At 64.0% G+C, this 57,671-nt stretch carries 49 protein-coding genes (2 of these 49 cut by a window edge); 31 read left to right on the top strand and 18 right to left on the bottom strand.

Going from position 1 to position 57,671, the window contains the following annotated elements; all coding sequences use genetic code 11:
- Both CK219_RS21480 and CK219_RS21485 read right to left on the bottom strand, forming a co-directional pair.
- Positions 1–13, bottom strand: partial view of an ABC transporter permease gene (locus CK219_RS21480; RefSeq protein ID WP_095768752.1) — the start only. 875 nt of this gene lie to the left of the window's left edge; 13 of the gene's 888 nt are visible here — the first part of the coding sequence; the start codon lies at positions 11–13; the stop codon falls past the left edge of the window.
- A gap of 103 nt (positions 14–116) precedes the next feature.
- Positions 117–1,400, bottom strand: a complete 1,284-nt coding sequence (locus CK219_RS21485; RefSeq protein ID WP_095768886.1) for an FAD-dependent oxidoreductase — start codon at positions 1,398–1,400, stop codon at positions 117–119.
- Positions 1,401–1,598: 198 nt separating this feature from the next.
- Here CK219_RS21485 and CK219_RS21490 point away from each other — a divergent pair, with 198 nt between their 5' ends.
- From CK219_RS21490 to CK219_RS21510, 5 genes are all read left to right on the top strand, one after another.
- Entirely contained in the window at positions 1,599–2,756 is a 1,158-nt protein-coding gene (locus CK219_RS21490; RefSeq protein WP_095768753.1) for a fumarylacetoacetate hydrolase family protein, read from the top strand.
- Positions 2,757–3,025: 269 nt separating this feature from the next.
- The gene (locus tag CK219_RS21495; protein WP_095768754.1) at positions 3,026–3,958 is read left to right on the top strand and encodes a substrate-binding domain-containing protein; all 933 of its coding nucleotides are present in this window, start codon (positions 3,026–3,028) and stop codon (positions 3,956–3,958) included.
- 106 nt (positions 3,959–4,064) lie between these two features.
- Positions 4,065–5,051, top strand: coding sequence for an ABC transporter permease (locus CK219_RS21500; protein ID WP_095768755.1), 987 nt, complete (start codon positions 4,065–4,067; stop codon positions 5,049–5,051).
- A 4-nt stretch (positions 5,052–5,055) separates the two neighbouring features.
- Complete coding sequence (locus CK219_RS21505) at positions 5,056–5,850, top strand: ATP-binding cassette domain-containing protein (RefSeq protein ID WP_095768756.1); 795 nt, start codon at positions 5,056–5,058, stop codon at positions 5,848–5,850.
- Between the two features lie 85 nt (positions 5,851–5,935).
- On the top strand, positions 5,936–6,958 hold the full coding sequence (locus CK219_RS21510) for a LacI family DNA-binding transcriptional regulator (protein WP_095768757.1): 1,023 nt from the start codon (positions 5,936–5,938) through the stop codon (positions 6,956–6,958).
- Between the two features lie 275 nt (positions 6,959–7,233).
- On the opposite strand, the gene CK219_RS21515 is transcribed toward CK219_RS21510, so the two are convergent.
- Together CK219_RS21515 and CK219_RS21520 are read right to left on the bottom strand one after the other, a co-directional pair.
- Entirely contained in the window at positions 7,234–8,022 is a 789-nt protein-coding gene (locus CK219_RS21515) for a methyltransferase domain-containing protein (RefSeq protein ID WP_095768758.1), read from the bottom strand.
- Between the two features lie 54 nt (positions 8,023–8,076).
- Positions 8,077–8,658: a TetR/AcrR family transcriptional regulator gene (locus CK219_RS21520; protein ID WP_095768887.1), complete on the bottom strand. Its 582-nt coding sequence runs from the start codon at positions 8,656–8,658 to the stop codon at positions 8,077–8,079.
- Between the two features lie 251 nt (positions 8,659–8,909).
- On the opposite strand from CK219_RS21520, the gene CK219_RS21525 reads away from it, so the two are divergent.
- From CK219_RS21525 to CK219_RS21540, 4 genes are all read left to right on the top strand, one after another.
- Entirely contained in the window at positions 8,910–9,146 is a 237-nt protein-coding gene (locus tag CK219_RS21525) for a hypothetical protein (protein WP_095768759.1), read from the top strand.
- The gene (locus CK219_RS21530) at positions 9,140–12,337 is read left to right on the top strand and encodes a multidrug efflux RND transporter permease subunit (RefSeq protein WP_095768760.1); all 3,198 of its coding nucleotides are present in this window, start codon (positions 9,140–9,142) and stop codon (positions 12,335–12,337) included. Before CK219_RS21525 ends, CK219_RS21530 begins: the two co-directional genes overlap by 7 nt.
- Before the next feature lie 15 nt (positions 12,338–12,352).
- Positions 12,353–13,501 (top strand): efflux RND transporter periplasmic adaptor subunit, encoded by a 1,149-nt coding sequence (locus CK219_RS21535; protein ID WP_095768761.1) that lies wholly within the window; start codon positions 12,353–12,355, stop codon positions 13,499–13,501.
- A gap of 194 nt (positions 13,502–13,695) precedes the next feature.
- Positions 13,696–14,799: a mandelate racemase/muconate lactonizing enzyme family protein gene (locus CK219_RS21540; protein ID WP_095768762.1), complete on the top strand. Its 1,104-nt coding sequence runs from the start codon at positions 13,696–13,698 to the stop codon at positions 14,797–14,799.
- 52 nt (positions 14,800–14,851) lie between these two features.
- Here CK219_RS21540 and CK219_RS21545 read toward each other — a convergent pair whose 3' ends face one another.
- Positions 14,852–16,210 carry an NAD(P)/FAD-dependent oxidoreductase gene (locus tag CK219_RS21545; RefSeq protein ID WP_095768888.1) on the bottom strand — a complete coding sequence of 453 codons (1,359 nt, stop codon included), beginning with the start codon at positions 16,208–16,210 and terminating at the stop codon, positions 14,852–14,854.
- A 316-nt stretch (positions 16,211–16,526) separates the two neighbouring features.
- On the opposite strand from CK219_RS21545, the gene CK219_RS21550 reads away from it, so the two are divergent.
- Positions 16,527–17,249 carry an XRE family transcriptional regulator gene (locus CK219_RS21550; RefSeq protein WP_095768763.1) on the top strand — a complete coding sequence of 241 codons (723 nt, stop codon included), beginning with the start codon at positions 16,527–16,529 and terminating at the stop codon, positions 17,247–17,249.
- A gap of 201 nt (positions 17,250–17,450) precedes the next feature.
- On the opposite strand, the gene CK219_RS21555 is transcribed toward CK219_RS21550, so the two are convergent.
- The 4 genes from CK219_RS21555 to CK219_RS21570 are packed head-to-tail and all read right to left on the bottom strand — an operon-like array spanning position 17,451 to position 21,234.
- Positions 17,451–18,491: a DUF3445 domain-containing protein gene (locus CK219_RS21555; protein ID WP_095768764.1), complete on the bottom strand. Its 1,041-nt coding sequence runs from the start codon at positions 18,489–18,491 to the stop codon at positions 17,451–17,453.
- A 9-nt stretch (positions 18,492–18,500) separates the two neighbouring features.
- Positions 18,501–19,466: a PDR/VanB family oxidoreductase gene (locus CK219_RS21560; protein ID WP_095768765.1), complete on the bottom strand. Its 966-nt coding sequence runs from the start codon at positions 19,464–19,466 to the stop codon at positions 18,501–18,503.
- On the bottom strand, positions 19,463–20,059 hold the full coding sequence (locus tag CK219_RS21565) for a dimethylamine monooxygenase subunit DmmA family protein (protein ID WP_095768766.1): 597 nt from the start codon (positions 20,057–20,059) through the stop codon (positions 19,463–19,465). The genes CK219_RS21560 and CK219_RS21565 overlap by 4 nt, the downstream gene beginning before the upstream one ends.
- A 41-nt stretch (positions 20,060–20,100) precedes the next feature.
- The gene (locus CK219_RS21570) at positions 20,101–21,234 is read right to left on the bottom strand and encodes an aminomethyltransferase family protein (protein WP_095768767.1); all 1,134 of its coding nucleotides are present in this window, start codon (positions 21,232–21,234) and stop codon (positions 20,101–20,103) included.
- Positions 21,235–21,519: 285 nt separating this feature from the next.
- On the opposite strand from CK219_RS21570, the gene CK219_RS21575 reads away from it, so the two are divergent.
- From CK219_RS21575 to CK219_RS21650, 16 genes are all read left to right on the top strand, one after another.
- Positions 21,520–21,807 carry a hypothetical protein gene (locus CK219_RS21575; RefSeq protein WP_095768768.1) on the top strand — a complete coding sequence of 96 codons (288 nt, stop codon included), beginning with the start codon at positions 21,520–21,522 and terminating at the stop codon, positions 21,805–21,807.
- 11 nt (positions 21,808–21,818) lie between these two features.
- Entirely contained in the window at positions 21,819–22,196 is a 378-nt protein-coding gene (locus CK219_RS21580; RefSeq protein WP_095768769.1) for a hypothetical protein, read from the top strand.
- Between the two features lie 50 nt (positions 22,197–22,246).
- Positions 22,247–22,408 (top strand): hypothetical protein, encoded by a 162-nt coding sequence (locus tag CK219_RS21585; protein ID WP_095768770.1) that lies wholly within the window; start codon positions 22,247–22,249, stop codon positions 22,406–22,408.
- A gap of 12 nt (positions 22,409–22,420) precedes the next feature.
- A complete protein-coding gene (locus tag CK219_RS21590) occupies positions 22,421–23,827 on the top strand; it encodes an APC family permease (RefSeq protein WP_095768771.1) in 1,407 nt (468 codons plus the stop codon).
- A gap of 46 nt (positions 23,828–23,873) precedes the next feature.
- Complete coding sequence (locus CK219_RS21595) at positions 23,874–24,563, top strand: hypothetical protein (RefSeq protein ID WP_176477112.1); 690 nt, start codon at positions 23,874–23,876, stop codon at positions 24,561–24,563.
- The gene (locus tag CK219_RS21600; protein WP_095768772.1) at positions 24,560–24,889 is read left to right on the top strand and encodes a hypothetical protein; all 330 of its coding nucleotides are present in this window, start codon (positions 24,560–24,562) and stop codon (positions 24,887–24,889) included. The genes CK219_RS21595 and CK219_RS21600 overlap by 4 nt, the downstream gene beginning before the upstream one ends.
- A gap of 86 nt (positions 24,890–24,975) precedes the next feature.
- Complete coding sequence (locus CK219_RS21605; protein ID WP_095768773.1) at positions 24,976–25,872, top strand: glutamine amidotransferase family protein; 897 nt, start codon at positions 24,976–24,978, stop codon at positions 25,870–25,872.
- Positions 25,873–25,891: 19 nt separating this feature from the next.
- Positions 25,892–26,623: a GXGXG domain-containing protein gene (locus CK219_RS21610; RefSeq protein WP_176477118.1), complete on the top strand. Its 732-nt coding sequence runs from the start codon at positions 25,892–25,894 to the stop codon at positions 26,621–26,623.
- 6 nt (positions 26,624–26,629) lie between these two features.
- Positions 26,630–27,958 carry an FMN-binding glutamate synthase family protein gene (locus tag CK219_RS21615; protein WP_095768775.1) on the top strand — a complete coding sequence of 443 codons (1,329 nt, stop codon included), beginning with the start codon at positions 26,630–26,632 and terminating at the stop codon, positions 27,956–27,958.
- A gap of 37 nt (positions 27,959–27,995) precedes the next feature.
- Positions 27,996–29,303: a type III glutamate--ammonia ligase gene (gene glnT / locus CK219_RS21620; protein WP_095768776.1), complete on the top strand. Its 1,308-nt coding sequence runs from the start codon at positions 27,996–27,998 to the stop codon at positions 29,301–29,303.
- A gap of 92 nt (positions 29,304–29,395) precedes the next feature.
- Positions 29,396–30,649 (top strand): sarcosine oxidase subunit beta family protein, encoded by a 1,254-nt coding sequence (locus CK219_RS21625; RefSeq protein ID WP_095768777.1) that lies wholly within the window; start codon positions 29,396–29,398, stop codon positions 30,647–30,649.
- Between the two features lie 67 nt (positions 30,650–30,716).
- A complete protein-coding gene (locus CK219_RS21630; RefSeq protein WP_095768778.1) occupies positions 30,717–30,992 on the top strand; it encodes a sarcosine oxidase subunit delta in 276 nt (91 codons plus the stop codon).
- Positions 30,992–33,973 carry a sarcosine oxidase subunit alpha gene (locus CK219_RS21635; protein ID WP_095768779.1) on the top strand — a complete coding sequence of 994 codons (2,982 nt, stop codon included), beginning with the start codon at positions 30,992–30,994 and terminating at the stop codon, positions 33,971–33,973. Before CK219_RS21630 ends, CK219_RS21635 begins: the two co-directional genes overlap by 1 nt.
- Positions 33,966–34,592, top strand: a complete 627-nt coding sequence (locus CK219_RS21640) for a sarcosine oxidase subunit gamma family protein (RefSeq protein WP_095768890.1) — start codon at positions 33,966–33,968, stop codon at positions 34,590–34,592. The genes CK219_RS21635 and CK219_RS21640 overlap by 8 nt, the downstream gene beginning before the upstream one ends.
- Positions 34,593–34,848: 256 nt before the next feature.
- Positions 34,849–37,218, top strand: a complete 2,370-nt coding sequence (locus CK219_RS21645) for an aminomethyltransferase family protein (RefSeq protein WP_095768780.1) — start codon at positions 34,849–34,851, stop codon at positions 37,216–37,218.
- A gap of 365 nt (positions 37,219–37,583) precedes the next feature.
- Entirely contained in the window at positions 37,584–39,293 is a 1,710-nt protein-coding gene (locus CK219_RS21650; RefSeq protein WP_095768781.1) for an APC family permease, read from the top strand.
- A gap of 73 nt (positions 39,294–39,366) precedes the next feature.
- Here CK219_RS21650 and CK219_RS31960 read toward each other — a convergent pair whose 3' ends face one another.
- From CK219_RS31960 to CK219_RS21670, 5 genes are all read right to left on the bottom strand, one after another.
- Entirely contained in the window at positions 39,367–39,543 is a 177-nt protein-coding gene (locus CK219_RS31960; RefSeq protein WP_210200016.1) for a hypothetical protein, read from the bottom strand.
- A gap of 40 nt (positions 39,544–39,583) precedes the next feature.
- Positions 39,584–42,736 (bottom strand): efflux RND transporter permease subunit, encoded by a 3,153-nt coding sequence (locus CK219_RS21655; RefSeq protein ID WP_095768782.1) that lies wholly within the window; start codon positions 42,734–42,736, stop codon positions 39,584–39,586.
- A 312-nt stretch (positions 42,737–43,048) separates the two neighbouring features.
- A complete protein-coding gene (locus tag CK219_RS21660) occupies positions 43,049–44,212 on the bottom strand; it encodes an efflux RND transporter periplasmic adaptor subunit (protein ID WP_095768783.1) in 1,164 nt (387 codons plus the stop codon).
- A 53-nt stretch (positions 44,213–44,265) separates the two neighbouring features.
- Positions 44,266–44,871 carry a TetR family transcriptional regulator gene (locus CK219_RS21665; RefSeq protein ID WP_095768784.1) on the bottom strand — a complete coding sequence of 202 codons (606 nt, stop codon included), beginning with the start codon at positions 44,869–44,871 and terminating at the stop codon, positions 44,266–44,268.
- 436 nt (positions 44,872–45,307) lie between these two features.
- Entirely contained in the window at positions 45,308–46,948 is a 1,641-nt protein-coding gene (locus tag CK219_RS21670; RefSeq protein ID WP_095768785.1) for an acyl-CoA synthetase, read from the bottom strand.
- Positions 46,949–47,152: 204 nt separating this feature from the next.
- Between CK219_RS21670 and CK219_RS21675 the strand changes: the two genes are divergently transcribed.
- The 3 genes from CK219_RS21675 to CK219_RS21685 all read left to right on the top strand — a co-directional run bounded on the left by CK219_RS21675 (position 47,153) and on the right by CK219_RS21685 (position 51,545).
- Positions 47,153–48,118 carry a sugar-binding transcriptional regulator gene (locus CK219_RS21675; protein WP_095768786.1) on the top strand — a complete coding sequence of 322 codons (966 nt, stop codon included), beginning with the start codon at positions 47,153–47,155 and terminating at the stop codon, positions 48,116–48,118.
- Between the two features lie 83 nt (positions 48,119–48,201).
- Positions 48,202–50,256 carry a bifunctional aldolase/short-chain dehydrogenase gene (locus CK219_RS21680; RefSeq protein WP_095768787.1) on the top strand — a complete coding sequence of 685 codons (2,055 nt, stop codon included), beginning with the start codon at positions 48,202–48,204 and terminating at the stop codon, positions 50,254–50,256.
- 224 nt (positions 50,257–50,480) lie between these two features.
- Positions 50,481–51,545: a D-alanine--D-alanine ligase family protein gene (locus CK219_RS21685; RefSeq protein WP_095768788.1), complete on the top strand. Its 1,065-nt coding sequence runs from the start codon at positions 50,481–50,483 to the stop codon at positions 51,543–51,545.
- 54 nt (positions 51,546–51,599) lie between these two features.
- Here the strand turns inward: CK219_RS21685 and CK219_RS21690 are convergent, their stop codons facing one another.
- Positions 51,600–53,105: a winged helix-turn-helix domain-containing tetratricopeptide repeat protein gene (locus CK219_RS21690; protein WP_095768789.1), complete on the bottom strand. Its 1,506-nt coding sequence runs from the start codon at positions 53,103–53,105 to the stop codon at positions 51,600–51,602.
- Positions 53,106–53,388: 283 nt separating this feature from the next.
- Between CK219_RS21690 and CK219_RS21695 the strand changes: the two genes are divergently transcribed.
- Positions 53,389–53,580 carry a hypothetical protein gene (locus CK219_RS21695; protein ID WP_095768790.1) on the top strand — a complete coding sequence of 64 codons (192 nt, stop codon included), beginning with the start codon at positions 53,389–53,391 and terminating at the stop codon, positions 53,578–53,580.
- A 73-nt stretch (positions 53,581–53,653) separates the two neighbouring features.
- Here CK219_RS21695 and CK219_RS21700 read toward each other — a convergent pair whose 3' ends face one another.
- The 3 genes from CK219_RS21700 to CK219_RS21710 all read right to left on the bottom strand — a co-directional run bounded on the left by CK219_RS21700 (position 53,654) and on the right by CK219_RS21710 (position 57,326).
- Positions 53,654–54,706, bottom strand: a complete 1,053-nt coding sequence (locus tag CK219_RS21700; protein WP_095768891.1) for a substrate-binding domain-containing protein — start codon at positions 54,704–54,706, stop codon at positions 53,654–53,656.
- 35 nt (positions 54,707–54,741) lie between these two features.
- On the bottom strand, positions 54,742–55,737 hold the full coding sequence (locus CK219_RS21705; protein ID WP_095768791.1) for an ABC transporter permease: 996 nt from the start codon (positions 55,735–55,737) through the stop codon (positions 54,742–54,744).
- 77 nt (positions 55,738–55,814) lie between these two features.
- Positions 55,815–57,326, bottom strand: coding sequence for a sugar ABC transporter ATP-binding protein (locus tag CK219_RS21710; RefSeq protein ID WP_095768792.1), 1,512 nt, complete (start codon positions 57,324–57,326; stop codon positions 55,815–55,817).
- A 136-nt stretch (positions 57,327–57,462) separates the two neighbouring features.
- On the opposite strand from CK219_RS21710, the gene mtnK reads away from it, so the two are divergent.
- Positions 57,463–57,671, top strand: partial view of an S-methyl-5-thioribose kinase gene (gene mtnK / locus CK219_RS21715; RefSeq protein ID WP_095768793.1) — the start only. The gene runs 1,060 nt beyond the window's last position; only the first 209 of its 1,269 coding nucleotides appear in the window; it begins with the start codon at positions 57,463–57,465; its stop codon lies beyond the right edge, outside the window.

Below are 57,671 nucleotides of genomic sequence, written 5' to 3' on the forward strand. Positions count from 1 at the left end.
CGATGGTCGACATCGAAGTGCCTATTGGCTCCATCGGATTATTGAAATCGCCTGATGCTTTTTCATATTCATGAAACTGTCAAGCAGATTCGCTTGTGCGCTGCACGCATTCGGCGTCAGCGTTCGAACGCGTCGAGCATGCGGTACCAGGTGATTGCCGCGGCGACGCCGACCTGGCGGAAAGCGTGGAACGGGATCGGCTTGATCGGCGACAGCGGAAACGGCAACTGCCTCACGTCGCCGCTTGCAAGGTAGTTTGCCATGCGCTTGCCCAGCGCGCTCATCAGGCCGACGCCCCTGCCTTGGCAGCCGACGACCGCGAGCAGGCCTTTTTCCGGTTCATGTAGATGCGGCAGGTGATTCGGCGTCAGCGCCACGCGGCCGAACCAACGCTTTTCGATGGCGATGCCGGCAAGCGCCGGATAGAGGCGGGTGAGCGCGCGTTCGCAATGCGCCCAATCGGCAGCGCTTGAAGGCAGCGCCATGCGGCCGCGACCGCCCAGCACCATCCGGCCATCGGGAGTCCGGCGGTAGTAGACCAGGATGCGACGGGAATCGGAAACGGCCTGACCACCCGGCAGGATACTTGCAGCAAGCTCGGCCGGAAGCGGCGCGGTGGCGATCTGGAAGGAATGCAGCGGTACGATCGTCTGGGCAAGACCAGGCAATAGCCCGTCCGTATAGGCGTTGGTGGCGAGCACGACCGACTTGGCCCGCAATTCGGCGCCGCCTTGTGTCGAGACCCGCCATGCGCCGGCTTCCTTGCGGAGCTTCACAACCCGCTGCTGCTCAGCGATTCGGGCGCCAGCGATCGCGGCGACGCGGGCGAGCTCGAGCGTGTAGGACAGCGGATCGATGACGCCGGCGCGGCGGTCCAGCCAGCCGCCGAGATAGCCTTTGGCGCCGGTCATGGCTGCGATCTCGGCCTGGTCAAGCAATTTGACGTCGGCGCCGCGCGAGCGCCACTGGCGATCCCGGTTCGCCGCTGCCTTCAGCGCGGTCTTGGTGTGCGCGGCCTGGATCCAGCCATTGCGCGTGAACGGCACCGCCAGCTTCTCGTCGCGGATCACGTCGAACACGGCATCGGCCGTCGAGGCGGCGAACGCGACCAGGGCTTCGCCGCGTTCCTTGCCGAAGTGTTCGATCAGCCATTCCGGATCGTATTTGAGGCCGGGAATGACCTGGCCGCCATTGAGGCCTGAAGCGCCCTGCCCGATCGCGCCGGCATCCAGCACCTGAACGGAACGGCCCGCGCGCGCCGCATGGAGCGCGGTCGACAGCCCCATGATGCCGCCGCCGACGATGACCGCGTCCAGCGTGCCGTCGGCCGAAAGCTCAGACTGAAACGCCGTAGCCGCCTGGGGCTTTCGCCAGATCGGATCGGAAAAGGCTTCGGCCAAGAGGATCACCTACGCGCTGGAACTTCGTGAAAATCCTATTGCCAATTTCATACATTTGAAAGAGCGCTTCGATGGGCCAGTTCGGCCGTGGCTGTGTGACAGCATATGCATGGTCATAAATGTTGCGGCTGGCGGGATAGACGTTTCCGCGAAATCGGGGAAAAGTGCCGCGCGCGAAAAATTGAGAGGAATGATGCCATGACCGATCCGACCCGCTTGCCCGCCGATGGAATTTTCGTCGGCCGCGCCAAGACCAGCGCCGCTTCCCATCCGCTGGTGGTGACGGTGCGGGACGGCGAGGTGATCGACATTACCTCGAGCGCGGCGCCTACGGTGCGCGATCTTTGCGAGTTGAAGGATCCGGCTGACTATCTGCGCTCGGCCAAGGGCAAGGCGATCGGCGCGCTGGAAGAAATCGCGGCGAACAGCTTCGAGGCCAAACGTGACGCCGGGAAGCCGATCCTGCTGTCGCCCGTCGACCTGCAGGCGGTGAAGGCCTCCGGCGTCACCTTCGTCGTCAGCCTGCTCGAGCGCGTCATTGAGGAACAGGCGCGCGGCTCGGCCGAAAAGGCCGACGCCATCCGCGCCGACATCGCCGGACTGATCGGCCACGATTTGTCGAAGCTCAAGCCCGGCTCGCCGGAAGCGATGGAGATCAAGGCCAAGCTGATCTCGCGCGGCGCCTGGTCGCAATATCTCGAAGTGGGCATCGGCCCGGACGCCGAGATCTTCACCAAGTGCCAGCCGATGGCTTCCGTCGGCTTCGGCGCCGATGTCGGCCTGCATCCGGTCTCCACCTGGAACAATCCGGAGCCCGAGATCGCCATGATCGCCGACAGCTCGGGCCGCATCGTCGGCGCCACGCTCGGCAACGACGTCAATCTGCGCGACGTCGAAGGGCGCTCGGCGCTGCTGCTCGGCAAGGCCAAAGACAACAATGCTTCGGCCTCGCTCGGGCCGTTCATCCGCCTCTTCGACGAAACCTTCTCCATCACGGACGTGAAGCGCGCCACGGTGCGGCTCAGCGTCGAGGGCGAGGACGGCTTCTCGCTGGAGGGCGCGAGCTCGATGGCCGAGATCAGCCGCTCGCCGGAAGAACTGGTCAAGGCGGCGATGGGCCCGCATCACCAATACCCGGACGGACTGGCGCTCTATCTCGGCACCATGTTCGTGCCTTCGAAGGATCGCGGCGAGAAGGGCAAGGGTTTTACGCACAAGGTCGGCGACATCGTCACCATCTCGTCGGAAAAGCTCGGCGCTCTGGTCAACCGCGTAAGGCTGTCGCCGGACTGCCCGCACTGGACCTACGGCGCCAGCCATCTGATGCGCGACTTGGCCAAGGCGGGCCTGATCTAACGCCGCACCGGAAGGGCGGTTGCTTTGAGGCCAATCCGTGCAGCGGATGGTCGATGGCGCTGCTTGCCCAACGAATATCACCGCTGCTGATGCAATCTGATGGGATTGCTGATGGCGCGCGCGCCTGTGCCAACATCCATTGGCGATGGAGGCTTGCCACTGCCTGAAAAAGAGAATGCTCTAGACGTTCCGGTCGGCGCGGGCAGGAGATGCGGCCAAGGTCGCATCGCGCCGATCCAGGAGGAGAGTTCAACATGGGAGGAAATCGAATGCTTTCGCGGCTAAGACTGCTCGTGCTTGGCTTGATCGCGGCTATCGCCATTCCGGCGATGGCCGAGGCCAAGACGTTCTACTGGATTTCGCATGGCGGCCCGGCCGATCCGGTCTGGACCTACTTCCTGGCCGGCGCCAAGCAATGGGCGAGCGACACCGGCAACAAGGTGAACACCTCGTTCCACAATGGCGATGTCGCCTCGCAGCAGGAGGCCGTCCGTGCCGCCATCTCAGCCAAGGCAGACGGCATCGTCACCACTAGCCCCGATCCGGGCAGCCTTGTCGAGATCGTCAAGGAAGCGCGCGCGGCCAACATCCCGATCATCAACTTCAACACGCCCGATCCGAAGGCCAACTTCAACGCCTATGTCGGCGGCGACAACGTCACCTTCGGCAAGCACTGGGCGCAATATCTGGTCGACAAAGGCCTGGTGAAGAAGGGCGATTTCGTCTGGATGCCAGTCGAGGTTCCCGGCGCCACCTATGGCGTGCAGGAAGAGGAAGGCATCAAGAGCGTGTTCGAACCGGCCGGCATCACCTATGAGGTGACCGAAGCGACGCTCGACCAGGCCGAAGTGATCAACCGCATGGTCGACTATCTCACCGCTCACAAGGGCAAGGTGAAGGCGATCATCGGCCTCGGCGACCTCGTCACCGGCTCGATCAAGCGCGTCTTCGACCAGGCCGGCGTCAAGCCGGGCGAAATCCCGGTCGTCGGCTGGGGCAACTCGCTCGACACCACGCAGGAAGTGCTGAACGGATACGTCAATGCCGGGCAGTGGCAGGACCCGCAGGCGACCAGCTATGTGGCGCTTTCGCTGGCCAACATGGCCGCCAGCGGCATTCCTCCGGGCTTCAACGTCATCACCGGCGCGCTCTATGAGAAAGACACCGCCGGCGTCTACGACAAGATCCTGTCCGGCAAATAATCCCTGACATCCACGGTCGCGGCTTTCGGGCCGCGGCCGCTTTCCTGTACCGTCGAGCCCTGCCTGATCGGAGCGGGCTTAGCCAATCATTCACGCCGCGGGCTCAATGGAAAACCGTTCCTTCATTCAAAGTTTCATCGCTCGAGCGGAATTCGGTCCGCTGGTGCTGCTTATCGTCGAGCTCGTCGTCTTCTGGGGCATCAATCCCGACTTCCTGTCGCCGCAGAATATCTCGAACATCCTGGCCTTCACCGTCGAGCTCGGCCTGATCGCGCTGGCAATGACCTTGCTGATGACATCCGGCGAGTTCGATCTTTCGGTCGGCTCGCTGTTCGGCTTCTCGCCGGTGCTGATGTGGACGCTCTACAACAGCGGCGTCACTTCGCTGGAAATGGGCCTGCTGATCGCGCTGATCGTCGCTGCCCTGATCGGGCTGGTGAATGGCTGGTTCGTTACCCAGCTCAAGATCCCGTCCTTCCTGGTGACGCTCGGCATGCTGCTGGTCGTGCGCGGCTCGGCGCTGTTCATCACCGACGGCTTTCCGCAGCGCACCTGGAGCGCGGAAGGCAGTTGGCTGGCGAACATCCTGGTCGGCGACTTCTATGTCGGACCTTTCCGCATCTACGCCTCGCTGTTCTGGTTCATCGGCGCCGCGATCGTGCTCGGCTATGTGCTGACGCAGAGCCGCACCGGCAACTGGATCCAGGCCGCCGGCGGCAATCCAAACGCAGCCCGCGCGCGCGGCGTCAACGTCAGCCGCGTCAAGGTCGGCCTGTTCATCCTGTCGGCGGTGATGGCCTCGCTCGCCGGCGTGATCTCCTCGCTGCGCACCTCCGCGGCCAACCCCAACAGCGGCACCGGCTACGAGCTCGAGGTCATCGCCATGGTGGTGATCGGCGGCACGGCGCTGACCGGCGGGCGCGGCACCATCATCGGCACGGTGCTTGGCATCCTGATCCTGCGCGTGATGCGCAACGGCATCGTGCTGATCGGCGTGCCGGGGCTCGCCTACAATATCTTCATCGGCGCGATCATTCTCGGGATGATGGCGCTGCATTCATGGCTCGAACGCCGGCACCAGGCGGGAACTTAGGACGATGGCCGAACCGCTCATCCGCATGGAAAATATCCGCAAGTCCTACGGGCGCGTGCAGGCGCTGGTGGACGCCAATTTCCACGTCAATGAAAAGGAGATCGTTGGCCTGCTCGGCGACAACGGCGCCGGCAAGTCGACGCTGATCAAGGTGCTGTCGGGCGCCGTGCCGCTGACCAGCGGCGACATCTTCATCCGCGGCAGGAAGGTCACGCTGCGCAGCACCAGCGATGCCATTGCCCACGGCATCGAGACGATCTATCAGGATTCGGCGCTGGTCACGCAGCTGTCGATCGCGCGCAACCTGTTCCTCGGGCGCGAGCCGATCAAGGCGCCGCGCTTCCTGAACCGCATGGACCAGGACGCAATGAACACGGTAGCGCGCGACCTGCTCAAGCAGGTCGGCATCACCAAGAACATCCCGCCGACAACACCGATCGGCTCGCTGTCGGGCGGCGAGCGCCAAGCGGTGGCGATCGCGCGCGCCATGCATTTCGACAGCGATCTCATCATCCTCGACGAACCGACCAACAATCTCGGCGTCGCCGAGACTCAAGGGGTCTTGAGTTTCGTACGCAGCGCCCGCGATTCCGGCCATTCCTGCATCTTCATCGCGCATAACATCCATCACGTCTTCCAGGTGGTCGACCGCATCGTGGTGATGCGCCGGGGCAAGGTGGTGGCCGACGACATCGATCCGAAGAAGACCACGGTCGCAGAGGTCGAGCGCGTCATCACCGGCATGTCGGACAAGGAAATCCGCGACGCGATTTCCGACGGCCGGCAATCGCATGGCTGACTGCTGACCGGCGGCCGACGGCGGCCGGCAGCCGCTTCACGCCCGCCGCTGGCACAGGATTGCATCGGCGCCTATGACTGGACCAATGAAAGCCACCGTAGCCGATATCGCCCGGAGCTGCGGCCTGTCGACCGCGACCGTCGATCGGGTGCTCAACAACCGCCCGGGTGCAAGCGCGGCCAATCGGCAGCGCGTGCTGGAAGCGGCCAAGCAGCTCGGTTATCTGCCGACGCTCGACCAGGTCGTGCTGCCGTCGAAGCCGGCGCATCTCGAATTCTTCCTGCCGATCGGATCCAACGCCTTCATGGCCGATCTCGCCCATCACATCGAGGATTATGCCCAGCGTCTGCCCCTGGTCGCCTCCTGCCGCATCCACAACCTTGCCGGCATTTCACCGGGCGCGCTGCAGAGCGCTGTGGAGAATCTGTCGCTCAAGGCCAATGGCGTCGGCGTGATCGCTGTCGATCATCCGCGCACGCGCAACATCCTGCGCGAGCTGGTCGATGCCGGGATCCGACTGGTCACGCTGATTTCCGACGTGCCGGCCGCGCCCCGCTCGGCCTATGTCGGCATCGATAACCGCGTGGCAGGCCGCACCGCGGCGCTGCTGATGGGTCGCTTCCTTGGCGGCCGTACCGGACATCTGGCGATGGTGGTCGGCTCGCGCTCCTATCGCGGCCACGAGGAGCGCGAGATGGGCTTTCGTTCGGTGCTCGCCGAAGAGTTTCCCGACCTCACGGTCTCAAGCGCCGCCGAGAGCAATGACGATCCGGACGCCAGCTACCGCGCGACCGTCAAGGCGCTGCACAACGAACCGGAGCTGCTCGGCATCTATTGCGTCGGCGCCGGACGGTCCGGCGTGGCCAGGGCCTTGCTCGAGGTCAAGCCGCGCAAGAAGCCGGTCTTCATCTGTCACGACCTGACCAAGGAAACACGGCGCTATCTCGTCGACGATCTCGCCGACGTTGTCATCGACCAGAATGCGCGGCTGATCGCGGAACAATCGGTGATCCGCCTGCTCGGCTCGATCGCCTCGTCGGCGCCGTATCTGACGAAGAAATTCATTGAGCCGCGGCTGATCTTCAAGGAAAACGTGCCGGTGCAGTAGCGCGGGCGGCCACTCGCTTATTTGTCTGACGATTGATCCCGCAATTCTGCACAGCTGCTATGCAGGTTTCGCAATTGCCGAATCGTTAGGCACCTCGTATTTATCTGGGTGTCGGCCGTCTCCTCCTCCCAGATGTGATGCCGACGCTGAGTGCGGTACACCTCCTCCCGTGCCGTATTCGAAATCGAGCCCGCTGCCACCTCCTCCCGGCAGCGGGCTTTTTCTTTGCGTGCCAAAGGCGGAGGGAAGCTACCCAATGCTGAGCAGATACGCGCCTAGCCTTTCGCCGTCACCAGATTGGAGCTGAGTTCGAAAGCGACTCCCGATCCATCCGCATAAGACTGCAGCACGGGCGCGCTCCCGCTCATGATGTCCTCCACGACGTGCTTGCGTTCCTGATCGGCCATTGCCTTGCCGGCGGCGCTCATGCCGACCAGGGCCATCGTGTTCAACCGCAGGAGAGGCGCCCCGTCCTCAAAGCGTATCCTGCGCGATATTGTCCTTGATCGGACGTCGTGGAAGCCGGCGTCCCGGAGCAGCACCTCGATCGGCGCCGCATTCCCAAAGCTGTGGCGCAGGTCCACCACTGGGCCGAGGAGGCGCTCGGCGACGCGGCGGAGATCCCGAAAGAAGGGGATTTCCTCATCGGGGCGCCACGTGGCAACGGCCAGCCGGCCGCCCTGCGCCAGTGCTCGCCGCATCTCCGCCGCCGCAGCGGACTTATCGGGAAAGAACTGCAGCCCTTGTTGACAGACGATCAAATCGAACTGCTCTCCGTCATGGAGGGGCAGTGCACCGGCATTGCCTACGCGCCAATCGATGTCTGGCGCCACGGTGCGCGCGACAGCAAGCATATCCGGATTGATGTCGATGCCGAGGACATATCCGGCGGCACCGAGCCGTTCCCTGGCAACCCGGGCAACTATTCCCGTGCCGCAGGCGATGTCCAGCACACGATGGCCTGGAGACAGCTTCAGGTCTTCGAAGGTCACTTCGGCCCAGGGGCGGAAGAGAGGACCCACGAGCCAGCGCTCATACATCTCCGGAAAACTTGCCTGACCCATCGTCTAGCGCCCGTTTCCGGAACAGCATAACAGAATCAGGACGAGGCGAAGAGATCAGCGCGCCCGGAACGAGGCGATCAGGCTTTCGGCCATGCGCACGAATTGCGCGCTCGGACCTTCGGCGCCGACGCTCTGCATCGAGACGCGCGCGCCTTCGAGCAGCAGCGACAGCGTGTCGGCGAGAAGCTCGGCCTGGCCGATGCCGGCATCGCGGCAAAGCGCGACCAGCTTCTCGCGCTGGGCTTCCTTCAGTTCCTTGATGACGCGCCTTGCCGGGTGATCGGTCTCGGTGAGCTCGACGGCGGCATTGGCCATGTCGCAGCCGCGGCTGTCGGCGCTGAGCAGCTCCGAAGCCTTTTGCACCCAAGCATGCAACTGGGCGAGCTTGTCGCCGGGATGCTTAGCCTCGACCTCGTCCCAGATCCTCGAAGCCTTTGCCGCCGTTGCGCGCAGGCATTCGACAATCAATTCGTCCTTGGACTCGAAGTGACGGTAAAGCGTCATCTTGTTGGTGCCGGCAGCCTCGGTGATGGCGTCGACGCCCACACCCTTGATGCCGTGCTTGTGGAACATGTCCTGCGCCGTCTCCAGGATTCGGTCCCGGGGACGGGAACGCTCCGCAACGCCGTCAGTCATCATGCTCTCCTTTCGTCGTTTCCAAAAAAACCGTCGCCACCTCTTGACTAGGGTGTTACCGGTCTGTAACTTCCAGCATGTTACTTACTGGTAACACCTATATCACTCGCCGTCAAACGACAAGGCCCTCCGATAGCCCTGCCAGAGTGAGATAGGACGCAAAACCTGCCTGTCATGCGGCTTTGGCCGGTGAAGAACGAGAAAAAGCGGTTCGTGATCAAGCGATGCGGACCGAGCAAGGAGCCACTCCTATGCAAAAGCGCAAAGACCTGACGATCGACGAAGCCATCCGGGATCCGATGATCCGGCTGGTGATGAAGGCGGACGGGATCGACCCCAAAGCCTTCGAACGGATGCTGCGCCAGCGCGCGGCTGACCAGGCGCCGGGCAACATCCCGCCATCCTTCCTGCAGGATTCCGGCTCGGGCCGGGCCCGGCGCCTGCGCCATTTCGCAAATCCGTTCGGCGAGGCGTCCGCATCATGGTGAACTTCTTCATCCACCGCCCGATCTTCGCGTCGGCGATCGCCATCATCATGGTGCTCGCCGGTGCGATCGCCTATTTCCTCTTGCCCGTCTCGCAGTTTCCGGACATCACGCCCCCGCAGGTCGTGGTCAGCGCGCACTATCCGGGCGCCAGCGCCCAGGTCGTGGCCGATACGGTCACCACCCCGCTCGAGCAGCAGATCAACGGCGTGCAAGGCATGACCTACATGTCGTCGACGAGCTCGAATGACGGCTCTTCGACCATCACCATCACCTTCGACGTCGGCTATCCGCTGAGCACGGCGGCGGTCGACGTGCAGAACCGCGTCAGCCAAGCGGCATCCTCCCTGCCGGCCATCGTCAACCAGGGCGGCGTGACGATCAAGAAGCAGAACCCCAATTTCGTGCTGATCGTCGACCTCACCTCGCCCGACGGTTCGGTCGATCCGGTGGCGCTGAGCAACCTCGCCTATCTACAGGTGGTCGACCCGCTGAAGCGCCTGCCGGGCGTCGGCGACGTGCAGATCTTCGGCGAGCGCCGCTATTCGATGCGCGTCTGGCTCGATCCGGACAAGCTTGCCAATCTCGGCATCACCGCTGTCGACGTGCAGAACGCCATCGCCGAACAGAACGTGCAGGTGGCGGCCGGCAAGATCGGCCAGTCGCCGGCGCCCGCTGGCACCGCCTTCGAGATGCAGGTCAATGCGGTGGGCCGCCTTAGCGACCCGAAGGAATTCGGCGACATCGTCGTGCGCGCCAATTCGCAGAACGGCTCGCTTGTGCGGCTGCGCGACGTCGCCCGCATCGAGCTCGGCGCGCTGCAATATTCTTCCTCCGCCTTCTTCGGCAAGGACCCGACCGTGGTTTTGGCCGTCTACCAGATGCCGGGCTCCAATGCCCTCGACCTGCAGCAGCGGGTCAAGGACAAGATGCAGGAGCTGTCGAAGCGCTTCCCGAAGGGCGTCAGCTACGCCATGCATTACGATACCACGCGCTTCGTGTCGGCCTCGATGCACGACGTGCTGATCACGCTCGGCGAAGCGCTGGTGCTGGTCGTCGCCGTGGTGTTCATCTTCCTCCAGAGCTGGCGCACCACCATCATCCCGACCATCGCCATTCCCGTCTCGCTGATCGCGACGCTGGCGGTGATGTACATGCTGGGCTTTTCGCTCAACATGCTCTCGCTGCTCGGCATGGTGCTGGCGATCGGCCTCGTCGTCGACGACGCGATCGTCGTGGTCGAGAATGTCGAACGTCAGCTCGAGGCAGGACTCAAGCCGCTGGCCGCTACGCGCGCAGCGATGGCCGAGGTGACCGGTCCGATCATCGCCACCACGGCGGTGCTGATGGCGGTGTTCGTTCCCGTTGCCTTCATCCCGGGCGTCTCGGGCCGGCTCTATAACCAGTTCGCGCTGACCGTGGCGATCTCCGTCGGCATCTCCGCCTTCAACTCGCTGACGCTCTCGCCGGCGCTGAGCGCTGCCTTCCTGCGTCATCGCGGCGAGACGCAGTTCGTGCTGTTCCGCTGGTTCAACGCCGGCTTCGACTGGCTGTCGCATGCCTATGCGCATGGGGTGCGCATTCTGATCAAGCTGCGCTGGATCATGCTTGGCCTGTTCGCGGCCGGCCTCGTCGCCACCTATTTCGTCTGGCAGAAACTGCCTTCGACCTTCCTTCCCGTGGAAGACCAGGGCTATTTCTTCGTCGTCATCCAGCTGCCCGACGGCGCTTCGCTCGAACGCACCGACGCGGTGGCGCAGAAGGCGCGCGACATCCTGCAATCGACGCCCGGCGTCGACATCGTCGGCTCGATCAGCGGCCTGAACTTCCTGACCAGCGCCGCGCAGTCGAATTCGGCGGTGGAGTTCGCGATCCTGAAACCATGGGACGAACGCGGTCCTGACCAGAGCGCCTCGAAACTGGTCGAGCAGGTGCGCGGCAAGCTTCTGCAGATGCCGGATGCGTTCGCGCTCTCCTTCGATCCGCCTTCGATCCCGGGCATCGGCACCACCGGCGGCTTCGAGTTCCAGGTCGAGGATTTGTCCGGGCGCGGCAGCGCGGCGCTGAACGACGTCACGCAGGCGCTGCTCGCCGAGGCGCGCAAGCAGCCGGAGCTCAACCCGCAGCAGCTGTTCTCATCCTTCTCGACCTCGACGCCGCAGTTCAACTACGACCTCGACCGCAGCAAGGCGAAGCTGCTCGGCCTCAACCTGCCGGACGTCTTCAACACGCTGCAGATCTATCTCGGCTCGCTCTACGTCAACGACTTCAACCTGTTTGGCCGCACCTTCCGCGTGACCATCCAGGCCGACAAGGACGCGCGCGCCGACGCCACCGACATCTCGCGGCTCTATGTGCGCAACGCGTCGGGCGGCATGGTGCCGCTGAGCACGCTGGGCAGACTGGTGCCGATCGTCGGGCCGGAGACCGTGCCGCATTACAACAACAACGCGTCTGCCCTTATCAATGGCGGTGCTGCCCCCGGCTTCTCGTCCGGACAGGCGGTCGCGGCCATGGAGCGGGCGGCGGCGAATGTGCTGCCGCGCGACTTCGGCTACGAATGGACCGGCATCACTTTCCAGGAGCTCAAGGCCGGATCGATCGCCTCTGTCGTGTTCGGGCTGGCGATCGTCTTCGTGTTCCTGATCCTGGCGGCGCAGTATGAAAGCTGGGCGATGCCTTTCATGGTGCTGCTGGCCGTGCCGCTCGCTTTGTTCGGCGCTTTCATCGTGCTGATGCTGCGCGGCATGCAGATCGACGTCTACTCGCAGATCGGCTTCGTCATGCTGATCGGCCTGGCGGCGAAGAACGCGATCCTGATCGTCGAGTTCGCCAGACGCCGGCGCGAGGAGGGTCTCACCATCGTCGAAGCGGCGATGGAAGCGGCACGGCTGAGGCTGCGGCCGATCCTGATGACCGCCTTCGCCTTCATCCTCGGCGTGCTGCCGCTGATGTTCGCGACGGGCGCCGGCGCCGCCAGCCGGCAATCGATCGGCACCACCGTCTTCGGCGGCATGGTGGCGGCGACGATCCTGTCGCTGGTCTTCGTGCCTGTCTTCTACGCCGTGATCGAGCAGTTGCGCGAACGTGGCGAAAGGGAACCTGCCAAGGCGCACGACGATGCGCCTCAGCAAGACGAAATTGAACCGACCGCCGAGCCGGCGCTTCAGCCGCTCGCCCAGGCGGCCGAATAAGATTGGAGATCAATTATGCGTAGATGGAAAATCGCTTTGGGAACGGCCGTCGCGCTCGGCGCGATCTCGGTGGCCAGCGTGCACTTTCTCGACATGGGCAATTTGAGCGGCGGCGCAGCGGGTGCTGCGCCAGCGCCGGCGGCCTTCGTGATGCCGGTGCCGGTGGTGAATGTCGTGAAGAAGACGCTGCCGATCTATCTCGACTACGCCGCGCGGGTGGAGTCGATCCGCAGCATCACGCTGCAGGCGCGCGTGCCGGGCTATCTGCAGGAGCAGACGGCGGCCGACGGCAGCGACGTCAAGCAGGGCGACCTGCTCTACCGTATCGCGCCCGACGACTATCAGGCTGCGCTGGAGCAGGCGAAGGCGCAGGTGCAGCGCGATAGCGCGACGCTCGACTATGCAAAATCCAATCTCGGCCGCGGCACCGACCTTGCCAAGGCCGGCTATCTGGACAAGGACAGCTTCGACCAGCGCACCAGCAATCTGCGCGCGGCCCAGGCCGCCCTTGCCGTCGACCAGGCGGCGGTGCGGACGGCCGAGCTCAATCTCGGCTATGCCGAGATCAAGGCGCCGTTCTCGGGACGCATCGGCCGGAACCAGGCTTCGGTCGGCACGCTGGTCAGTGTCGCCGGCACGGTGCTCAACACGCTGGTGCAGCTCGACCCGATCTACGTGACCTTCAATCCGAGCGAGAGCGATTTGGTGCAGATCGAGCAGGCGAAGGCCGCCGGTCCGATCGCCGTCGACGTGCTCCTGCCCGGCGAGACGGTGCCCAGCCAGAAGGGCGAGCTGACCTTCATCGACAACACGATCGACCATTCGACCGGCACGATCACGGCGCGCGCCACGATTGGCAACGCCAAGTTCACGCTGTTGCCTGGACAGTATGTACGGGTGCGGCTGCATGTGAAGGAACAGCCCAACACGCTGATGGTGCCGCAGGTGGCGCTGGGTTCCAGCCAGCTCGGCAAATACCTCTATGTCATCGGCAAGGGCAACACCGTCGACCAGAAGCTGGTGTCGCTTGGGCCCACCGACGGCGACCTGATTTCCGTGACCTCCGGCATCTCGGAGACCGACCAGGTGATCACGGGCAATTTGCAGAAGATCGGACCCGGAATGCCGGTTTCTCCCTTGCCGCAACCGAAACCGGCCAGCTGATAACCCCCATCAGTTTCCGGTCCGACGGCGCCCTCGATACCCACGTCGAGGGCGCCGTTTACTATTTGGGGTCAGGCAATTCCGACGCGGAAAGGAACAATCTTCTACGGACGGTCCCTTGTTGGATTGTCGACAACCTGATTGTCTTGCAGCCGGTTCACCGGAATATGACCTGACCTGCAACGGACACAAACGTGAAGATCAAGAGCATCAAGGCCTATCATGTCGTGCAGCCCTTCGTGGACGGACCCTACCGCATGTCCAAGGGGCGGATCGCCGACTGCTTCGACGCGGTGATCGTCGCCATCACGTCGGACAGCGGCGACACCGGCTGGGGCGAGATGGCGCCGCTTGGCAATTTCTACTCGGCCGCGTTTCCCGCAGGCACACGCGCGGGCGTGCCAGAGATCGCGCCGCATCTCATCGGCCAGGATCCACGCGGCCTTGCCGGCATCGGCCGGCTGATGGACACGGCGTTCAAGGGCCACCCCTACATCAAGTCGGCGCTCGACATGGCGTGCTGGGATCTTGCCGCCCGCGCCGCCGGCGTGCCGCTGGTGACCATGCTTGGCGGCCGCGAGAGCGAGATGGCCGAGACTTACCGGGTCGTCACCCACGGCACGCTCGATCAGATGGCGGCGCTTGCCAAAAGGATCATCGCCGAAGGCTGCCGGCGCCTGCAGGTCAAGGTCGGTGGCAATGTGCGCGACGACATCGAGCGGGTCTCGGCGGTGGCCGCCGCCGTGCCGAAGGGCACGGTGATCTTCTGTGACGCCAATGCCGGCTGGACGCCTTACCAGGCGCGCCAGTTCGCCGACGCCACGCGCGGCATCGACTACACGTTCGAGCAGCCATGCACGACGATCGAGGAGAACATGTCGGTGCGCCGCATGCTCGACAAGCCGATGGTGCTCGACGAATCCGTCACCTCGCTGGGCGAGATGCTGGAGATCCACCGCCGCGGCGCCGCCGACGGGCTGACGCTGAAGATCTCGCGACTGGGCGGCGTAACGCAGACCCGCCTGATCCGCGACGTCGCGGTCGATCTCGGTTTCATGATCACGGTCGAGGACACCGGCGGCGCCGAGATCGACACCGCCGCCATGGCGCATCTGTCGCTGTCGACGCCGCAGGAGCGCCGGCTGCACGCTATCGCCTTCCACGAATGGGTGACGGTGCGTACGGCCAGGAACGCGCCGCCGGTGACCGGCAGCCATATGGGCGTTCCCGACGGACCCGGCCTTGGCATCGACGTGGATCCTGGCCTGCTCGGCAAGCCGTTCTTCGAGATCGGCTGAAGATGAAGATCAGGCGGGTCGAGTATGAGAACATTGGCGCCAGCGCGCCGTGCTACTCGGCCGCCACGCCTTTCATCTCGAGATAGCTTTCCATGGAATCGTCCAGCGCCTGCAGCCAGGGCGTATGATGGAGCGGCGACATGGTGCCGGTCATCAGCGAGCGGTAGGCGTTGTCGCGGAAGGTCATGATGTTTTCCATCTTGTGGTGCTCCCACTCCATGAAGGTGCGGTTGACCGCCTCGACGTCGAAGCCCGGATAGTCGGTCTGGTCCATCAGCTCCTTGGTGTAGTCGCCCTGGAACCAGATCATCTGCTCGGCGTCCTCCAGCGTCTCCTCGCGCGCCCGCCACTTGGCGCCGTGCTCGGCCATCGCTTCGGCGGAGGGCAGCTTGATGCGGCCAAGCATCACGTCGCGCGCATACCAGGCCTGCGCGTCGAACATGTTGAAGGTGTAGAACTGGTCCTGCATGCCGATGTAAAAAAGCTTCGGGTTCTTCTCCCAGACCACGCCTTCATAGAGATCGAGCGGCCACATGCGGTTGGCGGTCTTGAGCTTGAGGTCGTCGGTGAGGAAGGGGAAGGAATGCAGATAGCCGGTGCAAAGGATGATGGCATCGACATCCTTGGTCGTGCCGTCCTTGAAATGCGCCGTCTTGCCGACGACCTTCTGCAGCAGCGGCACCTCCTTCCAGTTCTCCGGCCATTTGAAACCCATCGGCTTGGAGCGGTAGCTGGAGGTGATCGATTGGGCGCCGTATTTGTAGCATTGCGAACCGATGTCCTCGGCCGAATAGGAGCGGCCGATGATCAAGATGTCCTTGCCCTTGAATTCCATGGCGTCGCGGAAATCGTGGCTGTGCAGGATGCGGCCGTTGAAGGTGGGGAAACCTTCGAAGAAAGGCACGTTGGGCACCGAGAAATGGCCTGAAGCGACCACGACGTTGTCGAATTCCTCCGAGTAGGTCACGTCGTTGGTGCGATCATGTGCGGTGACGGTGAACTTCTCGGTCTCGTCGGAATAGGTCACCATGCGCACCGGGCTGTTGAAGCGCACCCATTCGCGCAGGCCGGATTTCTCGACGCGGCCCTTGATGTAGTCCCACAGCACGGCCCGCGGCGGATAGGAGGCGATCGGCCGGCCAAAATGTTCCTCGAAGGTGTAGTCGGCGAATTCGAGGCATTCCTTTGGGCCGTTCGACCAGAGATAGCGGTACATCGAGCCGTGCACCGGGTCGCCATGCTCGTCGAGGCCGGTGCGCCAGGTGTAGTTCCATAGGCCTCCCCAGTCGCTCTGCTTCTCGAAGCAGACGATTTCCGGGATCTCGGCGCCCTTGTCGGCGGCCGACTTGAAGGCCCTTAGCTGGGCCAGGCCTGACGGTCCGGCTCCGATGACGGCGACACGAGATTTCATTGCGGGCCTCCTCCTTTTGATTTCGACTTTTTTCTTGACGCAATTCCGGGCGGAAAACCGTTCGACCACTTTTCCTGGAATTGCTCCCACGAAACAAATTTCACTGACAGTGACAGTAATTGGGTCTTTGGTGCTGTCAACAAACATCTGCGGCGACGGCGTTTGCCTGAAACGGTTTTTCTGCGCGAAGGCGGCGCGTCGCGTTGAATCAGGCGTGCCCTGCAACATCCAGCGGCTTGCTGTCGCGGTTGCGCTCTTGTATCGCCACCGAATATGTTCACCTTGAGTGAAATAAATCCGCGAGAGTCGGGGCGACATGGCGAACAAGAATTCCGGCACCAGGTCCACCGATGCGGCAGCGAAGGGCAAGGCGCCGCTAAAGCGCGTTTCGGCCGCCGGGCGCACGATACGCGCCCCGTTGACGCAGAATCCGCACGCCATCCGCGACACGCGCGAAAAAGTGCTGGAAGTGGCGATCGGCCACGAGGTGCGGGCGTTCCGCAAGAAGCTCGGCATCACCGTCGCCGATCTCGCCACCGCCACCGACATTTCGCTCGGCATGCTGTCGAAGATCGAAAACGGCATCACCTCGCCGTCGCTGACGACATTGCAGGCGCTGTCGCGGGCGCTGGGCGTTCCGGTGACCGCCTTCTTCCGACGCTTCGAGGAAGAGCACAGCGCCGTTTTCGTCAAGGCCGGCGAAGGCGTCGATGTCGAGCGCCGCGGCACCCGCGCCGGCCATCAATACAACCTGCTCGGACATATCGGCGCCAACACCAGCGGCGTCGTCGTCGAGCCCTATCTGATCACGCTGACCGAGAATTCGGACGTGTTCCCGACCTTCCAGCATGCGGGCATGGAATTCCTCTACATGCTCGAAGGCGAGGTCGTTTACCGGCACGGCAACAATCTCTATCCGATGAAACCGGGCGACAGCTTGTTCTTCGACGCCGACGCGCCGCACGGCCCGGAAGAGTTGACGCGCCTGCCGATGCGCTATCTGTCGATTATCTGCTATCCGCAAAACAGCGCGGGGTGATTGGCTGATCTCCCCCCTCGTGGGGGAGATGGCCGGCAGGCCAGAGGAGGGCGCTGTCCCGCCGACGTATCAATCGTTGCGGTTGCGACCTTCGGGTCGTCGTTGTTGGTGTTTCGCCCGAGGCAGGCACGGCTGGCGTTCCTTCGCGCCCCCCTCTGCCCTGCCGGGCATCTCCCCCACAAGGGGGGAGATTGGCAGCTTCTAATCCGGCCCGAATCCTGGTGACGTCGGGCTGCCGTCGTCAAGCTTCGACAGCCATTCCACCAGCGTCGGCCTATATCGTGTCAAGCCCTTATAGGTGGCGAGCTCTTCCGGCAGGTCGCGGATGACGCGGTGCAGGCGGCGCGCCCATTTCGGCTGTGTGACCAGCTCGTCCATCTTGATCAGATAGCAACGGATCGGGAAGACGATGGCGTTTGAACGCGGCAGCCGCCAGAAGCTTTGCAGCTCGACGCGCAGATGCACCTTCTGGCCGACATTTTCGGGCGTGACCGTGGCGCGGTCCGGGCCCCATTTGTGATAATTCTCGGGACTGGTGTCGAGGCGCGGATTGATGGTCATCGTCCAGTTGAGACGCCTTGCCGGCTTGCCCTGCTGGATGTTGGTGAGGAACTTCAGCGCGCGGGTGAAAATGCCCTTCTCATGCGCCAGCGGCACCGGCGCGTGCCATTCGAAGAAGTTCATGCCGATGTCGAAGTCGAGCGACCAGTCGGCCTGGGTGGTGACCATGCCGGCATCCATCCACAGATTGCCGTCGCGCTGGTCGAGAATGCAGAAATCGCCCTGGCTCTGGCGGGTGATGTACTCCATCGGCCCGTAGGGCAGCGTCGAGGTGTCGCCGAAGGTGAAGGTGTCGTCGATGCCGAGCGGCCGGTTGATCCAGCGCCAGCGATCGCCGTTTCGCTCCAGTGTGAAGTGCTCGGGATAGCCGAGCGCCTGCTGCTCCATCAGAAGCTCGAGCAGGTCCCAGCCGGCAAGCGTCATATGCGCCAGCGACTGGCAGCGCAGCGGATCCTCGGCCAGCACCAGCGCGCGGTCCTGCATCTCGGCGACATAGTGCTCGTCGACGTCGATCAGGTTCTCGAGCACGCTGCCTTTCGGCCCGACCACATGCGGCTCGATGTTGACCGCGTACATGTAGGAGTCTTCGTTGAACGGGAAGGGAAAGCGCCGGATGTGCTCCGGGCTGTTCTTAAAGGTGAAATCGTCGCGAAACGTTTCCTTGCGAAAGGTGATGCCCATTGACGCCTCCTATCTTTCCAGGACCAGCGACTTGCCCTCGAAGCGCGAGACGCAAGGCATGATCTTGCAGCCGGAACGGTGGTCTTCCTCGCTCAGCCAGTGATCGTTGTGGATGAACTTGCCGTCGGAGGAGATCACATTGGTCTCGCACTGGCCGCAAACGCCGCCGCGGCAGAGATAAGGCGGGTCGACGCCGGCGGCTTCGATTGCCTCGAGCAGGCTCTGCTGCTCGCCGACGCGGATCGTCTTGCCGCTGACGGCCAAGGTCACGTCGAACGGCGCGCCGGGCTGGGGTGCCGCGAAATGCTCGAAATGCACGGTCTCCGGCGGCCATCCGAGGTTAGCCGCGCGGTCACGCACCCAGTTGATCATGCCGGCCGGGCCGCAGACATAGAGATGCGTGCCGAGCGGCTGCGAGGACAAGAGCCGGTCGAGGTCGATGTGCTCCTCGCGGTCGTCGTGGTAGAGCCTGACCCGGTTGCCATAGCGCTGCTGCAAGACATCGGCATAGGTGCCCAGCGAAGCCGTGCGGCAGGTGTAGTGCAATTCGAAATTGCCGCTGGCGCCTGCCAGCTGCGACGTCTGCGCCATGAAAGGCGTGATGCCGATGCCGCCGGCCAGCATCAGGTGCTTCTTCGCCCGGAGATCCAGCGAGAACAGATTGACCGGATAGCTGATCACCATCTCCTGGCCGGGCTTGACCTGCCGGTGCATGAACAGCGAGCCGCCGCGGCCGGCATCGTCTCGGCGCACCGAGATCGTGTATTCGCGTGTGTCGAGCGGCGAGCCCATCAGCGAATAGGGGTTGAGCCTGGTGCGGTCGCCGTCACGCATCTCGACCACGACATGGGCGCCGCCGGAAAAAGTCGGCAGCAGCTCGCCGTCGCGGCGGCGGAAGTGAAAGCGGGTGACCAGCTCGTTGACCGGGACGACGTCGCTGACGACGACGTCGAGCTTGGTGGTGCCGGTGCTCATCGGAAGACCTCCTCGATCGGAGGACTCTCTGAGCGATCCTCGGCGTTGATGCACACGCCCTGGAACGCGGCGAGACGCCGCGAATAGTGATCGCGCACCAGAAGCAGCAGGCCGCAATGCGAGCAGGTAGCCGGCTGCGTCGTCACGTTCTCGGTGATGCCCTTGCAGTGCACGCATTGCACGCGGCGCGCCAGCGAGCCGCGATGCTCGGTCTCAATGGAGGTGTGGTCGATGCCGGCTTCGAGCGCCACCTGCATGGCCTGGCCGATCAGGCCTTCGGTGCCGGCAAGATAAAGGCGCAGGCCCATATGGGCGTTGGTCAGCGTCTGCTTCAGCCGCGGCAACAGGCTGGCGAAAGACGGCGCGATGTGAAGTTGCATCGGCTTCAGCGCTTCGAGAGCTGCCACGTGCTTGCCCTCAGGCCCCGGAATAAAGACGATTTCCGCGCCGTCGAAAAAGCCGGACGGCGCCTTGCCGGCCATGTTGGTTATCGCGAGCGCGCCTTCCGCGTCGGCGATGAAGAGATGATGCTTGCCGGGCCGCGGAGAGAGCGTTCCGTAAACGGGCCGGCTGATGATCGTCTTGGCTGCCATTCTTTCCTTCGTGCCCCGAAAGCCCTCCCGCTGATGATGCCTCAACCTTTTGCCGTGCGCTTGGTCTTTTTGGGATCGTCGAACGGCAAGGGCTGCGCCGTTGCTTTGATCGAGCCGCTCCTGTTGCGAATCTCGAGCTTGGTGTCCTTGACGGCGCAGTCGACATCGAGGCGCGCGATGCCCATCGATTTCTCGACCAGCGGCGAATACATGGCGCAGGTCACCACGCCGACTTGTCTGCCGTCGCGGTAGACGGGCGCGCCCTCGTCCGCCGGTTCCTTGCCGTCGAGCAGCACGCCGTAGATCTTGAAGCGCTCCTTGCCCTTCAGCCGATAATGCTCCTCCGCGCCGCGGAAGCCGGTCTTGCCGGGGCTGACGGTGAAGTCGAGGCCGAGCTCCCACAGCGTGTCGCCGGGGCCTTCGTTCTCGAACGGATACTTTTGGGAATTGTCGTAAGGGTAGAAGAGTAGATAGCTCTCGACGCGCAGCATATCGAGCGTGGTGAAGCGGCACGGAATGATGCCGGCGCTCTTGCCCTCCTCGAGGATCCTGTCCCAGATCGTGCCGGCATTCTGGCCGCGGCAGAAGATCTCGTAGCCGCGCTCGCCGGTGTAGCCGGTGCGCGAGATCATCACCGGAAAGCCGAAGAGCTGCGTCTGCATGTGATGGAAATAGTTGAGGTCGCGGATGCCCGGCACATGCTTGGCAAGATAGTCGACCGCGGTCGGGCCTTGCAGCGAAAGGTCGTGCAGATTGTCGTCGAAGCGCAGCGAGACATCGCGGCCCATCGCCGCCCGCTGCAGCTCCTCATGGCCGGTGCCGGAGCCGTGCACGACCATCCACGAGTTCGGGCTGATGCGGTAGAGAATGCAGTCGTCGGTGAATTTGCCGGCCTCGTTCAGCATGCAGGCATAGGCCGACTTGCCGGGATAGATCTTTTCGACGTCGCGCGTCGTGGCGAGGTCGATAAGATGCGAGGCGTGCGGTCCGGTGATGTGAACCTTCTTCAGACCGGAGACGTCCATGAGCCCGGCCTTGGTGCGGATCGCGACATATTCCTCGTCGGCGTCCTTGTCGTAGGTCCAGGCGGTGCCCATGCCGCTCCAGTCCTCGAGTTTCGAGCCGAGCGCGCGATGGCGATCCGCCAGGGTCGAGAATCTCCAGGATGCCGTCATCCGATCGTCCTCCGTGCGATTTAAGTCGTTGCTGTTCCCTGCTCCTGCTTGGTGGCGGAGCTTGGTCGAATATTGACCGCAAACGGCGAAGCCCTGCAATCCCCTTGAAGCAAATAATTTCATTGTCAGGCAAATTTCTTGCCCGATGACAAACGGTTTACGATGCGTAAATCCGGCTTGACAATTTCGGGAATCGAGCGGAATTTATGAAAAAAATTTCACTCTGTTGAAAGAGTGGACGCCCGGTCGGTTGTGTGGCCGGACGTCGCCAGAAGGGGAAAACCGATGTCCGACATGCAGCAGCGCATCGAAGCGCTGTACCGTTCCGACGTGCGTGGGTCCGTGCTCCTGATCGTATGCCTGTGGGCAACGATCCTCTTCGTCCTCCTGATGACGTGGCCATACATTCCGCATAGCGGCATCAAGCTCGTGGTGGCGGTTGCAGCCGCCGCGGTGCTGATCTTCAACACCGCCGCGATCCTCGCCATGCTCAACCACTACAAGGAAGACAAGGACTTCATCTACGGGCTCGACATCAAGAACGCCGACGCCGCCCGCAACCGCCAATCGTGAAGGGAGAAACCATGGCTCGCTACACCCCGCCGGAGCAGAGCAAGGCCGGACAGATCCTCGACATCGCGGTCGTGGTGGTCGCAATCTTCGTGGCGCTCTGGCTGCCGCTGAAACTCGGCTTTGCCGGGGCGGCGAAGTCGATCGACCCGCTCGATGCCAAGACCTGGGACGCGCTCGGCCAGAACGCGACCATGGCCTCGATCTGGGAGAAGCTGGGCTACACGCCGGAGACGGCGCACGACATCATCCAGAACCGCTTCCACTACATCATCGACTGGCCGACGCTGATCATCATGGCGATCGTGCTGATCGCGTATTTCGTCTTCCTGTTCCGCGCCTCCGATAAGGAATATCGCGAGGTCATCAACGAGAAGTTCGACGACAAATAGACTTCGACGACAAAGAGACTTTCGACGACAAAGAGACCGGGGAAGACATCATGTGGATGGGACTGTCTTACGTTTGCTGGGGCATCTCGGTCGTGCTTGCGGCGTGGATGCTCTACGACTGGTTCAAGGTCGATACGACCTATTCCGAGGAGACTTTGACGTCTTCCCGTGAAGGCGAGCTTGAAGCCGTTTCCGAAAAACACCGGATCTGAGTGGGGACTGACATGACGGCTGCGGTTGAAACGGCACAAACGACGACAATCCACGGCGACAGGGTCTCGCTGCTTCGGGTGCTCGGCCCGGCGCATGTGTGGGCGCTGGGCGTCGGCATCGTGCTGGTCGGCGAGTTCACCGGCTGGAATTTCTCCGCCGACAAGGGCGGCGCGCTCGCCGCGCTGATCGTCTGCTGGGTCGTCGGGCTGCTCTACACCTCGGTCGCCATGATCGATTCGGAGGTGACGTCCACCGTCGCCGCCGCCGGCGGCCAGTATGCTCAGGCCAAGCATATCGTCGGGCCGCTGATGGCCTTCAACGTCGCACTGTTCCTGGTGTTCGCCTACACCATGCTGGAAGTGTCGGACGCGATCCTGCTCGGCGACACCATCGTCGCCAAGGCCGGCGTCGAGGGGCTGACGCACAACTCCTTCATCGCCGCCACCATCGTCGTGCTCGCCTGGCTCAACTATCGCGGCGTGCTGATGACGCTCAACGTCAACTTCGTCATCACCGCGATCGCCTATGTCTCGATCGTGATCCTGTTCTTCTCCGTCAGCCCTTGGACGCAAGGCGCGGTGCTGAAGCTCAACGAGCTGGTCACCCCCGGCAACGCCCTGCCCTATGGCTGGATCGGCGTCATTGCCGCCTTCCAATTCGGCATCTGGTATTATCTCGGCATAGAGGGCACGACGCAGGCAGCCGAGGAAGTGCGCTCGCCGGCGCGCTCGCTGCCTTACGGCACCATGGCCGGCATGATCACGCTTCTGATCGCCGCCGCGATGACCTGGTATGTCTGCGCCTCGCTGATGCCCTGGGAATATCTCGGCATCACCTATTATCCGCTGTGGGACGCCGGCAAGCTGACGGGCAGCCCGCTGCTGGAAAACCTGCTCTTCATCGCGACGCTGCTGGCAGCGCTCGCCTCGGCCAATGGCTGCATCAACGACGCGGCGCGCGCCTGGTTCTCGCTCGGCCGCGACCGCTACCTGCCGAGCTGGTTCTCGGCAGTGCATCCGAAATATCGCACGCCCTATCGCTCGATCCTCTTCCTGCTGCCGATCGCGCTGGCCTTCGCCTTCATCGCTGATCTCAACCAGGCGATCACCTTCTCGATCCTGTCGGGCGTGCTGCAATACACCTTCATGAGCATCAACATCATGATGTTCCGCAAGAAGTGGCCGCTGGGTTCGATCCGCCGCGGCTACACGCACCCCTTCCACCCACTGCCGGCGATCGTGCTCTTCTGCCTGTGCATGGTGACTTTCTTCGCCATCTTCCTCGGCTTCGGCTCTCAGTTGATCGCGATGACCGTCTTCTATTTCCTGATCTCGCTGTGGTTCCACTTCTACCGCTACAAGTTCGTGCGGCGCGGCGACCAGTTCTCCATGCCGTGGCCGAAGCCGCAGGGTTATTGAGTGGAGTAAGGGCCCGCCGTTCGATGGCGGGCCGTGGCGTATCGAAATGTCCGAGCTGACGTCAGTATTGCTTACCGGGGCGATCGCACTGGGCGTCGCCGCTCATATTGTCTGGCTGGCGCGCGCCAGCCGCAACAGGGCGAAGGCGGCCTTGGCCGCCCATATGGCGAGCGTCCGCAGCATCGTTCCGGACGCCGCCGACATTTCCGATGGCACAGCCGGTGTCGTCACCTGGGCCGGTTCCTGGAACGGTCAGCGCGTCCAGGTGCGGACCATCGTCGACACGCTGGCGACACGAAAGCTGCCGACGCGCTGGCTCAGCGTTTCGATCACCGAGCCGGTCGCGGTGCCGGGCACGTTCGACATGATGATGCGGCCGAATTCGGCGACGACATTTTCCAATTTCGACCATCTGCCGCACACGCTGCCGAAGGTGCTCGGCCTTCCCGCCGACGCGGTGCTCAGGACGGACCGCAGAGGCGTCGCCTTCCCGCAGGATCTGATCGCCGCGCATACAGACATCTTTGCCGAAAGCCGCGCCAAGGAATTGCTGATAACGCCGAAGGGCGTGCGCATCGTCTGGCTGCTGGCCGAGGCCGAGCGCGCTCGCTACGGTGTGTTCCGGCAGGCGGCGTTCGGCGATGCCGGGATCGATCCGGCCTTGATCGAACGGCTGCTCGAGGCAGCCTCGACGCTTCGCCAAGCCATCAACCGGCGCGAAAGACGGGCCGCATGAGCGACGAAACCGCCACCCCTGCTCCCGCGAATCCCTATCTCGTGCTCGGGGCCGCGATAATCTTGCCGGCAAGCGGCCATGTCATGCTCGGCGTGCCGGCGCGCGGGCTGCAATTCCTGTTCTTCATGGTGATCCTTGGCTGGATAACCACCAAGCTGGCGCCGGTCGACGCCGGCTTCATCGGCCGCCATGCCGGGGGTTTCCTGATCTATGCCCTCTCGATCCTCGACGCCTATAGGATCGCGCGCATCCGCCATGCGATCTGGGTTCACAATGCGCGTCCGGGCGGCGATAGTGCCGAGGGCAATGCCCCGTCCAATATGTAATCACAGGAAAATTTTTTTCATACCAATTGAATTCGGCTTACTCATTGGGTACATCATCTGAGAGCCAAAAAACGTTGGAGGCTGGCATGTGCGGAATCGTCGGACTTTTCTTGAAGGACAAGGCGCTGGAGCCGAAGCTCGGCGCCATGCTGTCGGAGATGCTGGTGTCGCTCAGCGACCGCGGACCGGACAGTGCCGGCATCGCCATCTATGGCGCAGCCACCGGCAATGAAGCCAAGATCACCGTGCAGTCGCCGAAGCCCGATCGCGATTTCCGCGGCCTCGACGCCGAGCTCGCCAAGGCGATCAGCGCGCCGGTCAGCGTCGCGGTCAAGTCCACGCATGCGGTGATCCGGACCACGCCGGACAAGGTCGACGCCGCGCGCGAGGCGCTGCAGACGCTCCGGCCCGACATCCGCATCATGGGCGCCGGCGAAGCAGTCGAGATCTACAAGGAAGTCGGCCTGCCCGAAGCGGTCGTCGACCGTTTCGACGTGCGCGCGATGACCGGCACGCACGGTATCGGCCACACCCGCATGGCAACGGAATCGGCGGTGACGACGATGGGCGCGCATCCTTTCTCGACCGGCGCCGACCAGTGCCTGGTGCACAATGGCTCGCTCTCCAACCACAACAATGTACGCCGCGAGCTGATTCGCGACGGCATGACCTTCGAGACCGAGAACGACACCGAGGTGGCGGCTGCCTATCTGTCCAACCGGATGGCGCATGGCAAGAATCTCGGCGAGGCGCTGGAAGGCGCGCTCTCTGACCTCGACGGCTTCTTCACCTTCGTCGTCGGCACCAAGAATGGCTTCGGTGTGGTGCGCGATCCGATCGCCTGCAAGCCGGCCGTGATGGCCGAGACCGACCAGTATGTCGCCTTCGGCTCCGAATATCGCGCGCTGACCAAGCTTCCCGGCATCGACAATGCGCGGGTCTGGGAGCCCGAGCCCGCAACCGTTTATTTCTGGGAGCATTGAGCTCATGCCGGCAACCCCAATGTCGAAAGCCGAGCGCGAGCCAGGCCATGCCCACAATCAGGCGTCACGCGTCTTTGACCTATCCGTGCATTCGCTGCGCGAGTTGAACCAGGCGCTGCACAAGCTCACGCCCGGCTCGAACGAGACCGCATGGGAAGTGCTCAACCCCAAGGGCAGCCATTCGGTGGCGGTCGGCGTCGATCAGCCCGTCAGTATCGATGTACGCGGCAGCGTCGGCTATTACTGCGCCGGCATGAATGACGGCGCGGCGATCACCGTGCATGGCTCGGCCGGCCCCGGTGTCGGCGAGAACATGATGTCGGGCTCGATCGTCATCAAGGGCGACGCCAGCCAGTATGCCGGCGCCACCGGCCGCGGCGGCTTGCTGGTCATCGAGGGCAATGCCTCGTCGCGCTGCGGCATTTCGATGAAAGGCATCGACATCGTCGTGCACGGCAATATCGGCCACATGTCGGCCTTCATGGCGCAGTCCGGCAACCTCGTGGTGCTGGGCGATGCCGGCGACGCGCTGGGCGATTCCATCTACGAGGCGCGGCTCTTCGTGCGCGGCAAGGTGGAGAGCCTCGGCGCCGACTGCATCGCCAAGGAGATGCGGTCCGAGCATATCGAATTGCTGCAGGCCCTGCTCGACAAGGCCGGCGTGACCGGCGTCAAGGCCTCGGAGTTCAAGCGCTACGGCTCGGCCCGCAAACTCTACAATTTCAACATCGATAACGCCGACGCGTATTGAGGCAAGATGACCTACCGCAACCCGCCGACGACGCCGCGCAAATCCGCGACCTTCGACGATTACACGCTTTCCGAAATCCGCCGCGCGGCCGCGACCGGCATCTATGATATCCGCGGCGCCGGCGCCAAGCGCAAGCTGCCGCATTTCGACGACCTGCTTTTCCTCGGCGCCTCGATCTCGCGCTATCCGCTCGAAGGCTATCGCGAGCGCTGCGACACCTCGGTAGTGCTCGGCTCGCGCCACGCCAGGAAGCCGATCGAGCTGAAGATCCCGATCACCATCGCCGGCATGAGCTTTGGCTCGCTGTCCGGGCCGGCTAAGGAAGCCTTGGGGCGCGGCGCCACGCTCTCCGGCACCTCGACCACCACCGGTGACGGCGGCATGACCGAGGAAGAACGCGGTCATTCCAAGACGCTGGTCTATCAGTACCTGCCCTCGCGCTACGGCATGAATCCGCGCGACCTGCGCCGCGCCGACGCCATCGAAGTGGTCGTCGGCCAGGGCGCCAAGCCCGGCGGCGGCGGCATGCTGCTCGGACAGAAGATCTCCGACCGCGTCGCCGAGATGCGCACGCTGCCCAAGGGCATCGACCAGCGCTCGGCCTCGCGCCATCCCGATTGGACGGGGCCGGACGATCTCGAGATCAAGATCCTCGAGCTGCGCGAGATCACCGACTGGGAAAAGCCGATCTACGTCAAGGTCGGCGGCGCGCGGCCCTATTACGACACCGCGCTCGCGGTGAAGGCCGGCGCCGATGTCGTGGTGGTTGACGGCATGCAGGGCGGCACCGCTGCCACCCAGGAAGTGTTCATCGAGAATGTCGGCCAGCCGACGCTTGCCTGCATCCGGCCGGCGGTACAGGCGCTGCAAGACCTCGGCATGCATCGCAAGGTGCAGCTCATCGTCTCGGGCGGCATCCGCAACGGCGCCGATGTCGCCAAGGCGCTGGCGCTGGGCGTCGACGCCGTCTCGATCGGCACGGCGGCACTGGTCGCGCTGGGTGACAACGATCCCCGCTGGGAGGCGGAGTACAGTGCGCTCGGCACAACGGCCGGCGCCTATGACGACTGGCACGAGGGCCGCGACCCCGCCGGCATCACCACGCAGGACCCCGAATTGATGAAACGGGTCGACCCGATCGCGGCCGGACGGCGGCTGGCGAACTACCTCAAGGTGATGACGCTCGAAGCGCAGACCATCGCACGCGCCTGCGGCAAGAACAGCCTGCACAATCTCGAGCCCGAGGATCTCGTCGCGCTCTCGATCGAAGCCGCCGCCATGGCCGGCGTGCCTTTGGCCGGCACCAGCTGGATACCGGGAAAGAACGGCTTCTAGGACAAACTTCCAAGACACATAAGCGAGGAACTACATAATGGGGAACGATCTCGCCGCATTCGCCAAGGAGAACGGCGTCAAATATTTCATGATCTCCTACACCGACCTGTTCAGCGGGCAGCGTGCCAAGCTGGTGCCGGCGCAGGCGATCGCCGACATGCAGAAGGACGGTGCAGGATTTGCCGGCTTCGCCACATGGCTCGACCTGACGCCGGCGCATCCCGACATGCTGGCGGTGCCGGATCCGGCTTCGGTCATCCAACTGCCGTGGAAGAAGGACGTCGCCTGGGTAGCCGCCAACTGCATCATGGACGACAAGGAGGTGAACCAGGCGCCGCGCAACACGCTGAAGCGGCTGATCGACGAAGCCGCCCGCGACGGCATGCATGTCAAGACCGGCGTCGAGGCCGAGTTCTTCCTGATCTCGCCTGATGGCAAGGCGATCTCCGACGAGTACGATACAGCGTCGAAACCCTGCTACGACCAGCAGGCGGTGATGCGGCGCTACGACGTCATCGCCGAGATCTGCGACCACATGCTGGCGTTGGGCTGGGGCCCGTACCAGAACGACCACGAGGACGCCAACGGTCAGTTCGAGATGAACTGGACCTTCGATCACGCGCTGGCGACCGCCGACAAGCACTCCTTCTTCAAGTTCATGGTCAAGTCGATCGCCGAAAAGCATGGCCTGCGCGCGACGTTCATGCCCAAGCCCTTCCAGGGCCTGACCGGCAATGGCTGCCATGCGCATATCTCGGTGTGGGACGAGACCGGCAAGACCAATGTCTTTGCCGACAATTCGGAAGAGCTCGGCCTGTCCGCCAAGGGCAGGAACTTCCTCGGCGGCATCATGAAGCATGCCTCGGCACTTGCCGCTATCACCAACCCGACGGTGAATTCCTACAAGCGCATCAACGCGCCGCGCACCATTTCGGGCGCGACCTGGGCGCCGAACACGGTGACCTGGACCGGCAACAACCGCACGCATATGGTGCGCGTGCCGGGACCCGGCCGCTTCGAATTGCGCCTGCCGGACGGCGCCGCCAATCCCTACCTCCTGCAGGCCGTCATCATCGCCGCCGGCCTGGACGGCATCCGCTCGAAAGCCGATCCCGGCAAGCGCTACGACATCGACATGTACCAGCTCGGCCACACGGTGACGGATGCGCCGAAACTGCCGCTCAACCTGCTCGACGCGCTGCGCGAGTTCGACAAGGACAAATCGCTCAAGGCGGCGCTGGGTGAGGAATTCTCGTCGGCATATCTAAAGCTGAAGCAGCAGGAATGGAATTCCTATGCTTCCCACTTCACGCAGTGGGAGCGCGACCACACGCTGGATATCTGACCGTCCCGTAGTGGAGCATGATGTCGTCCGAAAACCGCTTCACACTTTTCGGCATCATGCTCTAGCGGTGCGAGCGACCTCGGAATGAACTGATGAAATATTCGATCTTCTCGCTCGCCCGCGCCGCCCTTTCCGGCCACAAGAACTGGCAGCCGACCTGGCGCGATGCTGCGCCCAAGGACCGCTATGACGTGATCATCATCGGCGGCGGCGGCCACGGGCTCGCCACCGCCTGGTTTCTCGCCAGCGAGTTCGGTATCCGCAATGTCGCGGTGCTGGAAAAGGGGTGGATCGGCTCCGGCAATGCCGGCCGCAACACCACCATCATCCGCTCCAATTACGGCCTTCCCGGCAACACCGGCTTCTACGAATTGTCGATGAAGCTGTGGGAGCGGATGGAGCAGGACCTCAACTATAACGCGATGGTCAGCCAGCGCGGCGTGCTCAACCTCTATCACTCCGACGCGCAGCGCGATGCTTTCGCCCGGCGCGGCAACACCATGCGCATCAACGGCATCGATGCGGAACTGCTCGACCAGGCGGCGCTGCGCAAAATGCTGCCGTTCCTGAATTTCGACAATGCGCGTTTCCCCGTGCAAGGCGGACTGCTGCAGCGGCGCGGCGGCACGGCGCGGCATGACGCCGTGGTGTGGGGCTACGCGCATGCGGCGAGCGAACTCGGCGTCGACATCATCCAGAATTGCGAGGTTACCGGCTTCACGCGCGACGCCAACGGCAAGGTGACCGGTGTTGAGACATCGCGCGGCAAGATCGGCGCCGGCAAGGTCGGCATGGCAGTGGCCGGCTCCTCGTCACGGGTCGCGGCTATGGCAGGTCTTCGCCTGCCGATCGAAAGCCATGTGCTGCAGGCCTTCGTCTCCGAAGCGATCAAGCCGCTGATCCCCGGGGTCATGACCTTCGGCGCCGGACACTTCTATGTCAGCCAGTCGGACAAGGGCGGGCTGGTCTTCGGCGGCGATATCGACGGCTACAATTCCTATGCCCAGCGCGGCAATCTGCCGGTCGTGGAGGATGTCTGCGAGGGCGGTATGGCGCTGATCCCGATGATCGGCCGCGTGCGGCTTTTGCGCCAGTGGGGCGGCATCATGGACATGTCGATGGACGGCTCGCCGATCATCGACAAGAGCCCGGTCGACGGCCTCTACATCAATGCCGGCTGGTGCTATGGCGGCTTCAAGGCGACGCCCGGCTCCGGTTTCGTCTTCGCCCATCTCATCGCCCGCGATCAATCGCACAAGGAAGCCGCGCTTTTCCGCCTCGACCGTTTCCAGCGCGGCGCCATGATCGACGAGAAGGGCCAGGGCGCCCAACCGAACCTGCATTAGGGATAGAGCATGATGTTATCCAAAAACCGCTTCACACTTTTTGGCATCATGCATTGAAGACCCAGCCATGCGCATAGTCTGTCCCTTCTGCGGCGAACGCGAACTCGGCGAGTTCACCTATCTCGGCGATGCCAAGCCGAAACGCCCCGCGGCCGATGCCGGCGAAGATGCGGTCTACGATTACGTCTATCTGCGCGACAATGTTGCCGGCCCGATGACCGAGCACTGGTACCATGGTGGCGGGTGCCGGGCCTGGCTGAAGGTCACGCGCAACACGCTGACGCATGAGATTTCGGCCGTTGAGCCGGCGGCGGGGGCCGGCGCCGCCAAGGTTGGTGCGTGATGCGCGGCGATCAGGCAAACCGGCTGAATAATGGCGGTCTGATCGACCGCTCGCTACCGCTCAGCTTTCGCTTCGACGGCAAGACGTTCTCGGGCTTCAAGGGTGACACGCTGGCTTCCGCGCTGGTTGCCAACGGCGTCAAGCTCGTCGGCCGCTCGTTCAAATATCACCGCCCGCGCGGAATTCTCACCGCCGGGTCGGAAGAGCCGAACGCGCTGGTAGAGCTGCGCAGCGGCGCAAGGCGTGAGGCAAACACCAAGGCGACAACCGTCGAGCTCTATGAAGGGCTCGAAGCCGCCAGCCAGAACCGCTGGCCGTCGCTCCATTTCGACGTGATGTCGGTCAACCAGCTGTTCGCGCCGATCTTCGTCGCCGGCTTCTACTACAAGACCTTCATGTGGCCGGCGAAGTTCTGGGAAGCGATCTACGAGCCGGCAATTCGGCGCGCCGCGGGCCTTGGCCGCGCTGCCCAGGTTTCCGATCCCGACCATTATGACAAGGCCTGGGCGCATTGCGATGTGGTGATCGCGGGTTCCGGCCCGGCAGGTCTGGCGGCGGCTCTTGCCGCCGCGCGCTGCGGCGCGCGCGTCATCCTGTGCGAGGAGGATTTCGTCCTCGGCGGGCGCCTGCTCGCCGACGGCGGCATGATCGACGGATTGCCGGCCGCCGAATGGGTTGCGCGCGCGGTTGCCGAACTGACGGCGATGCCGGATGTGCGCATCATGACGCGCACGACTTTGTTCGGCGTCTATGACGGCGGCACCTATGGCGCGATCGAGCGTGTCAACGACCACCTGCCGGTGCCGCCCGAGCATCAGGTGCGCCAGCGGCTATGGCGGATCGTGGCCAAGCGCTGCGTCGTCGCGGCCGGCGCAATCGAACGCCCGATCGTCTTTGCCGGCAACGACACGCCGGGCGTGATGATGGCGTCGGCCATGCGCAGCTACATCAACCGCTATGCGGCCACGCCGGCGCGGCGCATCGCGCTGTTCACCAACAATGAGGATGGCTGGCGCACCGCCGAAACGGCGATCGCGGCCGGACTGCAGGTTGCGGCGGTGATCGATGCGCGGCCGGACGTTTCTGCGGCCCACCGCTCGCTTGCAAGCAAAGGCGGCTTTCCGGTGCTGCACGGCGCTGTCGCCGGCATCGACGGCGGCAAGGGTGGCGTGCGCAAGATTTCCGTCTCGCTGGCCGGCGGCGCGCGCGCCGAGGTCGAGGCGAATGGGCTTGCCGTCTCTGGCGGCTGGAACCCCGCGGTCGGCCTCACCTCCTACCACCGCGGCAGGCCGAAATGGCGCGACGATATTGCCGCCTTCGTGCCGGATGGCGCGCCGCCCGGCATGGTGGCGGCGGGCGCGGCCAATGGCGCGTTCGGACTTGGCGCCTGCCTGTGCGAGGGGTTCGAAGCCGGCGCTGCCGCGGCCCGCGACGCCGGACGCAGCGGCAACATCGGATCGATGCCAGTCGCCGACGACGAGGCCTTTTCGATCACACCGCTCTGGCATGTCGCCGGCAAGGGCAAGGCCTTCGTCGACCAGCAGCATGACGTCACCGCTTCCGATGTCGAGCTGGCGCAGCGCGAGGGTTTTCAATCGGTCGAGCATCTGAAGCGCTACACGACGCTCGGCATGGCGACCGACCAGGGCAAGACCTCGAATGTCGCCGGCCTCGCCATCATGGCGGCGGTCAGCGGCAAGTCGATCCCCGAGACCGGCACGACGATCTACCGGCCGCCTTACGTGCCGGTCGCCATCGGCGCCTTCGCCGGCCATCACCGCGACGAGAATTTCCATGCGGCGCGGCTGACGCCCTCGCATCACTGGGCGGCCGAACAGGGCGCGGTCTTTGTCGACACCGGGCTGTGGAAGCGCGCGCAGTGGTATCCGCGCGCCGGCGAGAAGGACTGGCTGGAATCGGTCACCCGCGAGGTCAAGGCGGTGCGCAGCGGCGTCGGCTTCTGCGACGTCTCGACGCTCGGCAAGATCGACGTGCACGGGCCCGACGCCGGCGCCTTCCTCGACCGCGTCTACATCAATGCCTTCTCCAGCCTCGCCGTCGGCAAGGCTCGCTACGGGCTGATGCTGCGCGAGGACGGCATCGTCTATGACGACGGCACGACCTCGCGGCTGGCCGAGGATCATTACTTCCTCACCACCACGACGGCCAAGGCCGGACTGGTGATGCAGCACCTGGAATTCTGCCGCCAGGTTCTGTTCCCCGAGCTCGACGTGCAGCTGACCTCGGTCTCCGACCAATGGGCGCAGTTCTCGATCGCCGGACCTAAGACCCGCGATCTGCTGAAAGAGATCGTCGATCCGGTCGAGGACCTGTCGAACGAAGGTTTCCCGTTCATGGGCGCGCGCGAGGTCAAGCTGCGCGGCGGCCTGAAGGCAAGGCTGTTCCGCATCTCCTTCTCCGGCGAGATGGCGTTCGAGATTTCGGTGCCGGCGCGCTACGGCGAGGCGATGGCGCGCAATCTGATGATTGCGGGAAAACCGTTCGGCGTGACGCCTTACGGCACCGAGGCGCTCGGCGTGATGCGCATCGAAAAAGGCCATGTCGCCGGGCCGGAACTCAACGGCACCACCACGGCGGGCGATCTCGGCCTCGGCAAGATGATGTCGACCAAGAAGGATTTCATCGGCCGCGTCATGGCCGGCCGCGAGGCGCTGGTCGCGCCGAACCGGCAGGTGGTCGTCGGCATCAAGCCGACCGACAAGGCGCGCCGCCTGCGCTCCGGCGCGCACATCATTCCAAAGGGCGAGACCCCCGGCCCCGACAACGACCAGGGCTATGTCACTTCGGTCTGTTTCTCGCCGGTGCTCGACCAGTGGATCGGTCTCGGCCTCGTCGAGCGCGGCCGCGAGCGCATCGGCGAGATCGTGCGCGCGCATGATCCGCTGCGCGGCGAGGACTACGATGTCGAGCTCTGCAATTCCGTCTTCTACGATCCGGATGGAGGGCGCCAGCGTGGCTGAGTTTTCCTGGGACGTCCGCAGCCCGCTCGACCGCGCGCTGATTGCCGGCTCCTACGGCGCGCAAGGCGACGCCGGCGTGTCGCTGACGGAGATCCGCAATTTCGATCTCGTCCAGGTAATGGCGCGGCGCGGCAAGGCCGGCGAGATGGCGAAGGCCGCGCAGGCGCGCGTCGGCATGGCGGCGCCGGAAACGCCTAAGGCGGTCGATACTGCCGACGCGACGCTGATCTGGTCGGGGCCGGAGCAATTCCTGGTGCTGTCCAAGGGCGGCAGGCATTCGATTGAGGCGCTTGGCTCTGTCTTTGCCGGTTCGGCTTTGTTGTCCGACCAGTCGCATGCGCGGGCGCTGATCAGCATCTCCGGCGACAAGGCGCGCACGATGCTCGCCAAGCTGTCTTCGATCGACCTGCACCCCGATGTTTTCGGCGTGGGCGCGGCGGCCGCGACGTCGATGGATCACACCAGCGTCACGCTATGGCGCGGCAAGGATCTGGCGGATGGACAGGCGGTGTTCAACCTGCTGGTGTTCGCGACTTTTGCGGAGAGCCTGTGGCACACTATTCTGGACTCGGCCGCGGAATATGGCGTGACGGTCGGCCATTCCGAGGAACTGGCGTAGCGCAGCACCACCCCTTCTCCCCTTGTGGGAGAAGGTGTCGCCGAAGGCGACGGATGAGGGGTGCTCCAGGGAAAGCCAGCGTCTCACTCCGCTGGAACACCCCTCATCCGTCTCGGCGCTATCGCGCCGATCCACCTTCTCCCACAAGGGGAGAAGGGAAGTCCCGCCTTGCCAAACGCATTCCCCCTGCTATTCTCTCAGCGAAAATAATTTTACACACAGGCAAACTTGTTTCTCGCTCGGAGGAGGGTTTGAGATGAGCCAGTCGCCCTACCCCGCCGTCCTGTCCGGGCCGCCCAAGCCGAGCCTGATCCTTAGGCCCGGCCAGATCAGCCTGCCGCCGGGGATGGAGCGCTATACCGTCCAGGGCAATGGCGCGGCGCTGATCGACGTCGAGGCCGGCGACAGCGTCAGCGTGAGCAATGTCGAAGGCGGCCAGCCTTGCGAGCTGCTGGCCTGGGACAAATCAGGCGCGACGGATCCCGGCATTTTCGGCGAACGGTCGAACAGCAACGCCGCCGGCATCAAGGCGCTGCTCGCCGATGGCGACGACAGCCTCTCGGCGCTGCGTCTCAGCCTCGAGCGGCGGCAGGTGCAACTCGACCAGCCGAAAGGCGTGCGCGTTTTCGGCGGCGCCACGCCCGCCGGCACGGAGCAGAGCTTTGCCATCCAGCGCGGGGGCGCGCTGCTGATCGCGGCGCCCGGCGGGCCGATGCTGGTCGACGGCCACAACACTGCGACGCCGCTCACCGTCCTGGTGCGGCGCGCCACGATCCGGCTGAAGACGAGGTCGCAGCTTCCCGATCCGCTCGCCGATCCGGTGCTTGATCTTCGGGTGAAGTCGGCGACCGCCGAGGTCTATTTCGTCAAGGCCGGCGACTATCTGCAGATCATCGATGTCGATGGCCGGCAATGCACCGACTTCCAGTGCTTTTCGGCGCGCAAGCTGGACAAGGGCCGCGACCTGCCGCTCGACGTGACGACGACCCGCACGCTGATGGGCTCGGCCTATCCGATGCCGGGCCTGCATTCGAAATATTACGACCAGGACATGGAGCCGCTGGTCGAGGTGGTGCAGGACACATGCGGCCGGCACGACGCCTTCGCGCTTGCCTGCGCCGCCAAATATTACGACGACATCGGCTATCCCGGACACACCAACTGCTCGGAGAATTTCAACAAGGCGCTGTCGGACAAGGGCGTGACGCCCCGCGCCGGCTGGATGGCGATCAATTTCTTCTTCAACACGGCGATCGACGCGCATGGCGTGATGGTGTCGGACGAGCCGTGGTCGCGACCCGGCGACTATGTGCTCTTGCGCGCCCTGACCGACATCGTCTGCGTCTCCTCGGCCTGCCCGGACGACACCACGCCCGCCAATGGCTGGGACCTCACCGACATCCATGTGCGCGCCTATTCAGGCCAGCACAAATTCTCGCGAGCGATCGCCAGACGCATGAAGCCCGACTCGGAACCGAAAATGACCCGCGAGACAGCCTTTCATTCGAGCTTTGCCAAGCACACGCGCGACTTCGTCGAATATCGCGGCTATTGGCTCGCCAATTCCTTCGCCAAGGAAGGCCCCATCGCCGAATACTGGGCCTGCCGGCAGGCCGCGGTGATCATGGACCTGTCGCCGCTGCGCAAATTCGAGGTCACCGGTCCGGATGCCGAAGCGCTGCTGCAATACACGCTGACCCGCGACGTCAAGAAGCTTGGGGTCGGCCAGGTCGTCTATACCGCTATGTGTTACGAGCATGGCGGCATGATCGACGACGGGACGTTGCTCAGGCTCGGCAAGGATAATTTTCGCTGGGTCGGCGGCGACGATCTTTCCGGCGAATGGCTGCGCGAGACGGCGAAAAAACTCGGCCTCAACGTGCTGGTGCGCTCCTCCACCGACCAGATGCACAACATCGCCGTGCAAGGTCCGAAGAGCCGCAACATATTGAAGGAAGTGGTCTGGACCTCGCCGGTGCAGCCATCGATCGGCGAGCTCGAATGGTTCCGCTTCGCCGTCGCGCGCATCGGCGGCGGTAATGGCGTGCCCGTCGTCATCTCGCGCACCGGCTACACCGGCGAGCTCGGCTACGAGATCTGGTGCCATCCGCGCGACGCCGAAAAAGTGTTCGACGCCGTCTGGGAGGCCGGCCAGCCGCACGGGCTGAAGCCGATGGGCCTCCAGGCGCTCGATATGGTGCGCATCGAGGCGGGACTGATCTTCGCCGGTTACGAATTCTCTGACCAGACCGATCCTTTCGAGGCCGGCATTGGCTTCACCGTGCCACTCAAGACCAAGGCCGACGACTTCATCGGCCGCGACGCTCTGATCCGGCGCAAGGAGCATCCGCAGCACAAGCTCGTCGGTCTCGATATCGATGCCAATGTCGCCGTCGGCCACGGCGACTGCGTCCATGTCGGCCGCGCCCAGATCGGCGTCGTCACCTCCGGCATGCGCTCGCCGGTGCTCGGCAAGACCATCGCGCTGGCACGGCTCGACGTCACTCACGCCGAGATCGGCACGGAGGTCGAGATCGGCAAGCTCGACGGCCACGCCAAGCGGCTGCCGGCGCGGGTTGTCGCCTTCGCCCATTACGATCCGCAGAAGACCAAGCCGCGTTCCTGATAGCGGCAACTCTGCCTTCTTCCGTTGTGGGAGTAGGTGGCCGAGCGAAGTTCGGTCGGATGAGGGGTCTTCCAGAAGACACCAGCCGCTCACTTCGCTGGAACACCCCTCATCCGTCTCGGCGCTACGCGCCGATCCACCTTCTCCCACAAAGGGGAGAAGGAAAGAGCATGTTTCGCAAGCGCGATGTGCATGACATCCACAAAACGCTTGACGCGAAAGCGCGTCGGATCAATCTTCACTCTTAAGAAAAAAATACGACTGAGTGGAAACACGACAGACCGACGCCGATTTGCCGGGGAGCAAGCTTCGCAAGAGCCGAAGCATCGCTGGCGGGGAACAACAAAAAGGGGAAGACACAAGATATGAGCACTATAAGCACGGCCCTCGAGCAGCCTGTCGAAAGCAAGCTGCTCAGGCATATCGACTGGCGTGGCGCCTTCTGGGTGGCAAGCGGCGTTCCAGCGCTGGTCCTGTTCTCGATCGGCGGCATTGCCGGCACGACCGGAACACTGGCTTTCCTGATCTGGACGGTGTCCATGATCATGGGTTTCCTGCAATCCTTCACCTATGCCGAGATCGCCGGCCTGTTCCCGAACAAATCCGGCGGTGCCTCGATCTACGGCGCCACGGCATGGCTGCGCTATTCCAAGTTCATCGCGCCGCTATCGGTGTGGTGCAACTGGTTCGCCTGGTCGCCGGTGCTGTCGCTCGGCTGCTCGATCGCCGCCGCATACATCCTCAACGCGCTGGCGCCGATCCCGGCCTTCACCGAGACATCGCCGGAAGTCGTCGCCTACATCGCCGCGCATGCCGGAACGGCGCCCGCCGACGCCATCGCCGCGGTGGCGGCTGCCGCCACGCCCGCGATCCGCACCTGGTCGCTGTTCAGCCATACGCTGGGTCCAGTGTCCTTCACCTTCAACGCCACCTTCTTCATCGGCGCGGTGCTGATGCTGATCATCTTCGCGATCCAGCATCGCGGCATCCTCGGCACGGCCAATGTGCAGAAATATATCGGCCTTCTGGTGATCATCCCGATGCTGATCGTCGGCGTCGTGCCGATCTTCACCGGCCAGATCGACTGGGCGAACTTCTCGCCGCTGGTGCCGTTGGCGGCCGCCTACGCGCCCGACCCGGGTTCGTGGAACATCGCCGGCTGGACGCTGGTGCTTGGCGGCATGTTCATCGCGGCATGGTCGACCTACGGCTTCGAGACGGCCGTCTGCTACACGTCGGAGTTCAAGAACCCCGGCACCGACACGTTCAAGGCGATCTTCTATTCCGGCCTGCTCTGCATGCTTCTGTTCATCCTGGTGCCCTTCACCTTCCAGGGCGTGCTCGGCCTGAACGGCATGCTGGCGACGCCGATCGTCGACGGCTCGGGCGTCGCCGACGCGCTGGCCGGCATGGTCGGCGGCGGCAAGATCATCCACAGTCTGCTGGTCATGCTGATGATCCTGGCCCTGGTGCTCTGCATCATGACGGCGATGGCCGGCTCCTCGCGCACGCTCTACCAGGGTTCGGTCGACGGCTGGCTGCCGCGCTATCTCAGCCACGTCAACGAGCATGGCGCGCCGACGCGGGCGATGTGGACCGACCTCTGCTTCAACCTGATCGTGCTGGCCATCGCCTCGGCCGACGCGACGAGCTTCTTCTTCATCCTCGCGGTGTCGAATTGCGGCTACATCATCTTCAACTTCCTCAACCTCAATGCCGGCTGGATCCATCGCATCGACAACGGCCACATCAACCGCCCGTGGAAGGCGCCGACCTGGCTACTCGGCATCGGCGCGATCTTCGCCTATGTGAACGCCATCTTCATGGGCGCCGGCGCCAAGGTGTGGAACCCGATGGCACTGTGGGCGGGCCTGATCACCGCTGCCTTGATCATCCCGGTGTTCTGCTTCCGCCACTACATCCAGGACAAGGGCAAGTTCCCCGAACACATGCTGGCAGACCTCGGCATGGCGGGAGCCGACCTCTCGGTCAAGAAGGCGGGCATGCTGCCTTACCTGACGCTGATCGCCGGCGTGGTGGTGATGCTGATCGCCAATTGGGTGTTCGTCATCTGACGCGGCAGCCTTGAAAACAGACGGGCGCGCCTCGGCGCGCCCTTTCTTTTTTGCCGATCGCCCCGTCCCGGCATCAGCCGGCCTTTCGGACCGCCTCGCTTACAAAGAGCCGATTTTCTGGATGCTTCAGGCCGAGATTCTCGCGCAGCGTCGAACCTTTATGGCGTTGCTGAGAAAGAATTCCGTTTTGCGGAAGCGTTGCACAGCGCATTTTTCCGCTCCGCAGACCTTGACGCGGATCATCCGCCACCGGCTTTCGCCGATGGCGGATGATCCAAGGTTGCCACCTTTTATTCCGCAGCCAAGGCCAGCTGCGGTCTTTCGATGCCTTCGACGTTCTCCGGCTCGGGCGCCTGCTCGTCGGTCTTGGCCTTCTTCGGCGCGCGGCCGAAGAACAGGGCGTAGCCGGCCGGCAGCACCAGGATGGTGAGCACGGTGGCGACGAGGATGCCGCCCATCATGGCGTAGGCCAGCGGCCCCCAGAAAACGCCGCGCGAGATCGGGATCAGCGCCAGGACCGCGGTCAGCGCCGTCAACATGATCGGCCGGAAGCGGCGCACGGCTGCACCCACGATCGCTTCCGATCGCTCCATGCCGGCGGCGATATCCTGGTCTATCTGATCGACCAGGATGATCGAGTTGCGCATGATGATGCCGAGCAGCGCGATGACGCCGAGGATGGCGACGAAGCCGAACGGCGCGCCGCTGATCAGCAGCGCCGCGGCGGCGCCGATGATGCCGAGCGGTCCCGTGGCCAGCACCAGCATCGACTTGCCGAAATGCTGCAGCTGCACCATAAGGAGCACGACGATGACGGCGAGCATGATCGGCGCCTTGGCGGCGATCGAGGCCTGGCTTTCGGCCGAGTCCTCGGCGCCGCCCTGGATCTCGACGTTGTAGCCGGGTGCAAGACCGGCGCGCAGGTCCTTCATGTCGTTGTACATCTTGGTGATGACGTCGTTGGACTGCACGCCGTCCGGCAGCGTGGCGCGCACGCTGATCGTCGGCAGGCGGTCGCGCCGCCATTCGACGCCCTGCTCCATCACCGGCACGACCTTGGCCACTTGCGAGAGCGGCACCGATCCGCCGAAGTCGGTCGGGATATAGACCGAGTCGACCGAAGAGAGCAGGTGACGGGTCGCCTCCGGCTCGCGGGCGACGATCGAGACCGTCTCCTCTCCGTCGCGGAAGTCGTCTAGCGGCGCGCCGGACATGGTGGCCTGCAGCATCTGGCGGATGCGCTGCGAGGTCAACCCGAGGGCGCGGGCACGATCCTGGTCGATCACCAGCTTCATCGCCGGCACCGGTTCCAGCCAGTCGTCGTGGATGGCGCCGAGCAGCGGATTGGCCTGGAATCTCGCCTTCACCTCATCGGCGATACGGCGCACCTCCTTGCGGTCCGGGCCCATGACGCGCATCTGCACCGGCCAGCCGGTCGGCGGACCGAGGAAGAGGCGGTCGACCTTGCCGCGGATCGAGGGGAAGTCCTGCGCCAGGATCTTGCGCATCTTGACGATCAGCCGCTCGCGCGCCGGCTCGTCCTTGGCCATGACCAGCAGTTGGGCGAAGTTCGGGTTACGGAGCTGCTGATCGAGCGGCAGGAAGAACCGCGGCGCGCCTTCGCCGATATAGGTGGCGATGAAGCGCTTGTCCGGATCGTCCGCCATCTTGCTTTCAAACGACTTGGCCTGGTTTTCGACATCCTTGATCGAGGTGCCTTCCGGCAGCCACAGGTCGACCAGGATTTCCGGGCGCGAGGATTGCGGAAAGAAGTTCTGCGGGATGAACTGGAAGGCCCACAGGCTGGTGGCAAAAGTAACCAGCGTCATCACCAAAACGATGATGCGGTGGCGCACGGCCCAGGTGACCGTCGCGCGCAGCCGGCGATAGAAGCCGGTATCGAAGACATCGTGATGAGTGCCGGCATGCTTGCGCTGCTTGAGGATCATGTAGCCCAGCCACGGCGTGAAATAGACCGCGACGAACCACGACACGACCAGCGCGATGCCGACGACATAGAACAGCGTGCGGACATATTCGCCGGCGGTGGAGGCGGCGAAGCCGACCGGGATGAAGCCAGCCGTGGTGATCAGCGTGCCGGTCAGCATCGGGAAAGCGGTCGAGGTGTAGGCGAAGCTTGCCGCCTCGATCTTGACCAGTCCCTCCTCCAGCTTTCGCTCCATCATCTCGACGACGATCATGGCGTCGTCGACCAAAAGGCCGAGCGCAATGATGAGCGCGCCGAGCGAGATGCGCTGCAGGTCGATGCCGATCTCGTACATGATGGCGAAGGTGGCGGCCAAGACGAGCGGGATGGCTATGGCTATCACCAGGCCCGAGCGCCAACCGATCGACAGCAGCGAGACTGCAAGCACGATGAGCAGCGCCTCGCCGAGCGCCTCCATGAACTCGCTCACCGCGTCCTTGACGACCTGGGGCTGGTCGGAGATCTGATCGACCGACACGCCATAGGGCAGCCCTGCCTCGAAACGCTGATAGGTCGCCTCGACATCCTTGCCGACATCCCTGACGTTAAAACCCTTGGCCATGACGACGCCGAGCTGGACGCTCTGATGGCCGTTGAAGAGGTATTTGTTGTCGTAAGGATCCTGGAGGCCGGAAGAGACCGTGGCGATGTCGCCGAGGCGCGTCACCTGGTTGCCCGAACGCAGCCTGAGCTCGCGGATATCCGCGGCCTTGGTGACATCGCCCTCGACCGAGATGCGCACCGAGCGCAGGCCGGTGTCGACCGAGCCCGCCGGATCGACGGCGTTCTGCCCTTTCACGGCGTTCTGCAGGTCAAGGATGGTCAGGCCGCGCTCGGCCAGCGCCTTGGACGAGACATCGATATAGATCTTCTCAGGCTGGTCGCCGATGATGACGGCCTTCTCGACGCCCGGCGTCGTCAACAGCATGTCGCGCGCCTGGATGGCGAACTTCTTCAGCTCCGGATAGGTGAAGCCGTCGCCGCTGATCGAGTGGAGCGTGATGAAGGTGTCGCCGAACTCGTCGTTGAAATAGGGGCCGAGCAGCCCCTGGGGCAATTCATTGGAGATGTCGCCGACCTTCTTGCGCACCTGGTAGAAGGCGTCCTTCACTTCCTCGGTGTTGGTGTCGCCCTTGACCTGCAAGGTGATGATGGCGCTGCCGGCGCGGGTGTAGGAACGGACGAAATCGAGGTGCGGCGTTTCCTGCAGCTTGCGCTCGATCTTGTTGACGACCTGATCCTCCATGTCCTGGATCGAGGCGCCGGGCCAGATCGCCTGCACCACCATGACGCGGAAGGTGAAGTCGGGGTCTTCCTTCTGGCCCATGCGCATCAGGCCGAGCGCGCCGGCAAGGATGATCAGCCCGAACAGGAAGCGCGCGATGCTTGGATGTCCGATCGCCCAACGCGAAAGATTGAAGGGCCGTTTTTCAGTGCTGCTGTCGCTGGTGGTCATGGCACACGTCCAGTCCAATTGATCGGCAAGGCACGCTCGCTTGGCATGCCGCTTCCAGTTCGGTGGGCTTCCGGGCGGCGAGACCCCTCAAGCGGAGAGAGCTCGCAAATCGCGCTCGACGCGGCACTGCTGCGGGGGAGCCAACATGCCGGCATCTCACGATCGGGGCGTTCGCCGCCCGGAACCCATGCTTTCCCCGGCCCGCGGCGCAAGCAGCGAGAGCGGGAAAGGCGTTCGTTACGCCTGACTTCAGGTTCTAGTTCGATGCATGTTGTTGTCCCAAAACCGCTTCGCACTTTTGGGCGACAAGCATCAGTGCAGGCTGCTGGTGGTCGCGGCGTCGTCCTCCGCCGAGGCGGATTGCTGGGCGTCGCTTGCAAGCTTGACCTTCAGGTTCTCGGTCATGAACTGTGTGCCGGCCGCCACCACGACGTCGCCCTGTTTGAGGCCGTCCGCCACGGCGACACCGTCGGCAGTGAAGTTGGCGACCTTGATCGGGCGCGGATGGACTGTTTCGGAGGCGCGGTCGACCGTCCAGACGATCTGCTTGCCATCCTTCTCGGTCATCGCAGTCAGCGGGATCGACACGAGCTGCGCCTTGCTGCCGACGGTTGCCTCGACATTGGCCGTCATGCCGAGCAGCACGCGCGGATCGTTGGGCAGCGAAACCCGGACAGCGAAGGTACGCGACTGCGGATCGGCGCTGCCGGCGACCTCGCGGACCTTGCCGTCAAGCGTCAGCCCTTCGTCCGACCAGAAGCTTGCCTTGACTTCCTTGCCGGGCTTGAACCCTGCAATATCCATCTCCGGCACCGCGATCGAAACTTCCTTCTCGCCGTCCACCGCGACCGTCATGACCGGCGTGCCGGCGCCGACCACCTGGCCGACATCGGCAGAGATGGCGGTGACGATGCCGGCCTGGCTGGCCTTGAGATCGGTGTAATGGACCTGGTTCTGCGCCTGGGCCAGCGTCGAGCGGGCGGCATCGCGCGTCGCCACGGCCTGGTCGTAGGCCAGCCGCGCCTGATCGAGCTGCGACTTCGGCGCGAAGTTCTTGGCATAGAGCTGCTCGGCGCGCTTCCTGGCGAGATCGACTGTTTCGACCTGGCGTTCGGCGGCGTCCAGGCTGGCCTGCGCGCTCTTCACCGACAGCTCGTAGTCGGACGGGTCGACGCGGGCGAGCACATCGCCTTCATTCACATGCTGGCCGATATCGACCAGACGCTCGGTGACCTTGCCGGCGATGCGGAAGCCGAGATTCATCTCGATGCGGGCGCGCACCGAACCGGAATATTCGAGCTGGCGAGTGGTCCGCGCCTCGCCGATCTCGACCACCTTGACCGGCCGGACGACTTCCTGAACGACCTCGGCCTTTTCCTGGCTGCAGCCGGCAAGGGCAAGCGCGGCGACGACGACGCCGATGGCGGGAAGGCCGGCGGCCGGCAGCTTGCGGAGGATGAAACTGGGCAAAGACACTTTAGCACTCCCGAACTGGAGATGATCTGCCGACCGCACGCGGCGGACGGCTTCTATTTCAAGGCTCTGATGGCGTAGTCGATAAGTTCGTCGGGCATTGCCCGGTTGGTCTTGGCAAGGCACTGCGCCACCATCTGCGGGTGGCACAGAATGACGGTGGCGGCGCCGAAGCAGCGCGCGGCGGTTTCAGGATCCTGCTGCCTGAACTCGCCTGCCTCGATGCCCTCGCGGATCACCTCGGCATAGAGGTCGTGGATTCTGTTCACATGCGCATCGATGACGCCCCAGTCGCGCTCGAGCGCGACGATGACCATCTCGTGCACCTTCTCCTGGTCGAGCATGACCTCCAGCGTCATCTTGTACTGGGCATGGATGTAGCGGCGCAGCCGTTCCTCGGCGCTGATCGGCAGATGCATGATCTCGTAGGCCATCTTGTAGCTGGCGCCGAGCATGCGGCCACAGACGGCCTGGTGGATTTCGACCTTGGAGGCAAAGAAGCGGTAGATGTTGGCCGGCGACATGCCGAGCTCGCGGGCGATGTCGGCGACATTGGTCTTGCCGTAACCGTAATGGCGGAACAGGCGCTCGGCGCAGTCGAGAATGCGGGTCACATTCTCCTGTCTGGCGGGGTCTGCCACGATGTTGGCGGCTTCGGACATCGCGCTTTCGTTTGACGAGTGACGAATTTCAATTTTCGTCAGTCGTAAAACGAAAGCAGCGACGAGTCAACGCGGAATCGACGTACGCGTATAATTTGGTGACAGATGGTGACAGTTGCGAGATCGGTGGCTGGCGACCCGACAATTTTCGCCGGCACCTGTGAGGTCGTCATCCTAGGGTGGAGCAGTCGCGAAGCGACGTCGCGGAAACCCTAGGATCCATTCCGTGACCATGCGGCCGTGCTCCAACGGGTCGAGAATAGCCGTCAGCGATTGTTGGGCGGATATCAGCGTAACTTCTTGATCCGGCTTCGTTCTTCGACTGATGTCACGGAATGGATCCTCGGGTCTGCGCGCGTCGCTACGCTCCTTGCTTCGCCCGTGGATGACGACCGCGCAGGGGCCAAATGCTAGTTGCCAACGCTGGGGGCTGCGCTCACACCCCCTTCGCCATCTCCCGTAGCCGGAACTTCTGAATCTTCCCTGTCGAGGTCTTCGGGATTTCGGCAAACACCACCGCCTTCGGCACCTTGAAACGGGCAAGCAGCCCTCGGCAGTGCTCGATGATCTCGGCCTCGGTCGCGCTCTTGCCGGGCTTCAGCTCGACATAGGCGACCGGCACCTCGCCCCATTTTTCGTCCGCGCGTGCTACCACACCGCAGGAGGCGACCGACGGATGCTTGTAGAGCGCGTCCTCGACCTCGATGGAGGAGATGTTCTCACCGCCCGAGATGATGATGTCCTTGGAGCGGTCCTTGAGCTGGATGTAGCCGTCCGGGTGCATGACGCCGAGATCGCCGGAATGGAACCAGCCGCCGGCGAAGGCTTCGTCGGTGGCCTTCCGGTTCTTCAGATAGCCCTTCATGACGATGTTGCCGCGGAACATGACCTCGCCGATCGTCTCGCCGTCGGCCGGCGTCTCGACCATCGTCTGAGGGTCCATCACCGTCAGCCCCTCGAGCGAGGCATAGCGCACGCCCTGGCGCGCCTTCTTCGCCGCCCTCGGTCCCTTCTCCAGCGCGTCCCACTCATTGTGCCATTCGTTGACGACCGCCGGGCCGTAGGTCTCCGTCAGGCCATAGAGATGGGTGACAGCGAAGCCGGCATCGGCCATGCCGGACAGCACGGCCTCCGGCGGGGGCGCTGCGGCGGTGTTGAAGGTGACGGTCTGCGCGAACTGCCGCTTGTCCTCGTCCTTCGCGTTGATCAGCACCGACATCACGATCGGCGCGCCGCACAGATGGGTGACGCCATGGTCGGCGATGGCGTCGTATATCGGCTTTGCCCGCACCCAGCGCAGGCAGACATGGGTGCCGGCCTGCACGGCCAAAGTCCAGGGGAAGCACCAGCCGTTGCAGTGGAACATCGGCAGCGTCCAGAGATAGACCGCGTGCTTGGCCATGCCGGCATGGATGGTGTTGGTGTAGGCCATAAGCGCCGCGCCGCGATGGTGATAGACGACGCCCTTCGGATTGCCCGTGGTGCCGGAGGTGTAGTTGAGCGAGATGGCGTCCCACTCGTCATCGGGCATCGACCAGACAAAGGTCTCGTCGCCGGCGGCGACGAACTCCTCGTAATCAGCTGAGCCGATCCGTTCGCCCTTCGGATAGGGCGCGTCGGCGGCATAGTCCGGATCGTCATAGTCGATGACCAATGGCTTCACCTTGGCCAAGGCCAGCGCGTCCTTGACGACGCCCGAGAACTCGCGGTCGACGATCAGCACCTTGCTGTCGGCATGGTCGAGCTGGAACGCGATGACGGCGGCGTCGAGGCGGGTGTTCAGCGAATGCAGCACCGCCTTCACCATCGGCACGCCGAAATGGGCTTCCAGCATCGGCGGCGTGTTGGACAACATCACCGTCACCGTATCGCCCTTGCCGAGGCCGTGCTTCGCGAGCGCTGAGGCAAGCTTCAGCGACCGGCGCCAGAAATCGCGATAGGTGATGCGCTGGTTGCCATGAATGATGGCGATGTGGTCGGGATAGGTCTTGGCCGCGCGCTCAAGATAGGTGAGCGGCGTCAGCGGCTGGTGGTTGGCAGCGTTCCTGTCGAGATCCTGTTCGTAAGGATTGGCCATCCCGTTCTCCCCGATGTTCTTTTCGAGCTTTCTAACCTTAGGCCGGCCGTCACGCTATCCCCCTTCCACGGCTGAAAATGCTATGCTGCGCCGGCTTGGTGGAACGGCAATCCAGATTGGGCCGCGCCGCGAGACGATCGCAGCTCGCGCAGGCAAATTTGACTTTTGTCGAGAGCCGTGACTAATGTCAGCCGAGGAGGCGGCATGGCGATCAGACCGGCAGAACAGCTCATCCACAAGGCCGCCTGGCTTTACTATGCGCATGGCCTGCGTCAGGACGAAGTGGCGAGCCAGCTCAACATTTCTCGCGCCTCGGTCGCCATGTATCTGCGCAAGGCGCGCGAGACCGGCATCGTCAACATCTCGACCTCGACGCAGCTCTTCACCGACGACGTCATGGCGCGACGGCTGGAAGATGCGTTCGATCTCGACGCCGTCTGGATCGCGCCGGAAAATGGCTACCTCGCCGATCCATCGACCGATATCGCCGTGCTGGCGGCGAGCGTCTTTCTCGAGCTGGTGAAGAAAGGCGACCGCATCGGCGTCGCCTGGGGCCGCACCGTCTACACCATCGCCGACATCATGTCCTATGCCGACCTGCAGGACGTCACCGTGGTGCAGCTCTGCGGCAATCTCGGCGCGCCCTATTCCTACCGGCCCGACCAGTGCACGATGGAGATCGCGCGACGACTGAATGCCAAGGGCCTCAACTTCTACGCGCCGCTGGTGCTGTCGACGGAAGGCCTGGCGCAAGGTTTGCGTGCCGAGCCGGTGATCCGCGACCAGCTGGCCGGCATCGCCGATTGCAATCTGGCGCTCTATTCCGTCGGCGCGGTCGACGCCGACAGCCATCTGGTGAAATGCGGCGCGCTGTCGGCGGCCGAGATGGAAACGTTGCGGCGCCAGGGTGCGGCCGGCGTCATCGCCGGACAGATCATCGACGCCGGCGGCGAGGTGCTCGACTGCAGCTACAATAGGCGCGTCATCTCCGCCGAGCTCGCCTCGCTGCGCGCTATCGAGAAGCGGCTGATGGTGGTGCAGGAAGACACCAAGTTCGAGCCGCTGCTTGCGGCCATCGCCGGCGGGCTGTGCACGCATCTGGTGGTCGGCGCGCATATGGCCGAGCGCCTGCTTCAGCACGCCGGCGCGGCAACGAAAAAGGCCTCGTAGAAAACCACCCTCGCCGCTTCTGTCATCACGACGTCGCGGCCTTCTGTTCATGAGCAAGAAAAGACGGAATCGGACGTATCGACATGCAGAACCTTTGGAATGACGCCGACGCGGAAAAGATGGTTGCCGACTATGCCAGGAAGGGCGTCGGCCGCGACCTTGCGCTGCGCGTCTACACGACCCGCCTGCTCGGCGGCGAGCCGCGCCTGGTGCTGCATGGCGGCGGCAACACCTCCTGCAAGACCAAAGCCACCGATCTCGTCGGCGACGAATGGGACGTGCTCTGCGTCAAGGGCAGCGGCTGGGACATGGCGGTCATCGAGCCGCAAGGCCTGCCGGCGGTGAAGATGGGCGCGCTGCTCAAGGCGCGCTCTTTGGACAAGCTCTCCGACGAGGACATGGTGGCGCTGCAGCGCTCCAACCTCATCGATCCGTCCTCGCCCAACCCGTCGGTCGAAACGCTGCTTCATGCCTTCCTGCCGCACAAGTTCGTCGACCACACGCATTCGACAGCGATCCTCGCCATCGTAGACCAGGAAGACAGCAAGGCATTGGTGAAAAAGGTGTTCGGCGACAAGATGGGTTACGTGCCCTACATCAAGCCGGGCTTCGACCTCGCCAAGGCTGCGGCGGAAATCTTCGACGCCGATCCCAGCGTCGAAGGCCTTATTCTCGACAAGCACGGCATCTTCACCTTCGGCGACGACGCCAGGCAGGCCTATGGCCGCATGATCCACTATGTGACTGTGGCCGAGGATTATGTGGCCAAGAACGGCAAGCCGCAGACGGCCAAGGCAGCATTGCCGGCAAAGCTCGCCAAGCCCAGCGACATCGCGCCGACGCTGCGCGGCGCCGTTGCCGTAGCGCGCGGCGAAGGCCGCTTCGACCGCATGATCAGCGACTTCCGCACCTCGGACGCGATCGTCGACTTCATCAATTCCGCCAAGATCGCCGAGCTGGCCGGGCGCGGGGTATCGACGCCGGACCTATCGATCCGTATCAAGACCGGACCAATGGCGGTACCGGCGCCCGACATGGACAAGCTCGGCGACTACAAGGCCGCCGTCCGCAGCCATGTCGATGCCTTCGTCAAGGACTACACCGCCTATTTCGAGACCAATGACGCGCTGGACAATGTCAAGCGCACCATGCTCGACCCGATGCCGCGCCTGACGCTGGTGCCGGGCCTCGGCATGTTCGGCCATGGCCGCACGCTGAAGGATGCCAAGATCGCGTCGGATGTCGGCGAGATGTGGATCGAGGCGGTGCGCGGCGCGGAAGCGATCGGCAATTTCCATCCACTCTCCAAGGCCGACCTCTTCCCGCTCGAATACTGGTCGCTGGAGCAGGCCAAGCTCGCTTCGAACAAGCCGAAGCCGCTGACCGGCCAGGTGGTGCTGATCACCGGCGGCGCCGGCGCCATCGGGGCCGCGACGGCAAAACTGTTCGCGGCCAATGGCGCGCATGCCGTGATCGTCGATCTCGATCCGGCCAAGGCAGCGGAGGCGGCGAAGGCAGCCGGCAACAACTCGATCGGCGTCGGCGCCGACATCACCAAGCCGGCCGAAATGCGCGCTGCCTTCGACAAGGCAGTCTCGGTCTATGGCGGCCTCGACATCCTGGTCTCGAATGCCGGCGCTGCCTGGGAAGGCCGCATCGGCGAGCTCGACGACGCCACTTTGCGCAAAAGCTTCGAGCTCAATTTCTTCGCCCACCAGTCGGCGGCGCAGAATGCGGTACGCATCATGCTGGAACAGGGTACGGGCGGCGTGCTGCTGTTCAACACCTCCAAGCAGGCGATCAATCCCGGCCCGAAATTCGGCGCATACGGCATTCCGAAAGCCGCGACATTGTTCCTGTCGCGGCAGTATGCGCTTGACTACGGCGCCTATGGCATCCGCTCCAACGCGGTCAACGCCGACCGCATCCGTTCGGGTCTCTTGACCGACGCGATGATCGCCAGCCGTTCCGGCGCGCGCGGCGTGTCCGAAAAAGAATACATGTCCGGCAATCTGCTGGGACAGGAAGTGACGGCCGACGACGTCGCGCAGGCCTTCCTGCACCAGGCGCTGGCCGAGCGCACCACGGCGGATGTGACGACGGTGGACGGCGGCAACATCGCGGCGGCACTGCGCTGAACATGTGGGCATGCGTTGGAGCGTTCTTCGTTTCGTGAAAACGAAGAACGCTCCATCGTCCCTGTTTTGACGCCGTTCCGAACTGAAGGCCTACCGCGCTTCTGCTGAAGAACTGCTCGAACCCGTCAAAATCCACACCAATCCTTCGCGTATTGCTCAACCAGTTTAAGGGGTGCCTCGTGTTTCGCATGCGGCTCCAACCTTGATCATTGGTGGAGCTCCAGATGGCGGCGAAAAGACTTCGTATTGGCGTGCTCTTTGGCGGGCGCTCCGCCGAGCATGAAGTGTCGCTGCTTTCAGCAACCAACGTCATGGCTGCCTTAAACCCGGCGAAATACGATGCCGTGCCGATCTTCGTCACCCGCGAAGGGCAATGGCTGCTGAGCCGCGTCGAGGGCGTCGCGCTGGCGACGCCCTCGACCGGCACGCAACTCTGCCTGGTGCCGGGCGGCCATGGACGGGTGCTGGCGATCCCTGCCGGCGGTGTGCCCCACGACCTGCCTCCCATCGATATCCTGTTTCCGGTCCTGCACGGCCTGCATGGCGAGGACGGCGCGGTGCAGGGCGTGGCCGAGGTGGCACGCGTGCCGCTCGCCGGCTGCGGCATCCTCGGCTCCGCCACGGCGCTCGACAAGGACATCGCCAAGCGACTGCTGAAGGCGGCCGGACTTCCTGTGGCGCGCTCGGTGACGATCAATGAAGGTGCCGCGCCTCCGCTCGCCGAACTGGAAGACCAGCTCGGCCTGCCGCTGTTCATCAAGCCGGCGCGGCAGGGCTCGTCGGTCGGCGTCGCGAAGGTCAATGCCAGCCAGGAATTCGACCACGCGCTGGCGGAAGCATTCCAACATGACCGCAAGCTGCTGGCGGAGGAATTCGTCCGTGGCCGAGAGATCGAATACAGCGTGCTGGAGAGCTCCGCGGGCGAACTCTTCGTCTCACGGCCGGGCGAGATCGTGCCTGCGGAGAGCCACGGTTTCTACAACTACAACGCCAAATATATCGACGAGAATGGCGCGGCACTGATCGTGCCAGCCGAGCTGCCGCAGAAGGTCGAGGATGCCATGCGCGACGCGGCTGCAAGGGCGTTCAGGGCGCTCGGCTGCGACGGCATGGCCCGCGTCGACTTCTTCTTGATGCCGGACATGAACTTCCTGATCAACGAACTCAACACCATTCCCGGCTTCACCAACATCAGCATGTACGCCAAGGCCATGGCGGCGAGCGGCGTCAGCTATCCGGAGGTCATCGACCGTCTGGTGGCGCATGGGCTGGCGCGCGCCGGCCGGTGAAAAAGACCTGAGGATACGAAATCCCGGCAGCGGCCAATTGGCCATGTCGCCACATCACTCCGGCAGGCCGGCCTTGCGGAAGCCGTCGACGAAATGCTCAAGCATCGCGTCGTCGCGGAACGGCTCCGTCTCGACCCAGCGCTGCGTGGAGAAATGCGGATTGCCGACGAGGAACAGCGCGACCTCGGTGCGCGCCTCGTCGAGACGGCCGAGCTGCGCCAGGCTTGCCGCCAGAAAGCGGCGCGAGCTTGTGCGGTAGGTCTCGTCGCGGCGCAGCGTTTCGACGGCGGCTTCGTAGTCACGGGCCGCATACTGTGCTTGGCCGAGCGTCAGATAGTACCAGCTCGGCGGAAAGGGGTTGAGCCGGAAGGCCTTGCGGATGTGCTCCAGGCCCTCGCTTATCCGTCCGCCCAGCACGTCGATATCGGACAATGTCGCCCAAATGTCGGCCTCGTTCGGATCGAGCTCGATCGCCTTGGCGAATTCCGCCTCGGACCGTTCGAAATCGCGTTCATAGGCAAGAAGGTTCGCCAAGACCCAGCGGCAACCGGCATCGTTGGGATCGATCGCCACCGCCTTGCGCGCCAGTTCCAGGGCCGTGCTGCGGGCGGGCTCGAACGGCTCGCCCCAATGCACCCAGCCCATCCAATGGTTCATGGCGAGCCAGCGATAGGCTTCGGCGTAGTCCGGATCGAGCGAGACCGCGCGCGTCAGCATCAGATGCGCTTCGCGCGCCATCTGCGGCGACTCGTCGAACAGTTTTCGCGCCCGCACGACGAGATCATAGGCTTCGAGGCTCTTCGGCCGGTTGCGCTCCGGCAATGCACGCAGCCGCCCGAGCAGCGCCTCGACGATCTTGGCCGTCGCCTCGTCCTGGACGGCGAAAATGTCCTCAAGGCTGCGATCGAAACGCTCCGCCCAGAGATGCTCGCCGCTCAGCGCATCGATCAGCTGGGCATTGATGCGCACCCGCCCCACGGCGCGTCTGGCGCTGCCTTCCACCAGGTATCGCACGCCGAGCTCCCCGGCGATGGCGCGCACATCCATGGCCTTGCCCTTGTAGGCAAAGACCGAGTTGCGCGCGATGACAAAGAGGCCCGGTATCCGGGAGAGATCGGTGATCAGGTCTTCGGTCAGGCCGTCGGCGAAAGAGTCCTGCTCGGGATCGCTGCTCAGATTGACGAAGGGCAGCACGGCAATCGACGGCTTGTCGGGCAGCGGCAAGGGTTTGCGTGGGGCATCGGGCCGTTCGACGGTGCCGGTGAAGCGGTAGCCGACGCGCGGCACCGTGGCGATCCATTCACCGCCACCGGTCGCCGGACCAAGCAGCTTCCTGAGCTGCGCGATCTGGACGGTGAGATTGCCTTCCTCGACTGCCATGCCAGGCCAGGCCGCATCCATCAGCTCGGCTTTGGCCAGGATTTCGCCCGGACGCACGACGAGCGCCTCCAGCAGCTTCAGCCCGCGATGGCTGGCGGCGACGGGAACATCGCCCCGGAGCAGCGTTCCCGCGCCCGGATCAAGCACGAACGGTCCGAAAGCGAAGCGCGATCCCTGCATGCGGCGATCTATAGAGCAATTCCAGGAAAAGTGTGAAGCGGTTTTCCGTCCGGAATTGCGTAAAAACAAAGGGATAGAGCGGTTCGCCGTTTTCGTGAAACGGTGAACCGCTCTAGCCGATTTGGAAGTTTTGAGAACTATTTGGGACGGCTTAATTACGCCGCCGGCCGGCTGCGGCACACTGCAATCTCAATCAGGTCGAGGGTTTTCGAACCCTCATTCGATGGAGGTTGCAATGAACGATAGCTTCACGCCCTCTACGTGTCTGGCGGCGGCACCGGCAATGCACTCAAGGCGCGGGCGCTTCAGCCTGGCGGCCTTGCGCAGCCTTATCGCCGAGCGGCGCAAGCAGGCCTATTTCCGCTTCGAGCTCAAGCGCATGGCGACGGACAATCCGCATCTGATTGACGACATCGGGCTGACGAGAAAAGAGGTCGAGGCGGAGATCGCCAAGCTGCCCTTCTGGCAGCGATAAAACCGCCTTGGGCCGGCTGAAGGGCAGAGAGCGGCCCGTTGGACCGCTCTCTTCATTTGCGACCGTCCGAACCTTACTTAGCGTTCGGGTTCGGCATCCAGGCCGGCATCGCGACATCGGCATGGGCGAACTGCGGCAGCTTGGCCGACAGGTCTTCCATGTTCTTGATGTCCTTGTCGATCAGCTCCTTCTGGGTGATCAGCGTCGGCGGCACGATGACGTTGTGGCCGGGATCCTCGCCGGCAAGCAGCTGCGCCAGCGCGCGCACCGAGACCTGACCGACGACGGCGGGGTTGGTGGCGGCGGTCGCCGCCCAGGCGCTGTCCGGCTCGCGCATGGCGGCGATGTCCGAGGTCGAGATGTCGGCCGAATAGATCTTGATCTTCTTGTTCAGCCCGGCCTCGTCGACGGCGATCTTCACACCCTTGGCGAACTCGTCATAGGGGGCGAACATCACGTTGATGTCGGGATGCGCCTGCAGCACCGAGCGCGCCTGGTTGGCGACGGAGTTGGCGATCGGGTTGTCGAGCGTGCCGAACATGGCGACCTCGTTGATGCCCGAGTACTTCTTCTTCACGTCGACCCAGGTCTCGTTGCGGCGGTCGAGCGGAGCGATGCCGGCGACATAGACATAGCCGGCCTTCCAGCTCTCGCCATTGTCCTTGACCGCCTGCTCGAGCGCGAGCTTCGCCAGGTCGCGGTCGGACTGCTCGACCTGCGGGATCTTCGGGTTCTCGACATTGACGTCGAAGGCGACGACCTTGATGCCGGCGTCGACGGCGCGCTGGGCGGCGTCCTTCATCGATTCCGTCAGACCGTGCTGGATGATGATGCCCTGCACGCCGAGCGCGATCGCCTGGTCGACCATGTCGGCCTGGAGTGCTGCGTCCTGGCGGCTGTCCAGCACGCGCAGGTCGACGCCGAGCGCCTTGGCTTGCGCCTCGACGCCGGAGAGATAGGCCTGGAAGAAGTCGCCGGTCGACAGATAGCGCACCAGCGCGATCTTGACGCCCGGCTTGTCGAACGGCGCCGGACGGTCCGCGGCAAGGGCCGTTCCCTGCATCAGCAGCGCCGCGCCGGCGAGGCCGAGTGCCGCCTTCCCCAAAAGTCTTCTTGTAATGCTCACTTCGTTTTCCTCCATTTGTTATGCCCCGGTCGAAACTATCTCTTGCCCCTGCCGGAAAGGGCGAAGGTGAAGACAAGGGCGACGACAAGCACCGCGCCCTTGACGAAATCCTGCGTATAGTAAGGCGCGTTCATCATCGTCAGGCCTTGCAGCAGGACGCCGACGAACACCGCGCCGACGGCGGTGCCGAAGGCGTTTGGCTTGGCGGCGCCAAGCACAGCGTAGCCGATGAGCGCCGCCGCGACTGCGTCGAGCAAGAGATTATTACCCGAGGCGATGTCGCCGCGTCCAAGCCGGGCGGCGAGCAAAATCCCGCCGATCGAGGCAAAAACTCCCGAAATGACATAGGCCCAGATTTTGTATGCCTTGACAGGCGCGCCGGCGAGTTCGGCCGCCCTCTCGTTTGAGCCGACCGCATACATCATGCGGCCGAAGCGGGTGTATTCGAGGAAGAACCAGATCAGCAGCGCGAGCACGACGAGCACGACAACCGAGACCGGGATCAGGTTCGGGACGAAGAAGTCGATGCGGTGGCGGCCGAGCGCCAGGAACGCCTCGGAGAACTTGCCGTTGGCGACCGACCCGTCGGGCATGGTCATGCCGGTGGCGATCGAGCGGCCCTCCGTCGGGATGCGCTGCAGGCCGAGCAGCAGGAACATCATGCCGAGCGTGGCCAGAAGATCGGGCACGCGCATATAGACGATCAGCCAACCATTGATCAGGCCGACGATGACGCCGATGACCAGGCAGGCGATGACGGCGACGATGGCGTTCTGCTCCAGCACCACCATCGCGTAAGACGCCGCCATCATGGCGCTGGTCGCGACCGAGCCGATCGAGAGGTCGAAGCCACCGACGACCAGCGTCGCCGTGACGCCGAGCGCCAGCACGCCGGTGATGGCCACCGACTGGAAGATGAAGACAGCGCTCTGCGGCGAGGCGAAACCGTCGGCGGCAACAGCGAAATAGGCGATCAACCCGACCAGCAGCACGATGAAGCCGTAGCGGATGGCGTAGTCACGCAATGTCATCGAACGCTCCCGCGCTGTTGCCCTCTCCGCCAAACTGGAACTCATGCCTGCACTCCGGGTCTCGTCATCCTGCGATCTCACGCCGCGCTGTGAAGCGGTCCGCCGGCCACTTCCGCCAGCAGCCGGTCGAGATCGATGTCATCGTTGCGGTGCTCGCCGACGATCGTGTGTTCCGACATCACCAGGATGCGGTCGGCGGTCTCCAGCGCCTCGTCGATCTCGGTGACGAAGACGAGCGTCGCGCGGCCGTCGGCGCTGGCTCTCAGCTTGGCGGCGATGTCGCGACGCGCCGAAATGTCGACACCCTGGAAAGGCTCGTCGAGGATGAAGAGGCGCGAGGCCTGCGACATCCAGCGCGCCACCATCACCTTCTGCTGGTTGCCGCCGGAGAGCGCCGACAGCTCGTCCTTCTCCGAGCGGCAGACGATACCTAGCTCGTCGATCTGGCGGCGGGCGGCGATGCGCTCGGCGCGCTTCCTCATGACGCCGAAGCCCGACATGCGCTTGAGGAACGGCAGGCTGATGTTGCGTTCGATGTTGAAGCCGCCAACGATGCCGCTCGCGGCGCGGTCCTTGGCGACCAGGAAGACGCCGGCGGCGATCGCCTCGCGCGCCGAGCCCGGCGCGTAGGGCTTGCCGTCCATGTGCATGGTGCCGGCAAGCGGCCTGCGCACGCCGAACAGCGTTTCCGCCAAAGCCGTCTTGCCGACGCCGACCAGGCCGGTGATCGCCACCACCTCGCCGGCGCCGAGCGTCATCGAAATCGGTCTCGATCCTTGCGCCAGCCGCAACCCTTCGGCGGAGAAGACGGCTCGGGCCGAGCTTCTGGCAACCACCCTGTCGAGATGGATCTTGCGGCCGAGCATGGCGTTGACCGCGCCCTCATAGTCGAGCGGCTTCCGGTCGAAAATGCCGGAGACCACGCCGTCGCGCATCGACACGATGCGGTCGGCCAGTCGCCTGATGTCGGACATCCGGTGCGAGATATAGAGGATGGCGACGCCCTGGCCGCGCAGCCGATCAATGAGCGAAAACAACCGATCGGCCTCGGCGCTCGATAGCGAAGAGGTCGGCTCGTCGAGGATCAGGACCTTAGGCCGATGCGCCATGGCCCGGGCGATGGCCACCATCTGCCGATCCGCCAACGACAAGTCGCTGACGCGCGCCTTGAGGTCGATGGCAAGTCCCATGCGGTCGGCGACGGCTCTCGCCTCGGCGCGGACATCGGCAGGCTTGAAAAGCAACGACGCGCCTTTGCCGCTTAGCCGGTCGAGCGTCAGATTGGTGGCGACGTCGAGGTCGGCGACGACGCCGTCATTGATGTTCTGGTGCACGGTGACGACACCGGCGCGGATGGCTTCGGCGGGTGTCTGCGGGTCGAAGGCCTTGCCGGCAAGCCGCATCGAGCCTGCGCCGTGTTCGTAGACGCCGCTGACGATCTTGACCAGGGTGGATTTGCCGGCGCCGTTGGCGCCCATGAGCACGGTCACCTCGCCCGCAAAGAGGTCGAGCGAGATGCCACCAAGCACCTCGTTCTGGCCGAAGGATTTCCTCAGGCCCTCCACATGGAACACGGCATCTGCGCCCATCCATTCCTCCCGGATCGTGACGCTATGGGCTCATTCGGCAATTGTCAACACGATTGACATTTGCCAGAGCGCTTCCTAGCTTGGCCCCGCCGCTGTGGCTCCGCTATCGTCGGAAACCACGCGCAGGAGGGAGAGCATGACCGGGAAGTTCGAAGCATTGTCGGTGGAAACGCTGCCGGAGCGCCTTGGCGAGACCGCGGCCCTCACCGAGCGCATCGGCAAGGACACTAGTCGCTGGAAGGTACGCGAGGTCGGCGACGGCAATCTCAACCTGGTCTTCATCGTCGAAGGCGATCAAGGCGCCGCGGTGGTCAAGCAGGCGCTGCCCTATGTGCGGCTGGTCGG

Origin of the sequence: Mesorhizobium sp. WSM4313 (assembly GCF_002294725.1) — a bacterium.
GTDB lineage: Bacteria > Pseudomonadota > Alphaproteobacteria > Rhizobiales > Rhizobiaceae > Mesorhizobium.

What these genes read in the sequence shown, in the direction of transcription:
- CK219_RS21495 (WP_095768754.1), top strand. Translation starts at nt 3,026, where the DNA reads ATGCTTTCGCGGCTAAGACTGCTCGTGCTTGGCTTGATCGCGGCTATC.
- CK219_RS21655 (WP_095768782.1), bottom strand. Translation starts at nt 42,736, where the DNA reads ATGACCACCAGCGACAGCAGCACTGAAAAACGGCCCTTCAATCTTTCG.
- CK219_RS21680 (WP_095768787.1), top strand. Translation starts at nt 48,202, where the DNA reads ATGCAGAACCTTTGGAATGACGCCGACGCGGAAAAGATGGTTGCCGAC.
- CK219_RS21670 (WP_095768785.1), bottom strand. Translation starts at nt 46,948, where the DNA reads ATGGCCAATCCTTACGAACAGGATCTCGACAGGAACGCTGCCAACCAC.
- CK219_RS21630 (WP_095768778.1), top strand. Translation starts at nt 30,717, where the DNA reads ATGCGCATAGTCTGTCCCTTCTGCGGCGAACGCGAACTCGGCGAGTTC.
- CK219_RS21505 (WP_095768756.1), top strand. Translation starts at nt 5,056, where the DNA reads ATGGCCGAACCGCTCATCCGCATGGAAAATATCCGCAAGTCCTACGGG.
- CK219_RS21560 (WP_095768765.1), bottom strand. Translation starts at nt 19,466, where the DNA reads ATGAGCACCGGCACCACCAAGCTCGACGTCGTCGTCAGCGACGTCGTC.
- CK219_RS21490 (WP_095768753.1), top strand. Translation starts at nt 1,599, where the DNA reads ATGACCGATCCGACCCGCTTGCCCGCCGATGGAATTTTCGTCGGCCGC.
- CK219_RS21500 (WP_095768755.1), top strand. Translation starts at nt 4,065, where the DNA reads ATGGAAAACCGTTCCTTCATTCAAAGTTTCATCGCTCGAGCGGAATTC.
- CK219_RS21510 (WP_095768757.1), top strand. Translation starts at nt 5,936, where the DNA reads ATGAAAGCCACCGTAGCCGATATCGCCCGGAGCTGCGGCCTGTCGACC.
- CK219_RS21545 (WP_095768888.1), bottom strand. Translation starts at nt 16,210, where the DNA reads ATGAAATCTCGTGTCGCCGTCATCGGAGCCGGACCGTCAGGCCTGGCC.
- CK219_RS21690 (WP_095768789.1), bottom strand. Translation starts at nt 53,105, where the DNA reads ATGCAGGGATCGCGCTTCGCTTTCGGACCGTTCGTGCTTGATCCGGGC.
- CK219_RS21605 (WP_095768773.1), top strand. Translation starts at nt 24,976, where the DNA reads ATGTGCGGAATCGTCGGACTTTTCTTGAAGGACAAGGCGCTGGAGCCG.
- CK219_RS21555 (WP_095768764.1), bottom strand. Translation starts at nt 18,491, where the DNA reads ATGGGCATCACCTTTCGCAAGGAAACGTTTCGCGACGATTTCACCTTT.
- CK219_RS21585 (WP_095768770.1), top strand. Translation starts at nt 22,247, where the DNA reads ATGTGGATGGGACTGTCTTACGTTTGCTGGGGCATCTCGGTCGTGCTT.
- CK219_RS21525 (WP_095768759.1), top strand. Translation starts at nt 8,910, where the DNA reads ATGCAAAAGCGCAAAGACCTGACGATCGACGAAGCCATCCGGGATCCG.
- CK219_RS21575 (WP_095768768.1), top strand. Translation starts at nt 21,520, where the DNA reads ATGTCCGACATGCAGCAGCGCATCGAAGCGCTGTACCGTTCCGACGTG.
- CK219_RS21565 (WP_095768766.1), bottom strand. Translation starts at nt 20,059, where the DNA reads ATGGCAGCCAAGACGATCATCAGCCGGCCCGTTTACGGAACGCTCTCT.
- CK219_RS21595 (WP_176477112.1), top strand. Translation starts at nt 23,874, where the DNA reads ATGTCCGAGCTGACGTCAGTATTGCTTACCGGGGCGATCGCACTGGGC.
- CK219_RS21705 (WP_095768791.1), bottom strand. Translation starts at nt 55,737, where the DNA reads ATGACATTGCGTGACTACGCCATCCGCTACGGCTTCATCGTGCTGCTG.
- CK219_RS21665 (WP_095768784.1), bottom strand. Translation starts at nt 44,871, where the DNA reads ATGTCCGAAGCCGCCAACATCGTGGCAGACCCCGCCAGACAGGAGAAT.
- CK219_RS21645 (WP_095768780.1), top strand. Translation starts at nt 34,849, where the DNA reads ATGAGCCAGTCGCCCTACCCCGCCGTCCTGTCCGGGCCGCCCAAGCCG.
- CK219_RS21615 (WP_095768775.1), top strand. Translation starts at nt 26,630, where the DNA reads ATGACCTACCGCAACCCGCCGACGACGCCGCGCAAATCCGCGACCTTC.
- CK219_RS21635 (WP_095768779.1), top strand. Translation starts at nt 30,992, where the DNA reads ATGCGCGGCGATCAGGCAAACCGGCTGAATAATGGCGGTCTGATCGAC.
- CK219_RS21580 (WP_095768769.1), top strand. Translation starts at nt 21,819, where the DNA reads ATGGCTCGCTACACCCCGCCGGAGCAGAGCAAGGCCGGACAGATCCTC.
- CK219_RS21710 (WP_095768792.1), bottom strand. Translation starts at nt 57,326, where the DNA reads ATGGGCGCAGATGCCGTGTTCCATGTGGAGGGCCTGAGGAAATCCTTC.
- CK219_RS21600 (WP_095768772.1), top strand. Translation starts at nt 24,560, where the DNA reads ATGAGCGACGAAACCGCCACCCCTGCTCCCGCGAATCCCTATCTCGTG.
- CK219_RS21530 (WP_095768760.1), top strand. Translation starts at nt 9,140, where the DNA reads ATGGTGAACTTCTTCATCCACCGCCCGATCTTCGCGTCGGCGATCGCC.
- CK219_RS21520 (WP_095768887.1), bottom strand. Translation starts at nt 8,658, where the DNA reads ATGACTGACGGCGTTGCGGAGCGTTCCCGTCCCCGGGACCGAATCCTG.
- CK219_RS21685 (WP_095768788.1), top strand. Translation starts at nt 50,481, where the DNA reads ATGGCGGCGAAAAGACTTCGTATTGGCGTGCTCTTTGGCGGGCGCTCC.
- CK219_RS21650 (WP_095768781.1), top strand. Translation starts at nt 37,584, where the DNA reads ATGAGCACTATAAGCACGGCCCTCGAGCAGCCTGTCGAAAGCAAGCTG.
- CK219_RS21695 (WP_095768790.1), top strand. Translation starts at nt 53,389, where the DNA reads ATGCACTCAAGGCGCGGGCGCTTCAGCCTGGCGGCCTTGCGCAGCCTT.
- CK219_RS21535 (WP_095768761.1), top strand. Translation starts at nt 12,353, where the DNA reads ATGCGTAGATGGAAAATCGCTTTGGGAACGGCCGTCGCGCTCGGCGCG.
- CK219_RS21610 (WP_176477118.1), top strand. Translation starts at nt 25,892, where the DNA reads ATGTCGAAAGCCGAGCGCGAGCCAGGCCATGCCCACAATCAGGCGTCA.
- CK219_RS21625 (WP_095768777.1), top strand. Translation starts at nt 29,396, where the DNA reads ATGAAATATTCGATCTTCTCGCTCGCCCGCGCCGCCCTTTCCGGCCAC.
- glnT (WP_095768776.1), top strand. Translation starts at nt 27,996, where the DNA reads ATGGGGAACGATCTCGCCGCATTCGCCAAGGAGAACGGCGTCAAATAT.
- CK219_RS21590 (WP_095768771.1), top strand. Translation starts at nt 22,421, where the DNA reads ATGACGGCTGCGGTTGAAACGGCACAAACGACGACAATCCACGGCGAC.
- CK219_RS21515 (WP_095768758.1), bottom strand. Translation starts at nt 8,022, where the DNA reads ATGGGTCAGGCAAGTTTTCCGGAGATGTATGAGCGCTGGCTCGTGGGT.
- CK219_RS21675 (WP_095768786.1), top strand. Translation starts at nt 47,153, where the DNA reads ATGGCGATCAGACCGGCAGAACAGCTCATCCACAAGGCCGCCTGGCTT.
- CK219_RS21550 (WP_095768763.1), top strand. Translation starts at nt 16,527, where the DNA reads ATGGCGAACAAGAATTCCGGCACCAGGTCCACCGATGCGGCAGCGAAG.
- CK219_RS21570 (WP_095768767.1), bottom strand. Translation starts at nt 21,234, where the DNA reads ATGACGGCATCCTGGAGATTCTCGACCCTGGCGGATCGCCATCGCGCG.